The sequence below is a fragment of the Noviherbaspirillum sp. FW303-A3 genome, assembly GCF_058788695.1.
This window is the reverse complement of sequence record NZ_JBYTAZ010000001.1, coordinates 2,994,896-3,052,566: the sequence shown is the minus strand read 5'-3', so window position 1 is coordinate 3,052,566 and position 57,671 is coordinate 2,994,896. Positions and strand designations below refer to the sequence as shown.

The window sequence follows — 57,671 nt, the reverse complement described above, 5'->3', positions numbered from 1 at the left end:
TGTTTGCCGCACTGCGAAGCCGGCGCCTGCGCATGGCATGGCGGCTGCGGCAGGCATGCCGGTCGGCAGATGCGCGCGCCGTGCGCGACGGACTCCTGGAATGGGCGGCGACAGCCCTGCCCGACCCGCCGCAAAATCTCGGCGCGCTCGCCGAACGCATGCAGGACAGCGGAACGCGCGACGCCGTGCTGGCGCTGGAACGCAGCCTGTACGGCCCGCAGGGAGGAACATGGGACCGCGGCATGCTGGCGGCGCTGGTTGCCCGCGTCACGCGTGATGCGCGGCGCAAGCGGTCATAAAACACGCATTTACGAAACAAGCGGAAATGAAAACATTGAAGAACCTTGCCCGAACCCTGCTCTGCGCCATCGCAGTCGCCACGCTCTCTTCCTGCGCCCACTTTGGCAGTCCGTACGGATCGCAGCATCCGCTGGCCGGCAGGATCTGGGACGTGGCCAGTAACCGCTTCGTCGAGCCGGCCGAGGTGATCAAGCGCGCTGCCGAATCGAAGTTCGTCCTGCTGGGCGAGATCCACGACAACGAGGAGCATCACCGCATCCAGGCCATGATCCTCGACGCGCTGGTCAAGAACGGACGCAAGCCCGCGCTGGTCATGGAACAGTTCGACGTCGAACAGCAGAAACAGGTAAACGGCATCGTCCAAGGCAACGGCTCGCGCGCGGAAAAGCTGCGCGAACTGTCGAAGCTGATGCGCCAGGGCTGGAACTGGCCGCTCTACCAGCGCCTGGTGTCGTCGGCGCTGCAGCAGAAGCTGCCGCTGGTGGCCGCCAACATGTCGCGCGAGGCGGTGCGCGAAGTGGCGCGCAACGGCTACGAGGTGCTGGGCACCGGCGAGGAATCGCGACTGGCCCTCGATACGACGTGGACACCCGAGCGCGACCGCCAGCTGGCACAGGAAATTGCCAGCGGCCATTGCGGCAAGGTGGCCGACCACATGGTACAGATCATCACCAAATCGCAGCGGGTGCGTGATGCCGTCATGGCGGACAAGATACTGATGGCCCGAAGGGGGGGCGCGGTCGGCATCGTCGGGCGCGGCCATGCGCGCGATGACCTCGGCGTACCGCTCTATCTCGCCGCGCGTGCGCCGGAAGAAAGCGTGCTGTCGGTAGGCATGGTCGAGGTCTACGAACCGGTCGACCCCAATGCCTATGCCTACAGTTCCGTCGGGCAGCACCACGACTACCTGTGGTTCACCCCACGCCCGGCCCGCAACAGCAATCCCTGCGACAGCATTCCGGCACCGAAGGCGGAGGGCTAGTTCCGCCTTGAAACCAGCGCCACACCGACGCAGGTGACGATGATCCCGGCCACGCTCAGCGCGGTCGGCACCACCGAGAACATCGCCCATTCGAGGAACACCGCGACGATGGGCGTCAGGAACATCAGGCTGGTCACCTTGGCCGCATGCCCGCGCCGCATCAGCAGGTGCAGCGCGTTCACCGCGAAGATCGACGCAAAGATCACGAGAAACACGATGGCCGCCGCCATCTGCCAGCTCCACCGCACCGCGAATCCTTCCACCACCCACGCCGCCGGTGCCAGCACGCACAGCGACAGCACGAACTGGATGAAGGACGAGCTGCGCAGGTCGGCCGAGCGGCAGAAGGCGCGCTGGTAAAGCGTGCCGGTCGTCATCGCGGCCAGCGAGACGGCGGCGGCGGCAAGACTGGCCAGCGTGACCGCCTTCACATCCACCTTGTGCCACACCACCAGCGCGACGCCGGCGAGCCCGAGCGCGACGCCTGCCCACTGCGCGGCCACAAGACGTTCGCCCGTCATGCGGTGCGCGAAGATGGCCGTGAACAACGGCTGCGTTGCGAGCAGCAACGCCGTGATGCCGGCGGACATGCCAAGGTACTGCGCGTAGTGGCTGCCGCCCAGTGTGAGCGCATGCATCAGCAGGCCGGCCACGCAGACATGGAACAATTCCTGCCTGTCCGCAGGCCATGCAGGGCGCGCAATCAGCAGCCACGGGACAAGGCACAGCACGCCGAAGACGTAGCGCAATGCGAGAAATGTGAATGGTGGCGCATACTGCATTCCCACCTTGCTGGCGAGATAGCCCGATCCCCAGACGAGCACGAAGAACCATGCGAGCATCGCATCGGTACGGTTGCCGGGCGGGTGTGCGAGTGGCGTCATCGGAATGCGCGAAATCGGATGCGCCTGAGTGTACCGGCAATCGTGCAGACTTGCCGGTGCCCAGCAAAACCGGGACCGAACTGCAATAATCGCTATTCACATTCCGCAAAGCAGACATCGCCCATGCAATTCACAAGCATCCCCTGGAAAGGCGGCACCGCTGCAATCGAATACTGCTGGATCGGTACGGAACGATCGTCCCATCCCACCGTCGTCTTCCTGCACGAGGGCTTGGGGTCGATCTCGATGTGGCGCGATTTCCCGCAATACTTCTGCAAGGAGCACGGTTTCCGCGGCCTGGTGTTTTCACGCACCGGTTACGGCCAGTCCACACCGCGTCCGCTCGATGCGCACCTGCAGCCGGACTACCTGCATGAACAGGCCCGGGAAGCCCTGCCTGCGCTGCTGTCGGCGCTCGGTGTGGAGAAGCCATGGCTGTTCGGGCATAGCGATGGCGGATCCATCGCGCTGCTGTATGCCGCGCGTTTTCCGGAACAAGTCAACGGCGTGGTGGTGATGGCGCCGCACATTTTCGTGGAAGACATCACGATCGACGGCATCCGCCAGGCCAGGGAAGCCTTTGCGCAGACCGACCTGAAGGCACGCCTTGCCCGCCATCACAAGGATCCGGAGTCGGTCTTCCGCGGATGGAACGACGCCTGGCTGGCCCCCGCCTTCCGCGCATGGAACATCGAGGCGGAACTGCCGAAGATCACCTGCCCGGTGCTGGCGATGCAGGGCGAAGGCGACGAGTATGGGACGCTGGAACAGATTTATGGCATCGCGCGCCAAGCGCCGAACGCCATCGCCCTGCCGATTGCGGACTGCGGGCATTCGCCGCACCGCGACCAGCCGGAAGCGGTCAGCCGCGCCGCGGGCAAATTCATCAAGGGAAAATGAAGCCTACTTGCCGCGCAGGTAGACGTTGTCGTCGAAGGTCAGCACCCATTCCGGCCGGTAAACCGTGAACATGGTGAGCAGGAAGCCGGTCAGGAAGGACTCGCCCCAGGACAGCAGGAGCATGTAGGCGAGGATGTCGGCGGGAACTGGCGCGACCGTCATCATCGCGTAGTACATCCCGAGCGACAGCATGTTGAGGATGGCAAGCATCGCCATCGTGCCGAAGAAACCGTTCCCCAGCAGGTAGACGAACATGTGCCGCGGCAGGAAACGCTCGGTGGCGCGCATCAGCGCCTCGCCGCAATAGGCCGGCAGGATCGCGAGCAGGATGATGTTCAGGCCGAGGTTGATCCACACGCCATTGAAGGCGATGGTGTACATCACGACGGAAAGGGCGGCACCCGCCATCGCCAGCCTGCGGCCGAACATCAGCACGAAAATGGGCAGGCCGACCATGTGGAGAACGGGGCCGCCTGAAAGCGGCACGCTGAAACGCCAGACCATCGGCAAGAGGATGATGGCGCAGCACCAGGCGGAAAACGCGCCGGGCGCGGCCAGTCTCGGCCAGTCGGCGATCCGGACATTGCGATACAGGGTGGCGAAAGCGCCTATCGCGGCAACGAGCGCGACGGCATACGGAAGTGTTTCGTTGAAGATACCCATCGCTTCATTATAGAAAGTGATTTCCGGAATGCCAGTGTTCTCCGGAGAACACGATCATTGATGCGAGAAGCGTGCCGGGCGGCGGCGCAGTGTTCCGGCCGGGGACAGGCAGGATGGTCCCCCTGGGGATAGGCGAAGAGGGGAAGCGACGCTGCCTTCCTTACGCATCCGTGCAATTTCTACACGGATGCGGGGAAGTCTGGATATGCGGAGGGATCAGCCCTTCTTCAGGCACTCGCTCATGAACTTCTTGCGCTCATCGCCCTTCTTGTCCTTGGCTTCGGCGTTGCAGGTCTTCATCTTTTCCTGCTGCGCCTTCTGGGCTTCACTGACCTTCGGCTTGTTGCTCAGGCACTCCTTCATGAAGGCCTTGCGTTCATCGCCTTTCTTGTCAGCGGCTTCCTTGTTGCAGGTTGCCATCTTGTTCTGCTGTTCGGTGGCGGCGTGGGCGGGGGTGAAGGCGAAGGGGACTGCGAGCATCAGGGCAGCTGCGAGCTTTTTCATGTTTTCTCCTTGTTTGCCAGGGGTTGTCGGGTGTTGCCTTGGTGATTACAGCATATTTCTCGTGTGTTGTAGTTGTTCTCTTCGGTGAATCCTTGCGGTTGGCTCTCCGAAGAAAAAACCACATCAATCAAAGTACTTGACCAGCTTATCCAACTCCTGCGCCGTCTTCTCCAGTCTCTGCGAAGCCGCCCAGGCTCCCTGCACCTCCCCGCGATTCTCGACAATCAGCATCGCTACCTGATTCATCTGCCCCACCGTATCCCCCATCGAAAACGCCTCGATCCGCACGGCAGCCGCGAGCTCCTGCGCCATCTTCGCCATCTCCCCGCCTTCCGCCGCAGCGGCGTCGCCATCCGCAACAACGCCGCCGGCCTGCTCCACCAGCTCCATCATCCGCTCCGCATTCTCGGCCAGCCGTCCCAGGCCTTCCGCCGACAAGCTCGCCGCGTCAACCGTCTGGTACACGCGATCGTGCTGCTCCTCGGAATGCTGCGAAAGATTCATCATCGTGGTATTCAGCCGCTGGCACTGCTCGCGGATCGACCCGGACGACACGCGGATCTCGTCCATCATCACCTTGAGATGCAGCTGCATGATGGCCACGCCGGTCATCACGCGTCCCGGTTCGCCGTACCCGGTCGTATCGGCTTCGCCCGACAGATTCCCCTCGGCGATGCGCTCAAGCGCAACGACGGCGGATTGCAGCGGCACTACAGTGGCACGGAAGAAATACACGCCGGCAAACAGCACGATCAGACAGCCCGCCGTAATGCCGACCACCGCGACCGCAATGATCAGTTCATTGCGCTCCTCCACCGCCTGGAAATTTCCCTTGGCCTTGGCCGACAGAAAATCCAGTAGTCCGGCCGCGCTCTTGTTCGCGTTGTCGTACAGGGGATTGATGCGCTCGTCCATCACCATCCCGGCGGTGACGAAATCGCCCTGCTCCAGCGCCAGCCTGGCCGGGGTCAGCCCGGATTCAACATAACGATTGCGCGCCGCCCAGTAGCGATCGGCCAGCGCGCGCTCCTGCTCGCCGCGCGGCAGCTTGATGTAATCGGCCCACAGGACATCGATCTCGCGCCGGTTCCGTTCCAGCGCCTCCATATGGGCACGCACGCGGCCTGATGCTGCGGCCTCATCGCGCAGGGACAGCGCGACCTGCGCCCGGTTGTCCGCCATCAGGAAATTGATGCGCCCGATTGCCTGCACCGGCACCATCTCCTCGTGGTACAGCCCGCTCATGGCCTTGCTGGACAGGGTCAGGCCGGTGATGCCGAGGATGCCGCCGGCGATCATCATGAGCGTCACGAAGACGATGCCCAGCGCCGCTCCGTTGCGCACCGTCATGAAACGCCGCCAACCGCCGCCGCTCTGGCGCGGCACCTGCCCGGTGCGGGCCGCTTCCGCGTACAGCGATTCCGCCATGGCGATGTCTTCGCGCGACGCGGCAGTGCGCACGGACATGTAGCCGATGGTCTCGCCGTTCTTGCGCACGGGGACCACGTGCGCGTCGACCCAGTAGTGGTCGCCGTCCTTGCAGCGGTTCTTCACCACGCCGCGCCACGGCAGTCCTTTCTTGAGCGTATCCCACATGTCCTCGAAGACAATCGGCGGCACGTCGGGATGGCGCACGATGTTGTGGCTGCTGCCGAGCAGTTCGTCGCGCGAAAATCCGCTCTGGGCGACGAAGTTGTCGTTGGCGAAGGTGATGATGCCCTTGGTGTCCGTGCGCGATACCAGCCGTATGCCTTCCTGGACGGTTTTTTCCTGGCCGGTGACGGGTAAGTTCTTTTTCATGACACGCCTCGCGTCGTAAAAGTCTGCATAGCTATTTCATCCACAGGCGCTTGATCGTCACCGCCGCCGAGCGGCATTCGGTGAAGGGGACCATGCCCATGATTTCGTAATTCGGGTTCGCCGCTTCGCGCCGGACCGGCTCCAGCATCGGCATGCCGCGCTGGTCGTACACCGTGTACACCACCGCATCGGCCGGCTTGTGCGTGCAGTGCTTGATGACGGCGACCTCACCGCTTTTGAGCTTGACGATGGAGCCGGGCGGGAAGATGCCGATCTCGCGGATCATGGCCTGGATCAGGCTGCCGTCCAGGCTCACGTCCTTCTGCAAGTAAATGTCGCGCAGTGCGTTCTGCGACGAGTATTCCTTTGCGCGGTACGGGCGCGGCTTGGTCATCGCGCTGTAGGTATCGGCGATCGCCAGGATCCGTCCGCCGAGGGTGATGCCGTCGGATTGCCGCTTGCGCGGATAGCCGTTGCCGTCCAGCCGTTCGTGGTGCTGCTCGACAGCGTCCAGCCAGACGCCATCGGCGACGCCGGCGCTGCGCAGGATGTCGGCGCCCGCCACGGGATGTTCGGATACGGCGCGCTTGAGCGACTCCGACAGGGCGCCATTGGCCTGGTCGAGTTCCGCCTGCACGTTGAACAGGCCGATGTCGCGGGTGAGCGCGGCGCACACCACCGGCAGGCGCGCTTCCTCCTCCAGTCCGGCGCGGCGCGCGGTCACCTCGGCCAGCACCGCTCCCATGACCTGGTGGACGATGAGATAGGAATTGGCATGATCGAGGTGCGGCGCAGCCAGCGAACTGTCGGTGTCCGTCTTGCACAATGCCTGGATGCGCGCGGCAAGCTGCCGGACGCGCACGCCGAGGTCGATCTGGTCCGGCGTCTTCAAGGCCGTGGCGAAGGTGTGCTTGAGGTTGAGGATCAGGCTGCCGACCTGGTCGAAGACCGGCATGGCTTCGCCCTGGGCGCGCAGGGGCGGTGTCGAACGCGGTGGCGCGGCGGCGCGCTCCGAAGCGGCCAGCCCGTCGGTGCCCATCACTGCCTTGCGCAGGATGATGCGGTCGACCTGTTCCTGCATGGTGATGATGATGCCCTTGCGCAGCAGCAGGCGGCCTTCCTGGTCATAGACCGAGAAAGCCAGCGGTTCGCCGAGCTTGATGTCGGCAGGGGTGATCTGGCGCTGCGAGGGAAACATGGGTGGCGAACGATGATCGGTCCGCGTTCCATGATAAGGCAACCGGCGTTGTCAATCAGCAACGACTTTGGGGTAAAACTTGCTTTGGCGCATGGATTTGCGATTTAGACAGGGTTCAGACCTGCTCGACCACCGAACAAAGACCTGTGTCGTCCCTGCGGTAACCCAGCCTGGCCTGCGCGAACCACTCGTCCTGGGGTGTGATGTCCATGCGTTCGCTCACCGCGAGCAGCGCCCATCCGCGACGGCCTGCCGCCGCCGGCGCGCTCACGTCGTAGCAGAGGAGAATCGTCTTGCCCACATAGTCGTGCCCGAAGGCATGCGGCTCCACCCTGCGCTCGCCTTGCTCGGCCCGGATGGCCAGGACGCGCCTGTCTCGAATGGCGGATACGATGACCTTGCTCATGGAAATTGATATCAGGATGGCAAAACCTTGTCATTTCAACCTTGTTTTCCGCCGCCTGCAAGCCATAGATATGGGAAAAATGCCCTCTCCCGCTCCAAGCGAGTGCAAATACGACGAATTCGTCGCAAATCCGCATCCCTGCTGGCTTTCCGATAATCAACATCTATCCATAAGGAAACGTTTTGATGCTAATATGGCCAGAAATTTTGCTGACATTCTCGGTTTTGGGAGGTTCAAGCACCATGGCACATTACGTATCCAGTATGGTTCCGGCCCACCCGTTCTGCCATGGCGGCGCGCGAGCGCCGTTGCATGCCTGACGCCGCCCGGGAATGCACTCCCTCGCTGACAGCACGATCCTCGACCGCATGGCAAGCGTGCGCATGCCGGCCATGCCGCAAGTCCTGTTGCAGCTCATGGAGATGTGCCGCGACGACAATGCCGGCATTCCTGCGCTCGCCGCCCTGATCTCGCGCGACGCCGGCATGACAAGCCGCATCCTCACGGTCGCCGGCAGCTCCGCCTTCCGGCGCGCGCGCGTCGCGCCCAGCCTAGAACAAGCCCTGATGACCATCGGCCTCAACATGGTCAAGACCCTGCTCATCAGCGAAGCCGTGTTCCAGATCTTCGGCGGCTTCTCGCTGCGCAGGACGGTCGATCTGCGCGGCTTCTGGATACATTCCCTGAGCGCCGCGATCACGTCCAGGGAGATCGCCAAGCGCATCGGCTACCCGCGGCTCGAAGAAGCCTATCTCGCCGGCCTGCTGCACGACGTCGGCCGGCTGGCGCTGCTGTCGGCGGAGCCCGAGCAATATGCGCCGCATTTCCATGCCCCGGACAACGCCGCGCTGTGCGTCCGCGAAAAGGAACTCCTGCTGCTGAACCATGCGGAGGCCGGCGGCTGGATCGCGCAGCAGTGGCGCCTCGACTCCTTCATCGCCGACAGCATCCGCTTCCACCATGAACCGGAAACGCGCCTGCATCGCACCCACCCGCTGATCCGCACCGTCAACCTCGCGAACCAGCTGACGCCCGGCCTGCGCGCGGACGCCGCCGGCGTGACGGCCGCCGCGCAGCTGTGCGGGCTTGGCACGGACGATGTGGAGCAGCTCTGCACGACTGCCGGGGAAGAGATCCGGAAGATCGCCGAATACCTCGGCATCGACATGGCGACCGTCGGCGAGACGTGGACCGCGCCGGCCCCGACGCCCGAGGATGACGCACGGGAAAAGCTCGCCAGCCATGTCAGCGACCTCGTCTTCGGCGCCAGCCTGGAAGGCTGTTTCGATGCAGGGGAAGATGACAATGCGATAGCGGCAATCGCGCGCGCGGCATGCATGCTGTTCGGCTTCGACGACGCAGTCGTGCTGATGCATAGCCAGGCAGATGATGCACTGACGGGCCACGTCGGCGCGGAATCCGGCGACGCTGCAATGGCGCTCAGCATTCCCCTGCAGGCGGGAGGAATGCTGCCCACCGCATTCGCGACCGGCAAGGTGGCGTACCAGGACCGCGATGGCCCTGCTCCCACCGTGTTCGACGAGCAGTTGCAGCGCATCCTGGAGGGCGGATGCCTGATCGCCATCCCGCTCTCCGACGGCGCGGCCTGCCAAGGCGTGCTTGTGGCATCGACCGGTGAAAGCCGCCTGCCGTCCCTGCGCGCGCGTGACGCCATGCTGATGGCATTCGGCACGCAAGCCGGCAAGTCGCTGGGAACAGCAACCAGCGGCGGTGCACCGCTGCCCGCAGGCGAAGACCAGGGCACGGTGTTCCGCTCGCTGGCGCATGAAGTCAACACGCCCTTGTCGATCATCCGCAACTATCTCAGCGTGCTCGACCGCAAGGTGTCGAAAAAGGAATCCGTCGCGAGCGAGATCGCGATCATTCACGAAGAGATCGACCGCGTCACCGCACTGATCAACAATGTCGCCGATCCCCGCGTCCCGGCGCCGGATGGGCAAGCCGACCTGGGCGCCGCCATCCGCGATGTGGTGACCCTGCTGCGCGAAGCCGAATTCGTCCCGCCGACGGTCAACATCGCGCTGCAGGCGCTGGACACGGCGGCGCTGGAAGTCCCGGGCGACAAGGGAATGCTCAAGCAGATCTTCCTCAACCTGGTCAAGAATGCCGTCGAGGCCCTGCCCGGCGGCGGCCAGATCGATATCGTCTGCAAGGGATTCACGCGTCAGGATAACAAGCTGTACCTCGCCGTTGCCGTGAACGACAACGGCCCCGGCCTGCCCGCCGACGTCCTCGCCCGGCTCTACACGCCGGTCAGGTCGACCAAGGGCGGCAACCATCGCGGACTCGGCCTGAGCATCGTCCATGGCCTGGTCAAGAAGCTGGGCGGACACATGTACTGCCACAGCGGCAAGAATGGCACCACCTTCGAACTGCTGTTCCCGTACTCGGCGCCCTCAGGGTCGAGCCCGCCCTAGGCCCCCATACCGTGCAGACCAACATGGCCCTTCTTTCGACACGCGATTCCGCCGCAATGGCGACGGTACTAGCCAAGGCTAACCACATTGCCGCCGAGAAGCGGCCGCGCCCGAAGATCGTGCTGGTCGACGACGATGCGCGAATGGTGCGCAGCATCCACGACCTGCTCGCGGACCAGGATTACGAACTGACGATGCTCGTGTCGGCACGCGAAGCCGTCGAGCATCTCGCCACCCAACGTCCCGACCTGGTGCTGCTCGACCTGCGCATGCCCGAACTGGACGGCCATCAACTGATGGACATCATTGCGTCGCGCAATTTCGATGTCGGTGTCGTCGTCATCAGCGGCGAGCGCGACATCGATGCCGCCATCGGCGCGGTCAAGCGCGGCGTGTACGGTTACCTGCGCAAGCCGTTCCACCCGGAAGACCTGCTGACGACCGTGGCGCAGGCGCTGCACCGGAAAACCCTCGAAGCGGAAAAGCGCCAGATCCAGTACCAGCTCGAATGTTCCGAGCGCCTGTACCGCTACCTGGTCGACACCCTGCCGGACATCATCTACACCATCGACCTCGAAGGCCGCTTCACCTACATCAACGACCGCGCGGAGCAGTTGCTCGGCTTCACGCGCGAGGAGCTGGTCGGCAAGCATTACTCCACCATCGTGCACGAGGACGACCTCGAACGCGCGCGCTACGTGTTCCAGGAACGCCGCGTCGGCGACCGCGCGTCGCGCAACGTGGAACTGCGGCTCAAGTCGCGCAATGCGCTGATGGAGGAACGCTATTTCGACAACACCCTGCTGACGATTTCCTTCAACGCCACCGCCCTGTACTCGGTGAGCGAGGACAAGAGCCGGCGCGAACTGTTCGGCACCTATGGCGTCGCGCGCGACATCACCGAACTGAAGCGGGCCGAGCAGCGCATTTCCTACCAGGCGTTCTACGACGTCCTGACCGACTTGCCGAACCGCGTCCTGTTCAAGGACCGCCTCGACCTGGCGATCATCCACGCCAAGCGCAACAGCACCAAGATCGCGGTGATGTTCGTCGACCTCGACGGCTTCAAGCCCATCAACGACACGCTCGGCCACCTGAAGGGCGACCAGCTGCTGCGCGAAGTGGCGCAGCGCATGCGCCTGAACCTGCGGCGCGGCGACACGCTGGCGCGGGTGGGCGGCGACGAGTTCACCGTCCTGCTGCCGGACCTGCGCAACCCGAAGGATGCGGCGGCCATCGCGCGCAAGTTCCTGTGGTCCCTGAAGCAGCCCTTCCAGCTCGACAACCAGCTCGTGCACATCTCGGCCAGCATCGGCATCGCCATCTATCCGGACGACGGCACGACCATGGAAGACTTGGTGCGCCACGCCGATATCGCGATGTACCAGATGAAGACGGAGGGCAAGAACAATTTCCGTTTCTACGACGCGTCGATGGAGATTGCGGCCAACCAGAAAGTTGCACTTGCCCAGTCCCTGCGGCAAGCCATCGACCGCGGCGAGCTGGAGATGTACTACCAGCCGCAAGTCGATGCGGGCAGCGGCCGCATCGTCGCCGCCGAGGCCCTGATGCGCTGGAACCATCCCGAGCGCGGCACACTGTCGGCGGGCGAGTTCCTGCCGTTCGCTGAAGAAAACGGCCTGATGCTGACGCTGACCGACTGGATGATCCGCGCGGTATGCAACCAGTTGCGCATCTGGAACGATACCGGCCTCGGCGTCGACCGGGTATCGATCAACCTGTCGCCGCAATGCCTGGACCGCGGGGATATCGCGCGCAAGCTGCTGCGCTGGGTTGCTGCGGCGGGCATTTCGCCGGCACAGCTGGAAATCGAAATCACCGAAAGCGTCTGCATCCGCAATCCGCAACAGGCGCTCAGCCAGTTGCAGAAGATGGCCAACGCAGGCATAGGGATCGCGGTAGATGACTTCGGCACCGGCTACTCGTCGCTCGCCTATCTGCAACAATTCCCGGTCAAGACATTGAAAATCGACCGCTCCTTCGTCAAGGATATCCAGCACCAGAACGGACATTACCCGGTCGTGCTGGCCGTGATCTCGATCGCGGCCAGCATCGGCGTCAATGTCATTGCCGAAGGCGTGGAAACCGAAGGGCAATCCCTCTATCTGGCCAATGCGGGCTGCACCACGATGCAGGGACATCTTTTCTACAAGCCCTTGCCCGCCGCCCAGTTCTACGAGCAGTTCCAGCAATCCCGCCTGCGCAGCGCATCGAACGATGCAACATGGGCGCCCTGATACTCCCTAAAACCCGGCCTATTAGCGCCCGGTTGAGCTTTCGCAATAGCGATTCCTAGCAATCCCTTAGGTTTTCCGGAAACGCATGCGCGTCTGCGCATGTCCAACCCAGGCGACTTTGAAACCAGGAGAATTGCGTTGACACCGAACCTCACATCCGCACGACAGGCCATCCAGGCAGAACTCTCCCACGCCCGGCAAGGTGCCGCTTTTTACACGGCGCGCGTCGAAGCACTGGAAACTGCGTTAACCCAACTGGAAAGCGTGGACACCGACGACATGGCGCTCCTCGACACGGACGAGGACACTTCAGCCAGGACGGTCACGAAAAAGCGGGCCGGAAAACGCGGCCGCCCCGCGCGCAAGGCGGCATCCGGCACCACGACGCGCGCCAGAAGGAGCAAGAAGGCAGCCGCCAAGGGCGACCAGGCCGAACTCCCCACCACCGGCACCGACTTCTGGCTGGAACTGGTGACCGATGAGCCGAAGTCCGCCGTCGACATCGCCAACGCCGCAGCCGCACATCTCGGCCTGGATGCTGAACAGAAAACCCAGATCCAGAAGCTCAAGCAGCGCGTCGCGCCAGCGCTGGCCACACTGGTGGCGACCCAGAAGATCCAGCATGCGGGTGCCGGCCGGCAACGCCGCTACTTCCGGGACAATGCCCGGAAAACCTCCGAATAATCGCTCCGGCGGCATCGCCCGCCCTTCCAGACCGGTGCGCCCCGACAGCGGGGCGCATTCCTCCCTTCGCACTGCCATAGCCATGCGCAGGCGGCTATCTGCATCCGACTGTCTCATTTTCGACTGTCGGTTTTCTTTACACTTTTAGCTCAAAACATCAATTACCCTGCCTCAAGCCATTGTTTTGTAACGATTGGTAACAATTGGCTCGTTTCTTGCTTTGAAGCATGTTTCCCCGAGGAATTGGCGTGCGTTGCATGCGATTAATATTCCTCTAAACTGAATGCAACACTGCCCGACCGCCATCTCTCCCGGATTGGATCGTCAGTCCGGGTTTGCAGGTCCGGTTTTCGAAACGTGTCTATTGACCTTCCTATCGTGCCTGCCGAGATATCACAGCCCGGCCACGGGCCAGCCGATACCGCCACACTGCCCGCCGAGGCAGCTTCCGCCCCTGTGCGCGCGCCCCTTTCGAGCACCGGCAGGAACATGGAGATCAAGGAGATCCTGCACGCCAGTCCGGTCTTCGGCATGCTCGACGACGCCGTGCTGGACGATCTCGTGCAATTCCTCGAAATCCAGCATGTGCGCGGCGGAAACCTGGTCATCCGCGAGGGCGATCCGTCCGAATTCATGATCATCGTGGTCAGCGGCCGCCTGCGCGTATCGCGCCGCGGCCCGTCCGGCGACCTGCTCCTGTATAACGAAATCTGCCCCGGCGACAGCGTCGGCGAGACCGGCCTGATCCTGAAGCAGAAACGCACGGCAGACGTCAGTGCGGTGCGCGACACCACCATCGCCGTCCTCAGCCGCGCCAGCTTCGAAGCCCTGCTGCACCGCCAGCCGATCGAACTGAACCGCGTGTTTGCGCAAGCCATCTTCAACCACCTGCGGCACACGCCGCAGTCGGTGGAGCGCAAGGTCGCGCAGACTTTTGCCGTCATTCCCCTGCATCCGGATGCAGGGGCGGGCGACCTCGCCGCCGGCCTGGCCAAGGCATTCTCCCGGGCCGGCCGCGCGCGCCACCTGAGCTGCGCCACCCTGCGCGAAGTGACTGGTTCGGATGCCGGCAGCCGCGCGGCAGGCGAAATGCTGAACCAGCTCGAAAAGCAGATCGATTTCCTCATTTTCGAAGCCGAGTCGATGAGCTCCGCGCTGACACAACATGCATTCCGCCAGGCCGACCAGCTCATCTTCGTCGCCTCGCCCGACCAGGCGCCGGACGTGCGCGAGGTGGAGAAGCTGCTGGCGCGAGAGCCGGGTTTTTCGATGAAGCGGCAGCACCTTGCGCTGCTCCACCCCGCATCGGCCCTCACGCCTGCGGATACCGAACCATGGCTGCGCGGCCGCAAGCTGGAGCGCGTCTATTCCCTGCGACGGGGACACAATCCCGACTTCACCCACCTGGCGCGCTTCCTGACCGGCAGTGCGGTCGGTGTCGTGCTGGGCGGCGGCGGCGCACGCGGCTTCGCGCATATCGGCGTGCTGCGCGCGCTGGAAGAGTCCGGCATCCCGATCGATCTCCTCGGCGGCAACAGCATGGGCGCGCTGATCGGTGCGCAATACGCTTGCAACGTACCGCTCGATGAAATCCTCGAACGCACCAAGCAGTTCGCGCTCGGCGGCGAACACCCGACCCTGCCGCTCGTCTCGCTGCTGGCCGGCCGCCGCATCGAACGCGACCTGCAGCGAATGTTCGACGGCATGAAGATGACCGCGCTCTGGCGCCCCTACTTCGCCGCCGCCTGCAACCTGACGCGCGGCTGCACCACGGTGCAGGAAAACGGCCCGCTCTGGCGCGCGGTCCTCGCCAGCAATTCGCCTGCGGGCCTGCTGCCGCCTGTGGTGCATGACGGCCAGTTGCTGGTCGACGGCGCCATCCTCGACAACGTGCCGGTCGACGCCATGCGCATGCGTCTCGGCACCCCGCTCGAAAAGCGGCGCGGCAACGGCACCATCATCGCCATCGATGTGGACGTGCGCGACGAACTCGGCGTCGACCCGGCCCTGCCGCGCCTGTCCCCCTTGCAGTCACTCAAACGCTATTTTTCGCCGTCCGCCCCCTCGGTTCCGGGCATCGGCGACATCCTTTACCGGGCCAGCCATATCGGCAGCCTGCACCAGCGCGACCGCACCATGGCGCTGGCAGATCACTATCTTGAGCCGCCTGTGTCGGGGTTCGCCTTGATGGATTACCGCCGCGCGGAGGAAATCGCGGATACCGGTTATCGCTATGCCAGGGAACAGATCGAGAAATGGGATCGAACGATAACTTCACCGCGCTAGAGTGCCTGGCGTTCCCCCTGTCCTCCAGCCAGCGTGAAGTGTGGCTGGACCAGCGCGCGTGGCCCGGCAGCGCGCACCTGAACATCGGCGGCGGCGCCTTCCTGCGCGGCCGTCTCGACCTGCCGCTGTTCCGCGAATCGCTGGCGCTGCTCGTCGCCGAGAACGACGCCCTGCGCCTGGCGCCGCTGCCCGACGGCACGCAGCGCCTGCTGGATTACGTCCTGCCGCGCCTCGAGATCATCGACATGGCCGGCGCAAGCGACCCGCAGGAAGCGATGCGCGCATGGTGGCAGGAATGGATACGCGTGCCCTTCGCGCTGGACGGCACGCCGCCGTGGCGCTTCGCGCTGCTGCATGCCAGCGACGAGTTCCACGGGCTGACGATCCAGTTCCATCACCTGATCATGGATGGCTGGGGCACGACGCAGGTGATGCGGCGCTGGAGCGACATCTACAATGCCTTGCTGCGCCAGGAAGAGATTCCGCCGGCGGAAAGCCAGCCGTATGCGCAGTTCGTGCAGGAGTCGCTGGAATACGAACGCTCGGCGGCGTTCGAGAGCGACGCCGCGTACTGGAACGCGCAATTTCCCGAGCTGCTGCCGCCGCTGTTCGAACGTCCTTACGCCAGCCCGCTGTCGCGCCAGCTCCCGGCGGCGCAGCTCGCGGTGCGCGCGATGTCCCGCGACGACTACAACCGGATCTGCATCTTTTCGGCGAGCCGCGGCGTCAGCCCGTTCTGCCTGTTCCTCGCCGCGCTCGCCGTCTATTTCACCCGCACCGCGAACCGCGACGAGATCGTCATCGGCATTCCCAGCCTGAACCGGCTCGGCCGCCGCTACAAGGCGACGCCGGGCATGTTCGTCGGCGTCAGCCCGCTGCGCCTGAAGGTGCGCCCCGGCATGACGGTATCCGAACTGCTCGCCGCCGCCAGCACCGCGGTGCGCAGCGCGCTGCGGCATCCGCGCTATCCGCTGAGCGTCCTCGGGCGCTCGCTGGAACTGATCCGCCATAACCGCGACGGCCTGTTCGACGTCATCCTTTCCTTCGAACGGCAGGATTACGACCTGTCCTTCGGCGATGCGCAGCTGATCGACTCGCGCCAGCTGTTTTCCGGCACCGCGCGTTATCCGCTCGGCATTACCGTCTGCGAATTCCATCCCGAACAGGACGTGGAACTGGTCATCGAAGGCAGCAGGGCCTGTTTCACGCAGGGCGAAATCCCGCTGCTGGCAAGCCGCCTGGCCGCGGTCATCGACCGCATGATGGACGATCCGCTGCAGACGCTCGGCGACCTCGACCTGCTGCCGGCCGAGGAAAGGCACGCCGTGCTCGACGGCGTGCATGAACATGTCGCCTGCCACGACGGGACGCTGCCCTTCATCTGCCTGTTCGAACGCCAGGTCGCCCTCGATCCCAGGGCAGTCGCCCTGGTGTGGCCCGGCGGCTGCATGGATTACGGCACGCTGAACCGCCGCGCCAACCAGCTTGCCCACCGGCTCGAAGCACTGGGCGCGGGGCGCGACACCATCGTCGCCTTCGCCATCGACCGCTCGGCCGCGATGATGATCGCGCTGCTGGCGATCGCCAAGACCGGCGCCGCCTTCCTGCCGCTGGATGTCCACAGCCCCGCCGCCCGCCTCGCCGGCATCCTCGAGGAAAGCACGGCGCTGGCCTTGCTGGCCTCGCCCTCGACGCCGGCGGAACTGCGGCAACTGCATCCGCGCACATTGACCGTGGACGAAGAGGAGCGCGACATCTACGTGATGGAGCGCCGCCTGCCGGCCTGCCCCGCGCCTGCCGACCTCGCCTATGTGCTCTACACATCGGGGTCGACAGGCAAGCCCAAGGGCGTGATGATCGAACACGCCACGCTGTCGCGCCGCCTCGCGTGGCTGACGCGCACTTACGCGGTGGAGAAGCACGACCGCTCCGCCCAGGCCACGCAGCTCACCTTCGACCCGGCGCTGATCGAAGCCCTGCTGCCGCTGGTCTGCGGCGCCAGTGTCGCCCTGCCGCCGCCGGGCCGCCTGCTGCCGGAATCGCTCGCCGCCTTCGCGGTCGAACACGGCGTCACCATCATGGCCTTCGTCCCGGCGACGCTGAGCCGCTTCCTCGACGGCGCCAGCAGCCGCACCGGCCTGAAGCTGCGCGTGGCCTGCTGCGGTGGCGAAGTGCTGCCGCCCGAGCTGGCCAACCGCTACCTGCGCATGACCGGCGCACGGCTGCACAACGTCTACGGCCCCACCGAAGCCGCGATTTTCGCAACCGCCTGGGAGTGCAAGTTCCAGTCCGCGCACACCGCGCTTCCGGTCGGCCGCCCCATCGACAACACCCGCATTTACGTGCTCGACGCGCAGCTGCGCACCGTGCCCTTCGGCGTGGCAGGCGAAATCTACATCGGCGGCGATGCCATCGCGCGCGGCTATCTCGGCGCGCCGGACGCCACCCGCGAAGCCTTCCTGCCCGATCCTTACCGTCCCGGCCATCGCATGTACCGCACCGGCGACCGGGGATGGCTGGGCGACGACGGACACCTGCGCTTCATCGGACGCGTCGACAGGCAGGTCAAGCTGCGCGGCTACCGGATCGAACTGGGCGAAATCGAATCGGCGCTGCTGGCAATCAACGGCGTCCGGCAGGCGGCGGTCAGCCTCGTCGAGCAGCACGGCAAGGCGATGATCCTGGCCTGGGTCTCGACTGCGGACGGCATCGATACCGACACATTGCAGCGCATGCTGCGCACCCGCCTGCCCGACTACATGGTGCCGAGCCGGATCTGCATCCTGCCCGACCTGCCTCTCGGTTCCACCGGGAAGATCGATTACGCGGCCTTGCCGGTCGGCGACAGCCTGGCTGCTGCTGCGGTCGCGCGTCCGCCGCGCAATGCCATCGAGTCGACGCTGCTTGCCATCTGGGAGGAAGTCCTCAAGCATCGCCCCCTGAACGTGCGCGACAATTTCTTCGAGGCCGGCGGCGATTCGCTCGCCGCAATCCAGATCGCCATCGACGTGGAGACGCAACTTGGGGTCAACGTCTCGCTGCAGATGATCGCGGAGCATCCAACCATCGAACAGCTCGCCCAGGCGCTCGAACAGGAAGCCAACGCGCCACGGACGATGATTGCGCTTGGCCCGCAGCGAGGCGGCGTACCGATCTACCTTGCCGCGTCCGGCCACGGCGATTTGTTGCGCTTCCAGAACCTGGCCAATGCCTTGGGCAATGCGTACGAAGTCCACATGCTGCAACCGCCCGACGACAACAGTGAGCATTCCATCGACCGCCTTGCCGAGCTGTACGCCGACCGCATCGAAGCGCGCGGCGAAGGCCCGCGCTATATCGCCGGCTTCTCCGTCGGCGGCATCGCGGCCCTCGAAACCTCGCGCGTGCTGCAGCAGCGCGGCATCGATGTGCATGGACTGTTCCTGATCGACACCATCTATCCCGGCTTCGTGCTGCGCCGGACCATCCCCTGGCGTACCCTCGGCTGGCTGACGCGGCAGTTGCGCATGCACGACCTGAGCATGAACGGACGCCGGCTTGGCGCAATGTTCAAGGATGCCGGTCTCGTCACACAGGTCCGGGCGCTGGGCGATTACCGCCCCGCCGGCTTCGACGGCCCTGCCCATCTCATCATCTCGTCCGGGCTGGCCAGCTGGGACCGCTGGCTGTTTCGTGCCTGGCGGACGCTGATGGCGGGCCGTTTGCTGGAGTTCCAGGTGCGCGGCCTGCACGGCTCCATGTTCGAGCCCGACAATGTCGACGACCTTGCGGCGGCGATTGCCTCCCGGCTCGAGGGACTTGCGTGAAACACAGCAAAGCCGGCCAGCATGATCTTGCCGCCCTTCATCGCCGACTGAAGACACTGGCTGTGCTGCTGGTGGTACTCGTGTGCCTCGCACTGGCATGGAAGTGGACGCCGCTGCGGGAGTGGCTGGACATCGAGCGCGTCGTCAGCGCAATGCAGGACACCGGCCGCAGCTTCGGTCTGCTCGCCGCCATCGCAGCTTTCGCCGTCGCCTGCATCGCCGTCGTTCCGCTGACCTTCCTGACACTGGTGACGATCGTCGCCTTCGGACCGGTGGACGGCTTCATTTGCACCTTGGCCGGAGCAAGCATCGGCGGCGCGGCAAGCTACTGGATGGGGCGGCTGCTGGGACGCGAAGTCATAGAACGCCTCGCGGGAGAACGTGTCAACCTCCTGAGCCGCCGCCTGGCCGGCCGCGGCCTGATCGCCGTGGCTGCCGTGCGCCTGGTGCCCGTGGCGCCGTTCGCGGTCGTCAATCTCATTGCCGGCGCATCGCACATCAATTTCCGGGATTTCATCCTGGGGAACGCACTGGGCATGACGCCGGGCGCGCTGGCCATGGTGCTCTTCCTCGACCAGATCATCATGGCGCTGAAAACGCCGGGAACGGGTTCCATCGCGCTGGTCGCGCTCACGCTGGCACTGATCGCGGCCGGCGGCTGGGGGCTACGGCGGTGGATTCGGCAGACGGGTGAATGAGACGCGACTCACTTGTCGCGTGGTGAAATGAACGCCTTGTGGAACAGGTGGCGCGCCAGCAGGAGCGGCGGCATCCGCAGCCAGTTCGCGCGCACGTAGAGCATCTCCTTGGCCGTGGCAGTGAAGGCGTCGGTACAGCTCGCATGGTCCGGCACCAGCGCGCGCATGAACAGCCGGTCCATCAGCGCCAGCATTGCCCCGTCCGGCTTGCCCGCATCGGCGGCATCCATCACGGCCTCCGGAATCGGCGTGTCGAGCAGCCGCCGCGTATACCGCAATGCATAGAACAGCGGCCGCGTGAGCTGCAGTTGTGCCGCCCTCGGGACCAGGCCGGTCCAGAACGAGGACGCCTGGCCGAAATGCGTCAGGAGCCGGTGCAGGTCCACCATGTCGCGCAGCCCGTTGTCGAATTCGCCGTCGTTGAACAGGTGCACCGCGCTGTGCAGCACCATGTCGTGCGGCGCAAGCACGGTGAGTCTGGGCGAGTCCCCCACGGGACGCGCAGCCTCCAGCAACAGTGCGGAATCCGGATGCACCGGCGCGGTTTTCGGGACAATGGCGTGGTGGACATCGATGACGGTCTGGCGCTTCATATGCTGCATCGGCGGCAATTCATGCATCCAGGTACGGTAGTAGCGCTGGTCGTAGGCATCGGTGTGCAGGCTCACCCAGCCATGCAGCATCAGCGAGGCCTCCGCCGCACCGAGGCTGGCTTCAGGAACCAGGATATCGATATCCGAGAAGATGCGGCCGCGCGCCGACGGCAGGTTCGCGAACACATAGGCGGCGCCCTTGAGGAGCATCACCGGAATGTTAAGGTTGGCCAGCGCCTTCACGATATGCCCGACCTCCCACTTCACTGCCAGGGTGTGCCGTTCCGCGCCTATCCACGCCCAATCGAGATGCTCCCTTGGCTGCGGCGGAACGCATTCCAGCAACCCGTTTTCCTCCAGCACCGCGTACAAGGTCGACAGTACATTGCTGCGCCGTGCCTGCCGTATCAGCAGGTCCCAGTCGGCAAGCTTCAGCGCCTTGATGGACTGCGGCTGGCGGAAAGTCCGCAGGACGAGCGGTTCGAGCATCATGCGGCGCGCGCCTCCGCTTCGAGGGAGGCGAAAGTCGCCACCGCGTCATCCAGCCGGCTGTAGCTGAAATCGAAACACCGGGACTTATCGATCATGCCGGCCAGCGTTTCGAATCCGCGGCTGCCCAATGCATGGAAATTGAATGCGTTCTCGGCCACGCGCATGAGCGCCCGTGCACGCGGAAGCGCCACCAGCGTCGCATTCGCGGCCGGCTGGTACTGGGGGAAAATCACCCAGGCCGGACGCGCCTTCTCCCCGACCCGTCTGACACTGTCTGCGGTCGGCTTCATGTGGGCGACCGAACCTTTCGTCGTGTCCATCACGGTCGGGCTGAATACCGCGCCCGGCACATAGGATTTGATGATGTCGACCGACGCGTTCTTCAGGCTCACCGGCCGCGGCAGGGGGAGAATCTTCCCGTCATCGATGCCGACCAGGGTCAGCTCATCCGACAGCAGCCGCCACCCCCGGTTGACGAGGGCGGCGCACAAGGTGCTCTTGCCTGACCCGGGCGGCGCCGGCAGTATCGCCGCGAGACCGCCTCGTTCGATGACGGCAGCATGGATGATCAGGTAGCGATAGACATGGCTCGACACACACCAGTTGAGCCCCCATTCGAACATGGGAAACGCCTGCTCCAGCGGAAGCGGCTTGAAAGGCGACTTGCCGTCGAACTTGAACACCACCTGCGGCCGGTACCAGCGCCGCAGGTTTGCAGGACGATCCAGGCTGACATGGAAATCGGCGAAGTCGTCGTCCGCCAGCGGATAGTCTGCATAGAGCAAGCCAATGCCATCGGCCACGGACGGGATCGCGCTGCGTACATGCGTGACAAAGACGCCCGTCCGAAGGTAAATCCCGGGCCCTTCCATTCGGAACCGCAGCTCCGCCGGAGATAAGGAGGATAAATTCAAATTCAGACGCGCTCGACCAAGGCGAGCGCATGCATGTCGGATACGGTCATTTCGATTTCGCGCTGCAAATCATCATCGGGCTCGCATTGCCATTCCCTGGCAAAACGTTGCACCAAAGATAGCACATCGGCAGGTGCCTGTTGCAGTGCTTGCAGGAGTTGCGCTGCACGATCGTCGAGGACGTGGATGTCGCCGGACAGCGCGTTGTACACGACGAACTCGCCGTCCCAGAATCTCAGCTGGAGAGCGTCGTCGTCAATAATGCGCCATTGCATGATGGATGGAGAAGGCGGCTGGAAGTAATAAGGCCTTCGCAATCAGGAGGCTTAATAGGCGAAAGTCTGCTGGATGTAATAGACAACCTGTTCAGGGGTCCACTTCACCCCTGCAGTCGGAGTGAAGTAGCCGTTCAGGCGGATTTCATTCCACATGGCCTGGAGCCTGGACGTGTCCAGGAACGGACTCCATCCCGCCTTGTAGTTCAGATAGGCGGCGACGAGGTGCATGCCGAGGTTGTACTTGTCATACGTCTGCTCAGTCAGCATATTGAGCATCGTTATGTTGTAGAACGGCGAGCCCACTGGAACGGTAAACACAGTCCTGAACTTCACCGTAGTCCGGTTCGGAATGGGCCAACTATGATTCTTCCAATAACCCGGCGAACGGCCCGCGCAAACCACGTTGTTGTCTTCAGGCTTGCTCAGGTTGCCAGACAGGAACCCGGATGGACTCTTGCAGACGGTGCCGAGAACCGGCCGGCTGGTCAACGTCGCGATGATGCCGGATGCAGCGATCCCCGACCGGCCAAAACGCCGACGGCCAGGATTCTCCAGTCCCTGCTGCGAGGTACCGGATGCATTCTTGTCGTCAATCTTTTCGTCTTGCCGACCGTTGGGGGTCATGTAACGCTCCACTGCACGTTGGTCTTTGATGGCGTAAGGACAGCCAAGCCATCACCATCCTTAGCAAAAGCCGTTCCAAGCCTTTACCCGAACAAAATAACCTATACGAATCAATGCGTTGCTGATAACCATCAATAAAATTTAACATGAGGCAAAAGAATTGCAGCCCGCATGTAAAATTTTCCGACAGGTGGAACCAAGCCATCCGGCAAAGAAGACTCGACTGGCATCGGCGGAAATTTCATTATAGTCTTTGCAATCATGCCGATGCACACTATTTGAAACTTCATGAACATTCTTCGCCTCGGTCTCATCTGCCTGTCGCCCATGCTCGCGGCATTTTCCAACACTGCAGTGGCGGAGGATTTGCCCGGCACCATCGCCCGGATAAAACCCTCGGTCGTCGGCATTGCAACCCTGAAGAAGGGGCGCACACCACCCATTCACTTCATCGGCACCGGCTTCGTCGTCAGCGACGGACTCACGGTCATCACGAATGCGCATGTCGTAAAACAGGCCGGCATCGAGGACGGGAGCGAACTGCTCGGCGTGCTCACCGGGAGCAACCAGTCCGCGGACCTGCGCGCCGCGACAATCATCAATACCGACTCCGAGCGTGACCTCGCACAGCTGCGCATCGCCGGATCCCCGCTCCCTGCGTTGAAAATCGGCAATTCCGATTCCGTACGCGAAGGACATTCTCTTGTCTTTACCGGATTTCCGCTCGGCATGGTGCTTGGATTCCACCACGTTACGCATCGGGCGCTGGTAGCCGCAATTACGCCGGTCGCCGATCCCGCGCCGGCGTCGAGGAACCTGAATGCGAAGATGATCGCGCAGTTGCGCAACGCGCCCTACCTGGTATTCCAGCTCGATGGAACAGCCTATCCGGGCAGCAGCGGCAGTCCGCTCTACGATCCAGACACCGGCAATGTCCTCGGTGTCATCAACAAGGTCGTCGTGAAAGGAACGAAAGAAACGGTCCTTACGCAACCGAGCGGCATCACATATGCCATCCCGGGCAAATACATTCAGGAGCTAATGGAAAAGGGCTCCCCACCCCGTCCCTGACAGTCCCGGCCGCGATCACGGCCGGCGACCCGGGTGAAATCAGAAGAAACTTTCGGGAATAACGAGCACGTCGCCGGGACGCATCGGCGTGTTGGCGGAGATGTCGCCCTTCTTGATCAGATCGTCGAGGCGTACGGCAATCTTTTGCTGTTTCCCGTCCACGGTACGGACAATGCTTGCACGGTTGCCCGCGGCAAATTCAGCCAGCCCGCCTACCGCAATCAGTACATCCATGACCGACATGCCCTGGCGATAAGGCAAGGCCTGCGGTTTTGCGGCCTGTCCTATCACGCGGACCTGTTCGGAATACGGCCCGACGAAGCCGGTCACGATGACCGTCACCACTGGCTGCTGGAGGAATTTGCCGAGCACCTGCTCGATATCCCGTGCCAGTTGCGTCGTGGTCTTGCCACTGGCAACCAGGTCCTCGACCAGGGGTGTACTGATCTTGCCGTCAGGGCGTACCGGGACAACCTGCGACACCTCGGGATTACGCCAGACATTGATGCTGATGGTATCGCCGGGGCCGATCAGGTATTCATGCTTTACCCCGGCGCTTTCCGGCGCTTCGGCCACGCCGCCATCCGTGGCGCAAGCACTCAGTGCGAACGCAGCGCACACCATTGCCAAACGTCCGGCCCTCGCCATGCTTTCGGTAAACATCTTGTTCACGTTGCCCCCCCCTTTTTTTGGTGTCGCCGCCGCAAAGGCGGATTGATATTTCATATTGGAAACAGCCTGCCCGGACTGATTGCGCACGCCCTGCGAAGACAAAAAATGACCGGTTTTCGGCAAGCCGCAGAACGAATCAACGCCTGAGTGCAATATCTGCAGGCATTTGCTTCTTGTCAAGCATACGCCATGATTACCACAAGTATCCAAACCTTGCTAAATTATAATGACTGCAATCAATAATAGGTATAATCACTTGACGGTTGGACATTAATATTGGGTTCGTCAAGTCCGCATAAGTAAGAGGGAGGCTTTAAAGGATGGAGCAGCTGGTAACCCAATTATTTTCCGCCGCCAAGGGCATCTGGAAATACCGCTGGTACTCCATGGCGGTTTCCTGGGCGGTTGTCCTCATCGGTTTTTTCACGGTATATACCCTCCCCAACAATTACCAGGCTTCCGCGCGCGTGTTCGTCGATACGCAATCGATCCTGAAGCCGTTGCTCTCCGGCATGACGACAATTCCGGACGTCGAGCAGCAAGTCTCGATCATGAGCAAGACGCTGCTGAGCCGGCCCAACGTAGAGCGCGTGATGCGCATGGTCGACCTGGACATCAGCGCCAAATCGAACCAGGACAAGGAAGCCTACGTCAACGCGCTGATGTCCCAGATCAAGATCACCGGAACGGCCAGCCACGACATCTATTCCATCACCTACGGCAACGCCGATCCGAAGGTCGCCAAGAGCGTCGTCGAATCGCTGCTCACGATCTTCATCGAGGGCAGCTTCGGCGACAAGAAACAGGATTCGGCCAATGCCGTCCGCTTCATCGACGAGCAGATCAAGCAATATGAAGAGAAGCTGGTCAGCGCGGAAAACGCGATCAAGGAATTCAAGCTGAAGAACAGTTCGCTGGTCACACGGGGAGACGGCGACTTCGGCGGCAAGCTGGTACAGGCGGAAGAGCAGCTCAACCAGGCGCGGCTGGAACTGCTGGAGGCGGAACAGGCCCGCAATTCCATCAAGAAGGAAATCGCCGGCGAAGAGCCGATCCTCGAAGGCGACAATACCCAGACAGCCAACGCCACCGTCAATCCGGAACTCGATGCCCGCATCGAAGCACTGAACAAGACCCTCGACAGCTACCGCCTTCAGTTCACCGAGCAGCACCCGGACATCGTCGCGACAAAACGCCTCATCGCCCAACTGGAAGCCCGCAAGATCCAGGAAGCAAAAGCGCGCGCATCGAGCACGACCATCGGCAGGAACTACAGCCCGGTCCTCCAGCAGCTCAAGGTCGCCCTGTCGGATGCGGAAGCGCGTGTCGCATCCATGCGTGCGCGCACCGAGGAATACAGTGCACGCGTCGCGCGGCTGCGTTCGATGAGCACCGCGGTGCCGGAGATGGAAGCACAGTTCGCCCAGCTCAACCGCGACTACCAGATCAACAAGGCCAATTACGAGAAACTGATCGCCAGCCGCGATGCGGCAAAACTGTCAGGCGACCTGAGCGCAACCACCGAGATGATGACCTTCCGCATCATCGATCCGCCGACGGTGCCGTTGAAACCGACCGGCCCCAACCGCCCGCGCCTGTTCTCCATCGTATTCGTCGGCGCCCTCCTCGCCGGCCTGGCCGCCGGTTTCCTCCTGACCCAGATCCGCCCCACCTTTGTCAGTCTCGCTCACCTGCGCGAAGTCACCGGACTCCCGGTTCTGGGCAGCGTATCCATGAACTGGACCGAGGCGGAAAAACGGCGCCACAAGAAGAGCCTGTATGCCCTGACGGCTTCATTCACCGGCATGCTGCTTTTGTCGGGCGGCGCGTTCGGCCTGCTGCTTCTCAAGTCGTAGCGCGAGCGATTCCGCCGGAACAGCTGTTGGGAAACAGGAACGGATTGACTATATGTTGCAGGGGCTGTGCCGAAGCGCGGCCTGATTAATTTCTCCAGGAGGCAGTGTGGGAATCATCGAAAAGGCGGCAGGCAAACTGGCACAAGCGGGATCTGCGCGCACGACACAGGCGCCGGCTGCCAAGGCTGAAGTCAAGCCGGCGGCCGAGGCTGAAGCGCCCCAGGCCCCCACCGTCGATTCCAAGGCACAGTCCAAGAGGATCGAACTGAACCTGGCGAAACTGCAAGAGCGGGGCATGATTACGCCGGACGGTCCGCGCTCCGGCGTGGCGGAAGAATTCCGCGCGATCAAACGCAGCCTGATCACCAACGTCCTCGAACAGAAAGCCGACTCGTCGCGGCCGAACAACCTGATAATGGTCACGAGCGCGCTACCCGGCGAAGGCAAGACGTTCTGCTCGATCAACCTCGCCATCAGCATCGCAATGGAATTCGACCATACCGTGCTGCTCATCGATGCCGACGTGGCGCGTCCGTCCGTCCCCCGGCAATTGGGGATCGAAGCGGATGCCGGCCTGATGGACGTCCTGCTGGAACGCGACCTTGACGTCGCGGATGTCATGCTGAAGACCAATATCGAACGGCTGAGCATCCTGCCGTCAGGCAACCGTCATCGCCATTCCACCGAACTGCTGGCCAGCAAGGCGATGAACCATTTCCTCCACGAGATCGCACACCGCTACAACGACCGCATCGTGATCTTCGATTCGCCACCGCTGCTGCTGACCACGGAGTCGCGCGCGCTGGCGACTCGCATGGGACAGATCGTGATGGTGGTCGAGGGCGAGAAGACGACCCAGTACTCGCTCAAGAACGCGCTGCGCCAAATTGAAACGTGCCCGAACATCAATCTGATCTATAACAAGGCCAAAGCGTTTCGGGGCTTGGAAAACTATGGCTATTACTACAATTAAGACCCGGTCGAACAGCGAACCCGGCAAGCCTTACCTGCCCCTTGTATCAACCGTCGCTGCTGCGGCCCTCCTGGTTTCCCCCATGGCCGGTGCGACCGACTGGAAAGTCGTGCCCACCCTGACGGTGCGCGGGACCTACTCGGACAATATCCGCCTGGCCCCGCGAGGCCTGGAAGAAGGCGATTTCGTGACCGACGTTTCGCCCGGCCTGAGCATATCCCGCACCGGCCCCAACCTGACGGTCAAGGCCCGCTACACATTCCAGCACCTGAACTACGCGAACGACAACAAGGGCGACAGCAGCTTCCACAAGCTGGACGGCGTTGCGCAAGCCCATCTGATCAAGGACCTGCTGTCGGTCGACGGCTCGGCGACGGTCAACCAGCAGGATGTCGACCTGTTCGGCCCGAGCACGATCACCAGCGGAAATTACACTGTCAATCCGAACCGGACGACGGTCAGAACGGCGACAGTCAGCCCCTATCTCCACCATCAGTGGCGTGGCGTTGCCGCCGGCGAACTGCGTTATACGAAGACGCAGGTCAGCACCAGTTCGCAGGCGCTGTTGAGCAGCGATATCGATGCGCTGACGCTAAGCGTGACCAGCGCCCCATCGGTCAGGACGCTGGCGTGGGGGCTGCGGCATGATACGCGCCGGACCGAAAGATCGAACACCAATTCCATCGACTCGAAGACCACCACCGCGGATGCCCGCTTCATGGTCACACCGCAGTTCTACCTGACCACCTCAGGCGGTTACGAGGAGTTCGATTACGTGGTCGCGCCCGGCGCGGAAGATCCCAAGGGCACGTTCTACTCCGGCGGATTCGCCTGGAACCCGACCGCAAGGACGAACCTCGCCCTGAGTGTCGGCAAGCATTTCTACGGCACGACTTTTACCCTGCAATCCAGCGTACGCAGCCGCTATACATTGTGGCGCGTGACCTACGATGAAAGCGTCACGAACACGCCGGCCCAGATCGCAATGAATTCAACGGGAAGCACCGCAGACTTCCTGGATCAGCTTTTCCAGTCCAGCATCGCAGATCCCGTGCTGCGCCAGCAGGCTGTAGAACGGTTCATCGCGACGAACGGCCTTCCGGCCTCGCTGACGCGCACGGTCAATTACCTGACCACCCAGTTCTACCTGCAGAAGGCGCTGCGCGCATCGGTCGCGATCACGGGCGCAAAGAACTCGGTCATCTTCACCGTTTCGAATACGATGCGGTCGCCGCAATCCCTGGACACGGTGTCTCTTACTACGCCCGGCGGCATCACAACAGCGGATACGCGCCAGCTCGGCGCCACGGCGCTCTGGAACTGGCGTTTCTCGGGACGCACCAGTGCGAACTTCAGCGCCGACCATATCAGGAAAAAACTCCAGACCACCAATGCACAAGAGCGCATGACGACGTACAGGGTCGGCCTCGCACACCAGTTCCAGCCCAGACTGAACGGCGTGGTCGAACTGAGGCATGCCGAGACAACATCGGACACCGGCTTCAGCAACTATCAGGAAAACGCGATCTCTGCGTTCGTTTCGATGCAATTCTAGTGGAGCCCGTTGTCAGATGTACGAATCCTATTACGGCCTCGCGGCCAAGCCGTTCCAGCTGAAGCCGGACCCACGGTTCTTCTTCGGCAGCCGGAACCACAAGCGCGCGATGGCCTACCTCCAGTACGGCCTGTCGCAGGGTGAAGGCTTCATCGTCATCACCGGCGAAGTCGGTGCCGGCAAGACAACGCTCGTGCGCAACATGTTCCAGGAACTCGATTCCGAGAAAATCGTCGCCGCGCAAATCGTCAACACGCATCTTTCTTCGGAAGACACCCTGAAAATGGTTGCCGCCGCTTTCGGCATTCCCCTGGAGGATGCGAGCAAAGGAGTGCTGCTGACGCGCATCGAAAAGTTCCTGCGCTCCTGCGACGCACAGGGCAAGCGTGCGTTGCTCGTAGTCGATGAGGCACAGAACCTCAATTCGCAAACCATCGAGGAATTGCGGATGCTGTCGAACTTCCAGACCAACGACAACTGCCTGCTGCAGACATTCCTGCTGGGTCAGCCCGAGTTCCGGAAGACGCTGATGAGTCCCGACATGCTGCAACTGCGGCAACGGGTAATCGCGACCTTCCATCTCGGTCCGATGGACGCGGACGAAACCCGCACCTATATCGAGCACCGCTTGCATACTGCGGGCTGGAACAGCGATCCGCAGCTGCAGGACGACGCCTTCGCCGCCATTCACGAATACACCGGCGGCATCCCGCGCAAGATCAATACGCTGTGCGACCGCCTGTTCCTGATGGGCTACCTTGAAGAACTCCATGCCTTCGACCGTACGCATGTCGATTCCGTGATCAAGGATATCCAGCAGGAATTCGACCAGTCATCCCTGCCCAGTGCTCCCGACACGCCCCCTGCACCGATTCTGGCGCCATCCTTCGACCCGAACACGCATAGCCTCGAATACATGAACGAGCGCCTCGCACGTATCGAGCGCGCCATCCAGTCGATGATCGACGCCCTGACCAAGTTGCTGTTTTCTTCAAAGATCAAAGTTCCGGAAGAGCCCAATCCATGACAACCACCGCAGCCAGCTCCCTCGCGCAGCGCAGCATCCTCTGCGTCGTCGGCGCCCGCCCCAATTTCATGAAGATGGCGCCGATCATCACGGCGCTCAACGGATTGCGCACCAAACCCGCCGTCCGCCTGCTGCACACCGGCCAGCATTACGACGTGGCGATGAACCACCAGTATTTCGAGGCGCTCGGCATTCCGTCTCCGGACATCAACCTCGAAGTCGGCTCCGGCACGCAGACCGTGCAAACTGCCGAGATCATGCGCAAGTTCGAACCTGTGCTGGACGACCTGAAACCTTCGACCGTGCTCGTGGTGGGCGACGTCAATTCGACCATCGCCTGCGCCCTGGTGGCGACCAAGAAGGGCATTCCGGTCATCCACGTCGAGGCCGGCCTGCGCAGCTTCGACCGTGCGATGCCCGAAGAGATCAACCGCGTCCTGACCGACCAGATTTCCGACCTCCTGTTCACGACCGAGGTCAGCGGAAAGGAAAACCTGCTGCGTGAAGGGATTGCCGGAGAACGCATCCACTTTGTCGGCAATGTGATGATCGATACGCTGAGGAACAATCTCTCGCGCGCGATTCCTGTTTCGAAAATCGCGCAGGATGCCGGACGTCCCGACTTCATGGAGGGTCACACGCACCATGCGCTGCTTACCCTGCATCGCCCTTCCAACGTCGATGACCCTGCTGTCCTTCGTCCGCTTCTCGAAATCGCCGTGCGCGTGAGCGAGCGCCTGCCGCTCATCTTCCCGGTACATCCCCGCACGCGTGTCGTCATCGAAAAATCCGGCCTGCGCGACCTGCTCGACACGCCGCGCGTCCTGCTGCTGCCGCCGATGGGTTATCTCGAGATGCTCGGCCTGATGCAGGGCGCGCGCGTCGTGCTGACCGACTCCGGCGGGGTGCAGGAAGAAACGACCGCGCTGGGCGTACCCTGCATCACGCTGCGCAACAACACCGAACGCCCGATCACGGTGCATGAAGGCACGAACACCATCGCCGGCACCGATCCCGAAACCATCCTGCAAGTGTTCGACGACGTCATGCGTTCGGGCGGCAAGTCGGGAAGGATTCCGGAGTACTGGGACGGCAAGGCAGCCGTGCGCATTGCCGAGACCATCGAGAAATGGATGGACAACGGCTTCCAGTGCTGAGATCCAACTTTGGCGGCAGACGAGCATGACTTCGACAACGATCCATAATGCGATGACCATCGACGTGGAAGATTACTTCCAGGTGTCGGCATTCGCACCGCACATTCCGAGAGAGAGTTGGCCCGCGCTGCCGTGCCGGGTGGAAGCCAATATCGACCGCATTCTCGGACTGCTCGATGCGCAGGGGATCAAGGCGACCTTCTTCACACTCGGATGGATCGCCGAACGCTACCCGACGATGGTGCGCCAGATCGTCGACCAGGGGCACGAGCTTGCAAGCCACGGCTACGGCCATGAACGCGCATCGGACCTGACCAAGCAACAGTTCCGCGACGACATCGGCAGCAGCAAGCGCATCCTGGAAGATATCGGCGGCCAGGAGGTCAAGGGCTATCGCGCCCCCAGTTTTTCCATCGGCACGAACAACCTGTGGGCACTCGACGTCCTGCACAGTGAAGGCTATCGCTACAGCTCGAGCATCTATCCGGTCCGGCACGACCACTACGGCATGCCGGACGCGCCGCGTTTCGCCTTTTATCCCAGGAGCGAGGACGGCCTGCTGGAACTGCCGATCACGACGGTACGCCTCATGAACCGCAACCTGCCCGCGGGCGGGGGCGGATATTTCCGCTTCTTCCCTTATGCCTTGTCGCGCTGGCTGATGCAGCAGGTCAACGAACGGGACGGACAGCCGGCCATCTTCTATTTCCATCCCTGGGAAATCGACACCGGCCAGCCGCGGCAAAAGAATATCGGTATGAAGACGCGCTTCCGGCATTACGTCAACCTGCATCGCATGGAATCTCGGCTGCAAGCGCTTACGCGCGACTTCAAGTGGGGTCGCATGGATCACATCTTCCTGACGAAACAATGAATTCGATTATCGAAGCTGCGGTAGAGCGGCGAAATGCGCCGGTTGCAGCGGCGCCCGTAGTCAAACTGATGGGCCCGGGAGATGCGGCCCGCTGGGACGCCTTCGTGCAGGAATGCCCGGAAGCGATGTTCTTCCATCGCGCCGGCTGGCAATCCGTGATCGAGCGCGCCTTCGGTCACAAGACATGGTTCATGTATGCCGAAGCCGAAGGGACAATCCAGGGCGTGGTGTGCCTGGCCGAGGTCAAGAGCCGCCTGTTCGGCCATTCCCTCAGCTCCCTGCCCTTCTGCGTGTATGGCGGAGTCGCCGCCAATAACGATGCTGCCCGCGATGCGCTGGACAAGGCTGCGCAGGAACTCGCCCGCGAGCTGAACGTCGGACAGCTCGAATACCGCAACCTGCAACCCCGCCACACTGACTGGCCGAGCAAGTCGCTCTACGTCACCTTCCGCAAGGAGATCCTGCCCGACGTCGAGCAAAACATGCTCGCCATTCCCAAGAAACAGCGCGCCATGGTGCGCAAGGGAATCAAGGCCGGCCTGCAGAGCGAGATCGACAGCGACGTCGAACGCTTCTTCCAAGCCTACTCCACCAGCGTGCATCGCCTGGGCACGCCGGTCTTTTCGAAGCGCTACTTCAGCATCCTGATGGAGACCTTCGGCAAGGACTGCGAAATCCAGACCATCACGAAGGACGGCCGCCTCATCAGCAGCGTGCTGAGCTTCTACTTCCGCGACGAGGTGCTGCCCTATTACGGCGGCGGCATGCCGGAGGCACGCGACGTGGCGGGCAACGATTTCATGTACTGGGAATTGATGCGCCGGGCGTGCGAGAAGGGTTACAAGGTCTTCGACTTCGGTCGCAGCAAGATGGGCACCGGGGCATTCGACTTCAAGAAGAACTGGGGCTTTGTGCCGCAACCCCTGCATTACGAATACCAGCTCGTCCGCTCGACGACGGTGCCGGACAATAATCCGCTAAGCCCGAAGTTCCAGCTGTTCATCAAGATCTGGCAACGCATGCCGCTGCCCCTGGCCAATGCCCTGGGGCCGCATATCGTCAAGAGCCTGGGGTAATCGCGTGGAACACCTCCTTTACCTGGTACACCGCATTCCCTATCCGCCCAACAAGGGCGACAAGATCCGCTCGTACCACCTGTTGCGCTACCTGGCGGATCGCTATCACGTGCATCTCGGCACCTTCGTCGACGATGCCAACGACTGGCAGTACGTGGACACGGTGAAGCAGATGTGCGCGAGCACGCATTTCGCTGCGCTCGATCCGCTGAAGTCACGCGTGCGCAGCCTCGGTGCCCTGGCGACCAACGGCGTGCTGAGCGTGGACTATTACCGCAATGCCGGCCTGCAGGAATGGGTGTCGCGCACGATGCGCGAACAGGGCATTGGACGCGTGCTGGTGTTTTCCTCGCCCATGGCGCAGTACGTGATGGATTACCCGCAGGCGCGGCGCGTCATCGATTTCGTGGATATCGATTCGGACAAGTGGCGGCAATACGCCGAGAAGAAGCACTGGCCGATGAGCTGGCTGTACGGCCACGAAGCACGTCAGTTGCTCGCCTATGAGCGTCACGTCGCCCAGCGCTTCGACGCGTCGCTGTTCGTCTCCCAGCCGGAAGCCGACATGTTCAGGAAGCTGGCGCCGGAAAGCAGTGCGCGCATCGGTTTTTTCAGCAATGGCGTGGACACCGATTACTTCGCGCCGTCCGCCGGGCTCGTCAACCCGTACACCGACGGCAAGCCGGCCATCGTCTTCACCGGCGCGATGGATTACTGGCCGAACGTCGATGCGGTCCAGTGGTTTGCCGACGAGATTTTCCCGTCGATCGTGCGGGCGCATGCCGATGCGCAGTTCTACATTGTCGGCGCGCGGCCGTCGTCGCAGGTGCAGGCGCTTGCTTCACGGCCGGGTGTGCATGTGACCGGCACCGTGCCCGACGTCCGTCCGTATATTGCCCACGCCAGCGTGGCCGTCGCGCCGCTGCGCATTGCCCGCGGCATCCAGAACAAGGTGCTGGAAGCCATGGCCATGGCCCGCCCCGTGGTGGTATCTCCGCAGGCACTGGAAGGCATTGCGGCTGAACCGGGACGCGACATCGTGCTCGCGCAGGATGTCGCGCAGTATGCGTCCGCGGTCAATGCGCTGCTGTCGGCGCCCGATACCTCCATCGGCGCCGCTGCCCGCAAGAAGGTCGTCGACCTGTACGGATGGGCGAGCAACCTGGCGCGCGTCGACGCACTGCTCGAGACCGAAGCGGCGGCCGCATGAGCATGATGAACGGGCCCGATATGCTCGCAACGACGGCAAGCCGTGACGCGACGGTCACTTGGAGAATTGCTGCAGTCGTGGCGGTCCTGGCACCGTTTCTCATCTATTTCACCACGGCGCGCTCGATCGTTTCGATCTGGAATAGTTCGGAGACCTTTGCCCACGGCTATATCATCCTGCCGATCTCGCTCTGGCTGATCTGGCGACGACGGCACGAATTGCCTTTTGACGCCGCAAAACCATGGTGGCCGGGCCTGCTGCTCCTGGCCGTTTGCGGATTTGGCTGGCTGCTGGCGGAACTGGCTGCCGTTCAAGTCGTGCGGCAATATTCCTTCGTCGCCATGTTCCCTCTCATTTGCCTGACAGTGCTCGGTCCACGGGTGGCATGGGCGATGGCGTTTCCTCTCCTGTTCCTGCTGCTTGCAGTGCCATTCGGAGAAGTATTTATCGACCCGCTGATTGAATTGACGGCGGATTTCACGGTCGCCGCACTCCAGTTGAGCGGCATTCCCGTTTTGCGCAACGGTACCCACTTCGATATCCCGACAGGCAGCTGGGCAGTCGTGGAAGCGTGCAGCGGCGTGCGCTACCTGATCTCCTCGTTCACGCTAGGCTGCTTGTACGCTTATCTGAACTACCATTCTCTAACGCGCCGGGCGGTGTTCATCCTCCTGTCGATTGTCGCACCGATCGTGGCAAACGGATTCCGCGCCTACCTGATCGTCATTCTCGGACACGTCAGCGGCATGACGCTGGCCGTCGGCGTTGATCACCTGATTTACGGATGGATATTTTTCGGTCTGGTCATGTTCTTCATGTTCTGGATCGGCAGCTTCTGGCGCGATGACGCCCGGCTTCCCACCGAGCGGGAAAGCGTTACTGCCGGCCATGGAACTGCCGCAGTATCGGCCGGAATGGTGATTGCCGCCGCCGGCGCGAGCATTGCCGTCATCGCGATCTGGCCTGCCTATGCGCGCTACATTGACTTGGCCGCTGCCCGTCCCGTTGCGGTCTTGCAGGACAAACTGGCGACATCCTGGCAGCAAAGCAGCGCGTTCACCCGGTGGGCGCCACGGTTCAGCAAGCCAAGTGCTGAATCCACCCATTTCTTCGTTCGCGACGGCAAGCAGGTGGGACTCTCCTTGCTGTATTACGGCGACGCGCGACAGGATTCGCAGCTCATCAGCTCGATCAATCGCATGGTTGGCGAAAAGGATTCCGGGTTCCGTCACGTAGCCTCTGCCGCGCAGGTGGAAAACATCGGCGGGCGGCAACTGAAGGTGCGCGAAGCAAGAATCGAAGGCCCCGGTGGCCCCCTGATCGCCTGGCATTGGTACTGGATCGGCGGAACGCATACCACCAGCGATTACGCCGGCAAGTTCCTGCTGGCACGGGAGAAGCTGCTCATGCAGGGCGGCGACGGCGCTTCGGTGATCGTGTTCGCCCCGTTCGGCGAAAATCCGGCAGAGGCACGCGCGGCCTTGCGCGCCTTCCTGTCCGAGCACATGGGCGCGATCGAATCCGCGCTGGCCGCAGCCCGGCAGCAAGGAGGCGGCCGATGAGCGCGCCGCCCCTGATCGTTCACCTGATCTTTCGCCTTGATTTTGGCGGGCTGGAGAACATGCTGATCGAGCGTATCAACCGCATGCCGGCAGACCGCTACCGCCATGCAGTTGTGTCGCTCACCTACCACACCGAATTCGCTAAAAAGATCAACAAGCCGGGGGTCGAGCTCTACGACTTGCACAAGCCCGCAGGCATGGCGCCAGGTACCCACGCGCGGCTATGGAAACTGTTACGGCAATTGAAACCAGCGGTAGTGCACACCTACAACCTGTCGGCCGTGGAATACGGCGTGACGGCGCTGCTGGCCGGTGTGCCAGTCCGGGTAAGCGGCTCGCATGGACGCGACGCCAGTGATCCGGAAGGCAGGAACAGGAAGCACAATTTCCTGCGCCGGATGATGATCCCGTTCTACGACTGCTGCTACTCGAATTCGGCCGATCTCGAGCGCTGGAACCGCACCGTGGTCGGCGTCCCGGAACGCAAGAGCCGCCTCCTGCACAACGGCATCGACACGGGCAAGTACAAGCCCGGACCTGCCCCGGAATCCGCCCCCTTCCCGCCTGGCAGCTTTGTCATCGGCACGGTCGGGCGCGTCCAGGACGTCAAGGACCATCCCACGCTGGTCGATGCCTTCCTCCTGCTCAAGGACATGCTCCCGGCGCAGTGGCCGGCGCTGCGCCTGGCCATCGTCGGCGACGGCCCGCTCATGGCTGCCGTCAGGGAGAAGGTTGCCGCCGCCGGCATCGCCGGCAAGGTCTGGCTGCCCGGCGCGCGCACCGACGTCAACGAAGTCCTGCGCAGCTTCTCGGTTTTTGCGCTGTCGTCCATTGCGGAAGGCACGCCGGGTTCAGCCCTGGAAGCGATGGCGACCGCATTGCCGGTGGTCGGCACGCGTGTCGGCGGCATCCCGGAAGTCGTTGCCGATGGCGTCACCGGGCAGGTGGTGCCGGCGCGCGATCCGCGCGCACTTGCCGAGGCCATCGCCCGCTATGTCGAACAGCCTGAACTGGCCGCCCGGCACGGCCGCGCCGGCCTGGAGCGCGTCATGCAGAAGTACAGCATGAATGCCATGCTCAACGCTTATCTGGACATGTACGATTCGTTATGTCATACCAAGATCAAAATCAGGGAGCCTCGTAAATCATGTGTGGAATAGTCGGTATTGTGGACGCGCGCGGCAAGCGCGAAATCGATCGCGCGCTCCTTGGCCGCATGAACGAATCGCAGCACCATCGCGGTCCGGACGAGGGCGGCATCCATATCGAACCCGGCGTCGGTTTCGGCCATCGCCGCCTCTCCATCATCGACCTGTCGTCCGGCCAGCAGCCGCTGTTCAATGAAGACCACAGCGTGGTGGTGACCTACAACGGGGAAATCTACAATTTTCCCGAGCTGATGGACGAACTCGTCAAGCTGGGCCACACCTTCCGCACCCATTGCGACACGGAAGTCATCGTGCATGCCTGGGAACAGTGGGGCGAACGCTGCGTGGACCGCTTCCGCGGCATGTTCGCGTTCGGCGTATGGGACCGCAACAAGCAGACCCTGTTCGTCGCGCGCGACCGCCTCGGCGTCAAGCCGCTCTATTACGCGATGCTCGACGACGGCATGTTCACCTTCTCGTCGGAACTCAAGGCGCTGCTCGCCCATCCCGGCCTCGACAGGCAGATCGACCCGCGCGCCATTGAGGATTACTTCGCCTACGGCTACGTGCCCGAGCCCAAGACCATCTTCACCAGCGCACTCAAGCTGCCGCCCGGCCATACACTGACGCTCCGCATTGGCGCGCAACCGGAGGTAAAGCAGTACTGGGACGTCCCGTTCACGCCGCACGGCCCGATCAGCGACGAGCAAGCCCAGGAAGAACTGATCTCGCGCCTGCGCGAGGCGGTGGACATCCGCCTGGTGGCCGAAGTGCCGCTGGGCGCCTTCCTGTCCGGCGGCGTGGACTCCAGCGGCGTGGTGGCGATGATGGCCGGACTGACGAAAGAACCGGTCAATACCTGCTCCATCTCCTTTGGCGATCCGAAGTTCAACGAATCCGAGTACGCCAAGAAAGTCGCCGAACGCTTCGGCACCGCGCACCACGTCGAACAGGTCGACAAGGACGATTTCGACCTGATCGATACGCTGGCGGCGCTGTATGACGAACCGTTCGCGGACAGCTCCGCCATCCCGACCTACCGTGTCTGCGAACTGGCAAGGAAGCGCGTGACCGTGGCGCTGTCGGGCGACGGCGGCGACGAGAACCTCGCCGGCTACCGCCGCTACCGCTGGCATATGTACGAAGAACGCCTGCGCTCGACAATCCCGCTCGCCGCGCGCAAGCCGATTTTCGGAACATTGGGCCAGCTCTATCCGAAGGCGGACTGGGCACCAAGGGTGTTCCGTGCGAAATCGACCTTTGAAGCGCTGGCGCGGGATTCGGTGGAAGGCTACTTCCACACCGTGTCGATCATGAACGACAAGATGCGGCAGCGTCTCTTCAGCGACGGCTTCAAGAACAAGCTCAATGGCTACCATGCCGACAGCGTGCTGCAGCGCCATGCAGAGAACTGCCCCTCGGAAGATCCGCTGTCGTTGATCCAGTACCTCGACCTGAAAACCTATCTCGTCGGCGACATCCTGACCAAGGTGGACCGCGCCAGCATGGCGCATGCGCTGGAGGTGCGGGTGCCGCTGCTCGACCACAAGCTTGTCGAGTGGATGTCCGGCCTGCCGTCATCCATGAAACTGCGCGGCACGGAAGGCAAGTACATCTTCAAGAAGGGGCTGGAGAAACATCTCCCCGAAGACATCCTGTATCGCGACAAGATGGGATTTTCGGTGCCGCTCGCAAGCTGGTTCCGCGGCCCGCTGCGCCAGCGCATCCGCGACGCGCTGCTCGGTGAAACGCTGGCCCGCACCGGCATCTTCGATCCGGCCTTCCTGGAAGAGATGCTGGAGCACCACCAGTCGGGCCGCCGCGACTACAGCGCGCCGCTCTGGACACTGCTGATGTTCGAATCGTTCCTGCGCAACCTTGACGGCAAGTGGAGGATGTAACTTGCGTATCCTGCACGTCCTCGATCACTCGATCCCGCTGCACAGCGGCTACACCTTTCGCACGCTGTCCATCCTGAAGGAACAGCGCGCGCTCGGCTGGGAAACCTGCCACATCACCGGCCCCAAGCAGGGAAAATTCGATGGTCCCATAGAAGACGTCGACGGCTGGCATTTCTTCCGCACGCCGCCGTCGACCTCGCTCAAGGGCCGCCTGCCCATGCTCAAGCAGCTGGCAGTCATCGACCAGCTCGAAAAGCGGCTGGCGGAAGCGGTCAAGGAAGTCAAACCGGACATCCTGCATGCGCATTCGCCGGCATTGAACGGTATCGCGGCGTTGCGCGTCGGCCGCAAGCTCAACATTCCCGTCGTCTATGAAGTCCGCGCCTTCTGGGAAGACGCCGCGGTTGACCACGGCACCAGCACCGAATGGGGAATGCGTTATCGCCTCACGCGCGCGATGGAAACCCGCGCGCTGCGCGAAGCGGACGCTGTCACGACGATTTGCGAAGGACTGCGTGGCGACATCCTGGAACGCGGCATCCCTGCGCAGAAAGTCACCGTCATTCCCAACGCAGTCAACGTCGAGGATTTCCAGACCGACGAAAAACCCGATCTCGCCCTCGCCGACAAGCTTGGACTGGCTGGAAAGGCCGTGCTCGGATTCATCGGTTCCTTCTATGCGTATGAAGGTCTGGATATCCTCCTGCGCGCGCTGCCTGTCATGCTGGCACGCAATCCGGACATCCGCGTGCTCCTGGTCGGTGGCGGCCCGCAGGAAAAGCAGCTCAAGGCACTGGCCGTTGAACTTGGCGTGCAAAACCAGGTAATCTTCACCGGCCGCGTACCGCACCAGGAAGTGCAACGCTATTACAACCTGATCGATGTGCTGGCTTACCCGCGGCTGCGCATGCGCCTGACCGATCTCGTCACACCGCTCAAGCCGCTGGAAGCGATGGCGCAGGGGCGGCTCATGGTGGCGTCCGACGTGGGCGGCCACCATGAACTGATCGAAGATGGCAAGACCGGCGTGCTGTTCGAAGCAGGAAATCCGCAGGCGCTCGCCGACAAGACACTGGATCTGCTGGCGGCGACCGAGCGCTGGCCCGTCCTGCGCAAGGCGGCGCGTCAATTCGTCGAGAACGAACGCAACTGGCCGCGCAGCGTGGCCCGGTACGATTCCATCTATAACAATTTGATCAAGATGCAGAAGAAATGAAGCTGTTGACCTTTACCACGCTGTTTCCGAATTCGGCCACCCCGAATCAGGGAATATTTGTGGAAACCCGCCTTCGCCATCTTGTTTCGAGCGGGGAGGTTGAATCCAGGGTAGTCGCCCCAGTACCCTGGTTTCCCATCAGCCATCAGGCATTTGGAAAGTACAGCAAGTTTGCAATGGCGCCCGCCCAGGAGCTGCGCTCTGACCTCAATGTTTTTCATCCGCGCTACCTGGCTATTCCAAAGGTAGGAATGACGGTCTCGCCTCTCCTCCTCGCCAACGCTGCCAAAGCCGCAATCGGGAGGCTGATCGATGAAGGTTATGACTTCGACGCAATCGATGCGCATTACTTCTTTCCGGACGGTGTAGCGGCGGTCATGCTTGGCAAGTACTTCAACAGGCCGGTAGTGATTACTGCGCGCGGCTCTGACATTACCCTTATTCCAAAGTATGCGGTGCCGAGGCAATTGATCCTGTGGGCAGCACGAAATGCCGCCCACATCATCACGGTATGCAATGCCTTGAAAACCGAGCTGATAAGTCTAGGCGTTCGGGCTGATCACATCACGACGCTGCGGAACGGTGTGGATCTCGATTTGTTCAGGCCAGGAGACAGAGAGTCGCAGAGAGCAACGTTGGGATTCCATCATTTCACGCTGCTATCTGTCGGAAACCTTGTGCCGGTCAAGGGACATGAGCTCATCATTGAGGCAATGCCGATGCTCGGCGATGTCAGGCTCCTGCTTGCCGGAAGCGGTCCGGAGCAACGCAAATTGGAAAACCTGGCGCGTCAATTGAACGTTCTGGATCGCGTCACGTTCCTCGGTTCGATTCCTCACCACGAGTTGCCGAAATTCTACTCGGCGGCTGACGCCAGCATTCTGGCTTCCAGCCGTGAAGGCTGGGCAAATGTGCTATTGGAGTCGATGGCTTGCGGCACACCCGTGGTAGCCAGCAGTGTATGGGGAACCCCTGAAGTAGTAGCCTCACCGGCGGCCGGCATTTTGATGGCAGAACGATCTGCTCAGGGCATTGCAAACGCGGTCAATGCGCTGCGGTCAAATTATCCGGATCATGCTGCGACCAGAGCCTACGCCGAGCAATTCAGCTGGCACGATACCACTGCGGGTCAAATTGAAGTATTCATAAAGTCGACGTCCTCGCACCGTCGACTCGACGCAAATAAAGAAATGGAACATCCTGCCCGGTAGTTTGACTACCTCTAGCCTCCGGTCAGGCTGATATTGAGTCCAGCTCTTTGCAATGTCCTCTCGATTTTGCCCAGGCAAGCGCGTTCGGCACTGTTTGGACTTCCCGCCCACCGCCAGAGCATATACAACGTAGCACTGTAAGAGAGTGCACCACCGACGATGCAAAGGACGAGCACGATAAGGTAGGAAATGGTTTCACCGTCGCGGTGCAGGCCATGCTTCATGCCCAGGACAACGGCTGCCATAACCAATGCGGCCGCTAATGGCCGGGCGAGCCTCGCGAGAAAAGCCGTGCTCGAAAGTTGAAGTCGTTTGGCGACCAGATACTGGATAACCGGGGTAATCAGTACGACTGTTCCCAGGAACGCCCATGCGGCACCGGTTGCGCCCCAGTAGAGGATCCCGGGAACCAGGAGCGCGACCAGCAAGGTGAACTGAATTGCCCCGACGGCCGTGACATAGTAAAGACGGCCTGTCGCAAGGTAGATATAGGAAATGTTGCTCTGCAACGCCTGGATGACGCCGTAGATTGCCAGTATCTGGATCAACGGAATTGCAGGAACCCACTTCCAGCCTAGTACGACAGGCACCATGAGGTCAGCGATTGTTGCGATGCCAACCCCTGCGGGCAGTGCGAACAATGCGATCATCGAAATGACGTTCAGGAAGCTGCTCTTCAGGGCTTCCAGATCATTGGCGACGCGTGCGTATCCGGGGAAAGCGGCACGGTTGATCGGGGCCACCAATTCCGTTGTCGGCAGGGTCGATATCTCGGACGCAATGGTGTAGATGCCGAGGGTCGTCGCGCCCCCGAGCCGGCCAATCAGCAGTTCCGACGCGCGGCCGTTGAGAAACTGCAGGATGTTGTTCATCACCAGCCACTTCGAGCTGTGAAACAGTTCCACCTTGGCTTTTAGCGAAAAGCGAGGACGGTAATCGCTGACGTAGTAAGAAAGCGCGACTGACACGAACGTACCCGTCAGCTGGCCCGCCACCAGCGCCCAGTAGTTGCGCCACCAGAAAGCGAGAGGAATAGTGACCAGCAGGCTGGCCATCCGCTTCCCGAGAAGGAACTTGAACTCGCGATCAAATTGCATTTCCCGCCGAAAGATCACAGGTCCGATATTCGAGAACCCTTCGACTGCGAAACCGATAGCCAGCAAGTAGATCACCAGTTGAAGCCGAGGCTCATGGTAGAACTGCGCGGCAAGCCCCGCTACCGATGCAAGAATAGCGGCACACAGCGAGGCGAAGAGGACGTTAAGAGTCCATGCGGTGTTGAATTGATCCCGGCCGGCATTCCGGTTCTGAATCAGCGGCACGTCAAAGCTGAAGGCCATCAGCAGTTGCAATGCGCCGATCAGGATCATCGCCATGGCGACAAGGCCAAAATCCTCGGGAACAAGCAACCGCGCCAGGATCACCGTACTGACAAGCCCGAGGCCGCGGTCAATCATTTTAAAGGACACCATCCAGGCGGCGCCTTTGGCGATTTTATTGTCGATTTCGTCCAAGGGGTAAGTGCTCGCAATCGCTTATGTAAGCCCGCCGGTTAGAGGGGAAATGGTTACCTGGGCGGTGGTATGGTCATTGTGTCCTGATTTTTGTTCGCAATGCGTTCGGACAGGACAGAGATGACGTCGTCGTTTTATCCGGTTGAGGGTATTCAATGCATCTGGAGGTGTCAAGTTGGCAATCCGGGAAGCGTCCACGCCAAGACGGTGCAGCATCGATGCGGGCCCTGTTTCCCTAATCCGGGACACAAATAATCCCTCTCCCGAACGGCAAGGCTATGTTTAATCGTTTCGCCTGTAATATATTATTTTTAACGCAATTCCTGTCGATCAGACGCATCGCAACTCAAGCATAATTGCTGATTTGACAATTTCATGCTGTATCGATAGGCACAATGAGAGACATCCTAATCACCCTGATCGTCTTTGGCTCCCTACCCTTCTTTTTCAAGAAGCCGTATATCGGAGTACTGATGTGGATATGGATCAGCGTGATGAATCCGCACACGCAAGGCTGGGGGTTCGCGGCGACCTTTCCATTCGCTGCGATTGTTGCGGCCACGATGCTGGCCAGTCTCTTTTTAACAAAAGAACCGAAGAATTTGCCGATAACAGCGGTTACCTGCACCTTCATCGCCTTCATCGTCTGGATCAACATAAGCACCTTATTCGCGTTGCAGCCTGAACTGGTGTACACGCAATGGAACCGGGTCATGAAAATCATGGGGATGACATTGATCGTCCTCATGATCCTGAAAACGAAGGAGCATGTGCAGGCGTTCATGTGGGTTCTGACCCTGTCCCTGGCGTATTACGGGATCAAAGGTGGAATCTTCACCATTCTCACCGGCGGACAATTCAGGGTATGGGGCCCCGGCAATTCGTTCATAGGCGGCAATAACGAGGTTGCGCTTGCGCTGGTGATGGTCATTCCCTTGCTGCACTACCTGCAATACATCACCACGAGTAAATTGATACGGCACGCCTTGACAGTGTCGATCCTGCTTTGCGCCCTGGCTGCGATCGGATCGTATTCACGCGGCGCCCTGCTGGCCATCGCAGCGATGGCAATGTTCCTCTGGCTCAAGAGCAGCAAGAAGCTCGTGCTTGGAATCCTGATGGCCATGACTATTCCGGTATTACTGGTCTTCATGCCGGACAAGTGGAGTGATCGCATGGATACGATCGCCACTTATCAGGAAGACAGTTCGGCAATGGGCCGCATCAATGCATGGGTAATGGCATACAACCTTGCCTCGGACAGGCCTTTGGTCGGCGGGGGATTCGAGATTTACGATCTCCAGACCTTCGAGCGCTATGCGCCCATTCCGACCGATGTGCACGCAGCACACAGCATCTATTTCCAGACGCTCGGCGAACACGGCTTTGTCGGCCTTGGAATCTATTTGCTGCTCGGTTTCTTGACGTGGCGTTCCAGCGCCCGGATCCTGCGCGACACGAGAGGAAGGGATGACTTGAAATGGGCCTATCACCTGGCCGCCATGACGCAGGTGAGCATTATCGGCTTTGCCGTCGGCGGCGCATTCTTGAGTCTGCTGTATTTCGATGTGCCGTATTACCTGATGGTCGCGATTGTGGTCACGCGCGTCATCGTGGAAAACGAACTGAAGGGAGAGGGCCGCTCGCCAAATTCGTGGCGGACCACTGCGGCGAGCGAGTTCCTGAAACGCCCGGAAATTTCGCGCTGACTGGATAGACCCCAAGGACCTGAGCGATAACGACAATGTATGGACAATACCGCTGAAACGAATGACAAGACCGGCCCGGCCCCCATCGGCATGAGCAACGATTTTGGATGGACGGCGTTAGCCGGCCGCGCGGCCATTCGTATACTTTCACCCGGCAGGGCAGTCTCCCGTCTGTCTATCCTGATATACCACCGCGTGCTGCCGGCACGCGACCCCTTGTTTCCAGGGGAAGTGGATGCGCCCACCTTCGAACGGCAGATGCGCCTGCTGAAATCCTCCTTCAACATCATCAGCCTCAGCGAAGCTGTCGAGAGAATGCGCAGCAAGACACTCCCCCCGCGAGCGGCGTGCGTAACGTTCGACGACGGCTACGCGGACAACGCGGAAATTGCGCTGCCCATCCTGCGCAAACTCGACATTCCGGCAACCTTTTTCGTTGCCACGGGCTTCCTGAATGGCGGACGCATGTGGAATGACACCATCATCGAACTCGTGCGTGGTGCGCAGGGTGAGGAATTGAATCTGGAACGGGTTGGCTTCGGACGGTTCGATATTGCCACTGTGCCGCAACGTCAGCACACGATTGCGACACTGATCGGCAAGCTTAAGTATCTGCCGCTGCAGGGGCGCCAGGAACAGATCGATGCGATCTGCAATCACCTGCAACCGTCATTGCCGGACAACCTGATGATGAGATCGGCGCAGGTGAAGGAACTGCATGACGCAGGAATGGAGATCGGGGGACACACGGTAAATCACCCTATCCTTGCGCGCCTGGATGCATCATCGGCACGCCGCGAAATCGCGGAGGGCAAAGAGGCGCTGGAAGGAATCATCGGCGCGCCGATCCGGCTGTTTGCCTATCCCAACGGGAAACCCTCTCAGGATTACCTGTCCGAGCATGTGGGGATCGTCAAAGACCTTGGCTTTGAAGCTGCCGTTTCCACGGCCTGGGGAGCGATTCCCTCCGACCCTGACCTTTACCAACTCCCGCGTTTCACGCCCTGGGACCAGGGCGCGCACAAATTCATGCTGCGGATGGCCAGAAACCTGCTGAAACGAGCCGAGCTCGTTTGACAGCAGGTCTTTGTTACCGAATCAAGCCGGCGGCTTGTACAGGTAAACGTTCTGGTTCACGTCATTGACGAGGACAAACACGCCCCGTGCGGGACTGTACCGGAACCGGCCATAAGTCCCCCATTGCTGCTGAGCGCCGGGATCATCGCCAGTAGCGGCCAAACGGCTCCACACCGCGGTGGCCGGATTAAAGGTATACACATCCCGTCCGCCACCCCAGGCGAAGAATTGGTCACGTGCGTCGACATACACGAAGCCCGGACGGCTGCCGATACCGGCGGGCGCCGTTCCCGTCACGGGCACTTCCGAATATGTCGGGCTCATTGTCAGGCTGGTCGGTACGCCGATGTTCCAGCGCCGCATCGAGTAGCTGCCGTCAGACTTCAGGTACATGACATGCAGCTGGTTGCGCTTGCGGTCGATGTCCGTGCCGCCGCCCGCGTCATAATTGTTGTTGCCGTAGGTTTTCCAGGTGTTTGCGCTCGGGTCGTACTGCGCAATCTTTCCCTGGTCCCCGGCAACGATCCACATGTTTCCTGCGGCGTCCAGGGCAGTCTGGCCGCGCCCACCTACACCCGCCGGCTTGTCCGCCATGCGCGACCAAGTACCGGTCGAGGGTGAAAAGCACACAGCAACGGGTGACGTGGTCTGGCTGCTCGGGTAATAGCCGGCGACGCCAAGATGGCAATACCGGTCATGCAGGCGGTCGACGAAAAAGCCTCCATAGGAATGCGCCGAACGCGGCTGCTGCAAGTCCAGCTGGGACAGGACGGGTTCGATGAAGCACTTGTCGTACGCCACATAGGAACCGTTCATGACACTGTCCGGAAGACTCAGCACACCCTTCGGATAAAAGCCGCACGATTCGACACGCTTGTCGGTCCAACCCGCTCCCGGCGTAGTCCCGGTCGCTCCAGCAGACATTTCACTCAGGCGCCGCCACTTCATGTCGCCCAGGTCGAACGCGAAGACGTTGTTATACCAGGAGTCGGTATGGCCGCCGCCGAATACCACCATGCGGTCACGCGACTCGTCGTACGCGCCACCGCCCCATGCGCTGACAATGGCCGCGCATGTGTAGCTGCTATACGGTGCCGGGCAGACATCCTTCATCTGCGTCGCGGGAAGAGCCTTCCATGAATTTGCCGGCATGGCGGCCACGATCTCGTCGATCGAACCTGCTGCCGGGGGCGTGGTCGGGCTGGTTTCGAATGTCGCTGTCGCGTTCAGTGCTGCGGTCATCGTGACTGTGCAGCTCGCGCTGGTGCCGGTGCAAGCGCCGCTCCAGCCCCTGAAGATATAACCAGCCGCCGGGGCAGCAGTCAGCGTGACAGAGGTGCCGCTGGCATAGGGTTCGGCACAGTCTGAACCGCAGTTGATTCCGGCCGGCGAAGAAGTAACCGTGCCCAGGCCTGACTTTGTGACGCCGAGCGTGTAATTTGCAGGAGTGGGTGCCGGCGCGGGGATGCTCTCGAAAGTCGCCGTCACGCTGCGCGCTGTGGACATCGAGACTGTGCAGCTCAGGCTGGTACCCGCGCAGGCGCCGCTCCAGCCTTTGAAGGTATTACCGCTTGCAGGCGTGGCGGTCAGCGTGATCAAAGTTCCGCTTGCATAGGTTTCACTGCAGTCCGTTCCGCATGCGATGCCGGCCGGCGAGGAGTTGACTGCTCCCGAGCCGGACTTGGTGACACTCAATGTATAGGTGGTCGGTTTCCGTCCGGCCCATTTCCATGACCCATCCGCCGTTTCTGATGTGGCCGCCTGTTCCGTCGCCGGCGCTGCTTGTGCAGCCGGCACAGTTTCGCCGCTGGCAACTGCGGCCTGCGCAGTGTCGGCATTCGATGCGGATACTGCCGGGGCCTGGCCACCGCCGCACGCTGTCAACAGCAGCGTGAAAACAAGGGATGCCGCTGCCGGGAGGCGCAGCAAGTGTGACTTCACGTTCATGAGATTTTCTTCGGCCGCCAAAGCGGCCATTCCTATCCTGTAATTAACTCGAATGCGCTCAGGCGTTCCGCGGACGGACACTCCAGATCGGCGATGCGTTCATGTTGTTCGCCAGCGTCGGCCAGTTGGCGGCGCCGGTCATCCGCTGGTACGCGTCGAGCGCGCCAGGGATGTTGTGCTCGACGGCATAGGCGATTGCAGGCTGGAGGTTGCCCCAGTAACTGGTCGCATCGGGGAAGTTCCCGCCACGCAGGTCGCCTGCGAGGCCGCTGTTCGGACTGCCCGTCGTCGCGGCATACGCCAGTCCCCAGTTGGCAAACCAGGGGCCGTTGCCGTTGGTGTAGTCCGGAGTGTCGGTGGGCGCAATAGCGACGGTGTAGACCGCAGCATCGCGGTACAGGTAATCCGTCGAGGCGGTGCCGCCCAGACGTCCGATGATGCTGCGCGCCTTCCAGGCGAAGAATTCCTTCATCCGGGTCTTGCCGGTGGCCGTAAGCGCCAGGTCCATATCGAGCGCGTATCCGTAGGCGGCAGTGAAGAAGTCCTGCATCCATGCCGCTTCGAAGTACTTGCCGTCGCCGTTCGTGGTGTAGTCGGAGTACGGTTGCACAAAGCCGAGCGGGTTGCTGGCGATTGCTACATAGCGGCCGTGGTAGAAGTTCACGTTCGATTCGAGCGAGGCGAGGAATTCGCCCCGGAGCACATCGCTGTCCGGCGTGATGCATGCCGCCTGAGCCAGCGTCCGCGTAGCCCATGCCGCTCCACGCGTCGTGTTGGCACCCGCGCTGCTCACCAGGACGCCCGCCGTAAACTGGCGCACGGTATCCGTATTCTTGAGGAAATGGATCGTCGCTGCGAACTGCACCTCTTCCATGAAATAGAAGCGCCCGGTCAGCAGGTAAGCCATGAAGCCCACGGACGGATGGTGCGTGGAGTTCCATGTCGGCGGTTTGGTGCCTGTGGCGGCCGGTGTGTACGTATTCTTCGAGGATGCGCCGTTGCCAGCCAGCCCGCTGCTGCCTTCGAGCACCAGGTTCGGATAGCTGGAGAATCGCAACGGACGCTGGGTCCGCTCGTCGCGGAAATGGATGCCGTAACGGCCGGCGCTGTACGCATTGGCGATCACGCCGGCACAGGCGCGCAGATCGTTGCTCGTCAGGTAGGCGACATCCCAGTCGGGCAGGACGCCGATCGATCCATGGTAACCGGCCGTCCCCATCGAAGTCGGATAGTTGCCCTGCTGGAGCGGTGTATATGTCTGCGCCAGATTGGTCCAAAGCGCAGCGGTCGACGGCAACTGGCCGCGGTAAGCGGGCACCAGCCGCGTCCCCTGCAGGTAAGCCTTGTCGTGGGCAGGCGTCAGTTTCGGATCGTCACCCAGCCAATGCGACAGCGCCGCACCGGAAACCAACACCGTGCGGTTGTGGTTAAGCAGGTCGAACGTGGCGCTGAAGCGCTGCGTGCCGCCGAGCGTGAAGCTATAGGTCGCGTTCTTGTTGGTCGGCCCGGCAACGGTGAGGTAACCGTTTTCGATCCAGGGCAGGACCTCGACGGCGCCGCCCTTGTACAGGCGCACTTCCATCCAGCCCACGAGGTGGGCGTCGCTGCCGATCTGCTTGCGATAGATCCAGGAGCTCATGAACGGGCCGCGTACCCACTCCATGAAAGGCACATCCCAGTCGCCCCCCGCCCACGATGCTGCGCCGAAGCTACCGGCGCCGATCGAAGCAGAGATACCTGTTGCGCGCAGGTCGGCGGTGGTCAGCGATGCAGCAGTCGTCGCCTGGCCGATGCGCAGGCCGATCGTCGTCTGGCCTGCCGCAGTGAAGGAAGTCAGGCCAGACACGATGGCGAACTTCATGGAGCCGTCCGGCCATGCGTTTTTCGCAACGACCTGCAGTTCGGGAATATTGCCGACAACGACCGAACCCGCCGGGATTTCACCCTTCTTGAAGGCATGACCGATGGTGAACGGCAGGTTTGCGCCGGCTTGGGCGGCGGTCACCTGGAAGGATGTGGACAGTGCCGGAGCCGGCTGGATCTGGACGGTAAACGGTTGGGATGTTGCTTGTTTCTTGGGCATGGCTCAGGCCTCCGTTGCGGTCAGGACGTGCCCGCTGGTCGTGCCAACGCTGCCAATGCCGTCGTAGACGAAGCTCTTGGTCGCCGGATCGTAGGTCACGCCAGGCGGCAAGGCCAGTTCATTTTTCAGGATGGTGAGGGCTTCGATGTCGTCATCGGAGACAAACGCGGCGATCGAGAATGTCGATGCCACGCCCTCGGTGAAGGTAATTGTCGGAATCTCGTTCCACACCGGCGTGCGGTTGGCCGTCGTGGTTGCCGGCGATGACGGTCTTTGTTGCATGGATGCGCCAGTGGCGCCGGCAGACGTCTCGGCGGCATCGGTTGCGCCGGAAGAAGCGGCACTACCGCCGCCTCCGCAAGCGGTGGTCACAATGGCAACCGCCGTCACACTCATATTGCGAAGAAATACACGCCGCGTGATGTGCTGCGCAAGGCCCTGGCCGTCGGTACCTTGGATTTCGGATTCAGTCATGGCAGGAATTCCAGATGGATTGGGAGAGGCCAAGCAGCCTCCCGACATACCGCACAAGTGCGGTCGCATTACATGGTGAGCGCACCAACATCTTGCCGACTGGCATTTTTGTTGCCGATATCATTGAATCTTGGTATCCCGGTTGTATACCGAAGTTACAAATTCTCAAGAAAGGAAACAATTCGCCCACTTACCGTCGATGTGACAATTGCGTTCAGGAATTAGTTCCACAAAGCATCTTTTGCGTTGCATCATGCCAGGATTGCAATGCTGTGCAAAAACAAAAACGCCCCGAAACGGGGCGTTGAGTAAGTCAGTTCAGATGCGAGTCAAGTCCTCTCGGCGCTTGAACCACTGCTCCATCATCATCAGCACCCACACCATGGTCCCGTGATATCCGGCATGCTCGCTCAACCGCTGCTCGAGCAGGCTGTCGATGAAGTCAGCGCGAACGATCTTGCGCGCCCTCAGCCCCGTGAGGCTGTCATTGGCGAGTTCGTGCAGCGCCTTGTGCTTCTGGAGCCAGACGCCGAAGGGCAGGCCGAAGCCATGCTTCTGCTTGGTGATGATCTCGTCCGGCAAGATGCCGCGCAGCGCCTCCTTGAAGAAGTAGCGCAGCTTGGTTCCCTTGAGCTTGAGTTGCGGCGCGAGGCGTGCCGAGAAAGCCACCATCTCGTCGTTCAGGAACGGGAAAGCCACCTCCATTCCGGCCAGCTCGCAGGCCTTCACCACCTTGGGCAGGTCGTTGTCCGCCAGCGTGATTTTCAGGTCCAGCGCCAGCATGCGGTTGATCAGGGTTCGCGCCTGGGATTCGCCATAGGTCTGGCCCAGAAGATGCAAGGGCTGGTCGGGTCGCGCCGAAGCCAGGAAATCCTCGGAAAACACCGTGGACGCGCCATAGCGTTCGAGAAGGTTGTAGGTTTCGAGGCGCGCCGGCATCGGGACGGAGGCCTGCTTGATATAGCTCCGAGCCTTGCGGACAGGCATGATCAGGTCACCGGCCGGCATGCCGAAAATCGCCGGCTCCATCACACCCTTGCGAATCAGGCGCGGCACACGTTCGTACAGTGCGAACACGTGCTGCTTCGCATAACGCTCGTTGCCGCCGAACAGTTCATCGCCGCCGTCGCCGCCCAGCATCCGCGTCAAACCATCGGCGCGCGCCATCCGCGCGCAGTAGAACGCGGGAACGGCCGAGGCATTCCCGAAAGGCTGGTCGAAGACGCCGGCAATCTCGGGAATCGCGCGGACGACGTCGTCCGGCGTCACATAGTATTCGTGGTGATCCGTGCCGAAATGCCGGGAGGCGATGCGGGCATACTCCATTTCATCGTAGCCCTCGGCCTCGAAGCCGATCGAGTAGGTCTTGGCCGGCTCGCCGCCGACCTGGGTGAGGAACCCGGCAATGGTCGAGCTGTCGGTGCCACCGCTGAGGAAGGCGCCGATCTTCTGGCCATCCGAGACTTCCCGCACGCTCTTGCGCAGCAATTCGAGGAAGGTTTCCTTGTGATCTTCCACGCCGCCGGTATCGTTTTCCTGGAACTGCATCTGCCAGTAGCGGCGCTTTGTGGCCTCGCCCTTGCGGAAGGTGAGGCATTCGCCGGGCAGCAGGCGCTGTTGCCCCTTGTAGATCGTTCCCGGCCCGGGGACCATGTGGAAATAGACGTAGTTGTACAGGGCCTGCGGATCGATTTCCGGCTTGGCTGCGGGATGGCGGATGAGCGCATCCGCCGACGAGGCAAACACGAGGCAGTTGCCGGCCACCTGATAGGTCAGCGAATGCGTGCCCATGCGGTCGATCGCCAGCACCGCAGTCCCTGCGCCCTCATCAAGGATGCACAGTGCGAACGCGCCGGACAACTGCGCGCACACATCGTCGGGCATGTCGCGGTAGAGGCCTGCCACGGTCGCAGCCAGCCCCTCTGCCTGCGCACGCTCCGCCAGGCGTTTGGCGCGGAACCCGGCAGCGCCCCACACCGCCACCGAGAGGCCATCCTGCCGGTAGACATGCGCGCAGGCCTCGCCCGCCGCCACGGCGACGGCGCTCTTCTGCCCGGTCAACGCGTGCACTGCACTCGCATCGAAGCGCGCGAGCGGCGCCGCCATGTCATTGATCAGCTTCTGCTTGTCGACATCGGCCGCGCCGAGGTCCATCCAGCCACATACACCACTCACTGCCACTCCCTTCGCAGACCGGCCGCAGGCAGCCTTGCTGCAACAGTTATATTCGTTCGATGATCAGACCAGCACTTCGAGTGCGGCCGGATGGCTCAGGAATGCGGACGGGCTTGCCGTCAAACCGTACGCGCCCGATTGAAAGACGACGACCAGATCGCCGACGTCCGCCCTGGCCATTTCCATCTGGTCTGCCAGCAGGTCCAGCGGCGTGCACAGCGGGCCGACCACGGACACCACTTCCCGCTCCTGCCCGCGCACACGGTTGCCGATGACGACCGGGTAATTCTTGCGGATCACCTGGCCGAAGTTGCCCGATGCGGACAGATGGTGATGCAGGCCGCCATCCGTCACGAGAAAGACCTGTCCGCGCGACACCTTGCGGTCCACGACACGCGCCACATAGATGCCGGCCTCGGCCACGAAATAACGCCCCAGTTCGATGACGACGGTTGCCTCCGGAAGCTGCTGCTGCACATCCGGCAGCAAACGCTTCAGGTTTTCGCCGATAGCGGCAACGTCCAGCCTTTCCTCACCCGGAAAATACGGCACGCCGAAGCCGCCGCCGATATTGAGCAGGCGGACGGGACGCGGCGCATGCGCGGCCAATCGAATCGCCAGTGCGAAGGTCTTTTCGTGCGCGTCCTGGATGGAGGCCGCCTTGAGGTTCTGCGACCCGGAAAAGATGTGAAAGCCGTGGAAATCCAGTTGCAGCTCGCCGAGCCGGCGCAGCATGTCCGGAACACGTTCGGCATCGACGCCGAACTGCTTCGGCCCGCCGCCCATCTTCATGCCGGACGATTTCAGCTCGAAATCCGGATTGACGCGTACGGCGACCCGGGGCTGGATGCCGAGGCGGCGGCCGATCTGCGCCAGCCGCTCCATTTCCGCTTCGGATTCCAGGTTGACGATGATGCCGGCGGCGACCGCGCTCGAGAGTTCAGCTTCGCTCTTGCCCGGTCCGGCGAAACTGATCAGGTCCGGTTTCATCCCTGCATCCAGCGCCACGCGGAGTTCGTTTCCCGATGCGACGTCGATACCATCCACCAGCGTCGACATGTGCTGCACGACAGCGGGCATGGGATTGGCCTTCATTGCATAGTGCAGATGCACCTGCTCCGGCAGATGCCTGCGCAGCAGGGCCACGCGTTCCGTCATGGCGGCGCGGTCATAGGCGTAGAACGGCGTCTGGCCGACGCGCTGCGCAAGCCGGGTCAGCGGAACTCCTCCGATCTGGAGGCAGTCGTCCTGGACGGGAAACTGGGTCAGGGCCGCGTGCTGCGGTCGGGCGTTGCTCATTCTTTTGCTTCCACGAAGATGTTCGCGTACTGCGTCGCGAGCAGCTTACGGTCGATCTTTCCGTTCGGATTGCGGGGCAGGCTGCCTTCCCAGACGATGATCCGGTTCGGAAGCATGTAGTTGGGCAGGTGCGGCTTGCAGGCGGCCAGCAGTTTCTCGGCATCGAGGGGAGCGCCGTCGCGCGGACTGACGACGACAACGATGGCCTGGCCGAGCACGGGGTGGGCGATGCCGAGGGCCGCCGCCTCACCGACATGTTCGCGGCCATAGAGGACTTCCTCGACCTCGGTCGGACTGACGCGGTAACCCGAGGTCTTGATCATCTCGTCGTTGCGGCTGATGAAGTACAGGAAGCCCTCCTCGTCCGCCCGCACCGTATCGCCGGACCAGACCGCCATCTCGACGAGCGGCAAGCCGTGGTGGGCGGGTCGGATCGGCTTGAAGCGTTCCGCGGTTTTCTGTGGATCGTTCCAGTAGCCCAGCGACACCAGCGCACCGCGGTGTACGAGTTCGCCCGGTTCGTTGGGCGCACACTCGGAACCGTCCGGACGCAGCACCATGATTTCGGCATTCGGGATGGATTTGCCCATGGAATCGGGGCGGCGGTCCACTTCGGACGGCGGCAGGTAGGTCGACCGGAAGGCCTCGGTCAGGCCGTACATGAGATAGGGCTTGGCCTTGGGCAGCGCGGCACGCAGCCGGTCGAGGGTCGCCCGCGGCATCGCGCCGCCGGAATTGGTGAAATAGCGAATGGTGGCATCGGCGGGCCATTGCAGGTCGGCCAGTTGCAACCACAACGGTGGCACCGCAGCCAGCCCGGTAATCCGCTCAGATTCGACAGCCTTGACGATATCCCGTGCCAGTAGATGATTCATCAGCACGACCGTGGCGCCGGTGTGGAATGCTGTCGTGAGCTGGCTGAGTCCGTAATCGAAACTGAGCGGCAGGACGGCAAGGATGCGGTCTGCAGGCGTATTTTCAAGGTAGCTGGAGACGCTGATTGCCCCCGCAACCATGTTGCGGTGCGAGAGCACCACGCCTTTGGGCTTGCCCGTGCTGCCGGAGGTGTACAGGATGGCCGCCATGTCGGTATCGATGACGCGATGGCCCCTGTCTCGCCGCGTCGCCGCAACAAACTCGCTCCACGGCAGGCCCCTCACGTTTTCCAGTGAGGCAGGTACGTCGCCATCAACGACAACGACGGCATGCAAGTCCGGACACTTGTCCAGGACAGGAACGAGTTGCTTGAGCCTGTCCGCGGATGTAACAAGAATGCGAACATTGCAGTCGGCAAGGATATAACCTACCTGCTCCGGCTTGAGGAGCGGATTGATCGGCACGAAGACAGCGCCGGCGGACGCCGCACCGAACAACGCCGTCACCGTCTCGAATCTCTTCTCGAGGAATACGGCAACTCGTTCACCGCGCCCAATGCCAAGGGACAGGAGGCCGCTCGCCACCGCCTGCACCTCCAAGGCCAGGGCCGCGTAGGTCCGTGTCTGCCCTCGATAGACAAGAGCCTCGGCTTCCGGAGTTGAAACAGCACTGCGAAAAATCGACTCGTGAATAAGGTAGGTCATGTGAGAAGCCTGTTATTCAATTGAAATCCTGCATCAGGACCGGCCAGCCGTCTGGCGAACCGCAGTGATAGCGAACAGCGCACGTTCCCGAAGGGCCGTATGTTCTTGTTTTTGCCTAGGAAGAGCGTATGCAGACGCTAAAAATTATGCCAGAGAATGTTAGCGATTCCCTAAGTATATTAATGGATTTTCAACTATAATTTAGAAAGTTTCTATCAGTAGCAAATCCAGCTCTTCCTGCCCCCAGGGATGCGCAATCGACGCATGCTGTAGCGACAGTTCGGCGCAGAACAGCGCCGCGCAGGAAATCCCGATCATGCGTCTTCGTGTTTCTGTCGAGTGAGCTACGAGTAAATGTACAAGATCAGCATTTATAAGAGCTTCGAGGATCTGCCGAAACCCTACGAGGAAATATTCAGCAAATCCAGTCACTCGGCTGGTGTTTTCCTCAGCCTCCCGTGGTTCAGGAACCTGGTATCGCAGGGCTTGAACGACAAAAGCGTACTCCGGATTTACGCCGTGGAATCCGGCCTCGAGGATGGAAAGCCCTGCCTCGTTCTCCCGATGCGTCACGATCCTGCCGCCAGCCCTGTTCTTCGGCGACGTGAACTGGGACCGATCGCCAACTACTATTCCTCCCTGTTCGGACCGGCTGTCTGCGACACCGCTCCCGAGCTGCAAGGCAGCCTGGACCTGATCGCCCGGGCCATCGCTGCAGACCAGCCGCGCTGGGACACGATCGATCTGCATCCGATGGATGCAGATGGACCGCTATTCAAGGGCATCATCAAGGCATTCCGCAACGCCGGATTGCTCGTACAAAGTTACTTCTGCTTCGGAAACTGGTACCTGGAGGTGGGCGGCCGCACCTACGGCGAATACTTCGAGACGCTCCCGTCCCCGCTAAAGAATCTCCTGAAGCGAAAATCAAGGCGGCTTGAAAAGTCCGGCCGGCTGCGGCTTGAAATCGTGACGGACGAGACCGACCTTGAGCCGGCCATTGCCACGTTCGAAAAGATCTACAACCAAAGCTGGAAGAAACCGGAACCGCATCCAGACTTCATTCCGGGGCTCATCCGCAGTTGCGCAAGGAGTGGGTGGCTGCGCTTAGGCATTGCCTATGTGGATGGCACTCCCGCCGCGGCACAGCTCTGGATTGTTGCCAATGGCGTGGCGTCGATCTACAAGCTTGCCTACGACCGGCAATTCACAAATTACTCCGTAGGCTCCATCCTCACGGCGAAGCTGATGCAGCACGTCATCGACATCGACCGCGTCAGGGAAGTGGATTACCTCAGCGGAGACGATCCCTACAAGCAGCATTGGATGTCTCATCGCCGCGAGCGATGGGGTATCGTCGCATTCAACCTGAAGACGTTCAACGGGAAGATGGCTGCGGCCCGCCACCTGGGCGGACGCGCACTCAGGAACATCACTGCGGCGTTCCAGCTGAAGCCTTCCCCCACCCTCAATCGGATCGTGGAAAAATGAAGCTCGAACTGCCCCATTATCCACGGCCGAAGATTCCCCTCCATCCCGTCCTGTCTCTCGGGTCGTTAGGACAATCGCCGGGCAAAGCGCCCCCCTCCGTCCTGGATGCGGGAAATCACGTGTTCGTGACAAGCGCACGGTTCGCAATTGCCCTTGCGCTCGCACAAATGAAGATCGGCCGGCATGACAAGGTGCTCGTCCCTGCATTCCATTGCACCTCCATGATCTCTCCGATCCTCCATGTCGGCGCCACTCCTGCCTTTTACAGGATCCGCCCCGACACGTCGGTCGATCTCGACAGTGCCGGCGCGCTGCTGGATCCATCTGTAAAAGCCATTCTTGTGCCGAATTATTTCGGATTCCCGCAGGATCTGCAGCGAATTCGCGCGTTCTGCGACAAGCATGGGATTTTCATGCTGGAGGACTGCGCACACGCATTCTTCGGCGAATGCGACGGAAAGCCCCTGGGCTCGTTCGGCGACTATGCCGTCGCGAGCACGTGGAAGTTCTTTCCGGTCCTGGATGGCGGCTGCCTTGTATCGTCGCGGCGCTCTCTTGGCAGCACCAAGCTGCAAGCACTGAGCCTGTACCAGGAAATAAAGCTGGCCGTAAATACACTCGAAAAGGCATGTGAATACGGCAGGTTGCCGTTGCTGAAACTGCTCATGTCATTGCCGGTTCGTGCTCGCGCGCTACTGACGCGCAAACGGCGGGAGCCACGCAATCAGGAGCAGAGCGCTCCGGCAGCACAAGGGAGCGTGGCAGTGGATGAGCCGCGCTTCGATAGTCATCTTGCCAACAAGCTGCCCTCACGAATCTCCCGCATCCTCGTACGATTTGCAGGAAAACGGCGCGCTGCAATGAAGCGCCGGGAAAACTATCTTTACCTGCAGACTAGGCTGCGCGGACTGACCGGCACGCGCTTCCTGTATCCGGAACTGGGCGACGGAACCTATCCGTATGTGCTTCCGGTCGTTGTCGACGCGCCGGAAAGCGTCTTCCCGATCCTGAAAAACAGAGGTGTCCCCATCCTCCGTTTCGGCGAATTCCTTTGGCCTGGCGTAGATGAAACCGTGTGTCCGGTAAGCGCAGATCTATCGCGCCG

46 protein-coding genes (2 of these 46 running past the window's edge) are annotated in these 57,671 nt (G+C 61.8%); 28 read left to right on the top strand and 18 right to left on the bottom strand.

What is annotated here, in order from left to right; all coding sequences use genetic code 11:
- Together AC3WOY_RS14725 and AC3WOY_RS14720 are read left to right on the top strand one after the other, a co-directional pair.
- A protein-coding gene (locus tag AC3WOY_RS14725) for a BatD family protein (protein ID WP_492425024.1) crosses the window boundary here: on the top strand, nucleotides 1-299 show its end. The gene continues 889 nt to the left of window position 1, outside the view; the window shows 299 of its 1,188 coding nt (coding positions 890-1,188); its start codon lies beyond the left edge, outside the window; it ends in the stop codon at nucleotides 297-299.
- A gap of 26 nt (nucleotides 300-325) precedes the next feature.
- Complete coding sequence (locus AC3WOY_RS14720; protein WP_492425022.1) at nucleotides 326-1,282, top strand: ChaN family lipoprotein; 957 nt, start codon at nucleotides 326-328, stop codon at nucleotides 1,280-1,282.
- Here the strand turns inward: AC3WOY_RS14720 and AC3WOY_RS14715 are convergent.
- Entirely contained in the window at nucleotides 1,279-2,166 is an 888-nt protein-coding gene (locus AC3WOY_RS14715) for a DMT family transporter (protein WP_492425020.1), read from the bottom strand. The two genes, AC3WOY_RS14720 and AC3WOY_RS14715, sit on opposite strands and share 4 nt — an antisense overlap.
- A 123-nt stretch (nucleotides 2,167-2,289) precedes the next feature.
- Here AC3WOY_RS14715 and AC3WOY_RS14710 point away from each other — a divergent pair, with 123 nt between their 5' ends.
- The gene (locus AC3WOY_RS14710) at nucleotides 2,290-3,066 is read left to right on the top strand and encodes an alpha/beta fold hydrolase (protein ID WP_492425018.1); all 777 of its coding nucleotides are present in this window, start codon (nucleotides 2,290-2,292) and stop codon (nucleotides 3,064-3,066) included.
- Between the two features lie 3 nt (nucleotides 3,067-3,069).
- On the opposite strand, the gene AC3WOY_RS14705 is transcribed toward AC3WOY_RS14710, so the two are convergent.
- The 5 genes from AC3WOY_RS14705 to AC3WOY_RS14685 all read right to left on the bottom strand — a co-directional run bounded on the left by AC3WOY_RS14705 (nucleotide 3,070) and on the right by AC3WOY_RS14685 (nucleotide 7,637).
- Nucleotides 3,070-3,729, bottom strand: coding sequence for an energy-coupling factor ABC transporter permease (locus tag AC3WOY_RS14705; protein WP_492425016.1), 660 nt, complete (start codon nucleotides 3,727-3,729; stop codon nucleotides 3,070-3,072).
- A gap of 216 nt (nucleotides 3,730-3,945) precedes the next feature.
- A complete protein-coding gene (locus tag AC3WOY_RS14700; protein WP_492425014.1) occupies nucleotides 3,946-4,233 on the bottom strand; it encodes a PsiF family protein in 288 nt (95 codons plus the stop codon).
- 123 nt (nucleotides 4,234-4,356) lie between these two features.
- The gene (locus AC3WOY_RS14695; protein WP_492425012.1) at nucleotides 4,357-6,033 is read right to left on the bottom strand and encodes a Tar ligand binding domain-containing protein; all 1,677 of its coding nucleotides are present in this window, start codon (nucleotides 6,031-6,033) and stop codon (nucleotides 4,357-4,359) included.
- 31 nt (nucleotides 6,034-6,064) lie between these two features.
- Complete coding sequence (locus AC3WOY_RS14690) at nucleotides 6,065-7,231, bottom strand: HD-GYP domain-containing protein (protein ID WP_492425010.1); 1,167 nt, start codon at nucleotides 7,229-7,231, stop codon at nucleotides 6,065-6,067.
- Nucleotides 7,232-7,346: 115 nt separating this feature from the next.
- Nucleotides 7,347-7,637, bottom strand: coding sequence for a hypothetical protein (locus AC3WOY_RS14685; protein WP_492425008.1), 291 nt, complete (start codon nucleotides 7,635-7,637; stop codon nucleotides 7,347-7,349).
- Between AC3WOY_RS14685 and AC3WOY_RS14680 the strand changes: the two genes are divergently transcribed.
- The 7 genes from AC3WOY_RS14680 (at nucleotide 7,624) to AC3WOY_RS14650 (ending at nucleotide 19,807) form a co-directional block, all read left to right on the top strand.
- Entirely contained in the window at nucleotides 7,624-7,986 is a 363-nt protein-coding gene (locus tag AC3WOY_RS14680) for a hypothetical protein (RefSeq protein ID WP_492425006.1), read from the top strand. The genes AC3WOY_RS14685 and AC3WOY_RS14680 overlap by 14 nt on opposite strands.
- Nucleotides 7,970-10,075, top strand: coding sequence for an HDOD domain-containing protein (locus AC3WOY_RS14675; protein WP_492425004.1), 2,106 nt, complete (start codon nucleotides 7,970-7,972; stop codon nucleotides 10,073-10,075). The genes AC3WOY_RS14680 and AC3WOY_RS14675 overlap by 17 nt, the downstream gene beginning before the upstream one ends.
- A gap of 23 nt (nucleotides 10,076-10,098) precedes the next feature.
- Nucleotides 10,099-12,333 (top strand): putative bifunctional diguanylate cyclase/phosphodiesterase, encoded by a 2,235-nt coding sequence (locus AC3WOY_RS14670; RefSeq protein ID WP_492425002.1) that lies wholly within the window; start codon nucleotides 10,099-10,101, stop codon nucleotides 12,331-12,333.
- Nucleotides 12,334-12,471: 138 nt separating this feature from the next.
- Nucleotides 12,472-13,017 carry a hypothetical protein gene (locus AC3WOY_RS14665; RefSeq protein WP_492425000.1) on the top strand — a complete coding sequence of 182 codons (546 nt, stop codon included), beginning with the start codon at nucleotides 12,472-12,474 and terminating at the stop codon, nucleotides 13,015-13,017.
- A gap of 357 nt (nucleotides 13,018-13,374) precedes the next feature.
- Nucleotides 13,375-15,303, top strand: a complete 1,929-nt coding sequence (locus AC3WOY_RS14660; RefSeq protein WP_492424998.1) for a patatin-like phospholipase family protein — start codon at nucleotides 13,375-13,377, stop codon at nucleotides 15,301-15,303.
- Nucleotides 15,273-19,109 carry a non-ribosomal peptide synthetase gene (locus AC3WOY_RS14655; RefSeq protein ID WP_492424996.1) on the top strand — a complete coding sequence of 1,279 codons (3,837 nt, stop codon included), beginning with the start codon at nucleotides 15,273-15,275 and terminating at the stop codon, nucleotides 19,107-19,109. Before AC3WOY_RS14660 ends, AC3WOY_RS14655 begins: the two co-directional genes overlap by 31 nt.
- Nucleotides 19,106-19,807, top strand: a complete 702-nt coding sequence (locus AC3WOY_RS14650) for a TVP38/TMEM64 family protein (protein WP_492424994.1) — start codon at nucleotides 19,106-19,108, stop codon at nucleotides 19,805-19,807. The genes AC3WOY_RS14655 and AC3WOY_RS14650 overlap by 4 nt, the downstream gene beginning before the upstream one ends.
- 8 nt (nucleotides 19,808-19,815) lie before the next feature.
- Here AC3WOY_RS14650 and AC3WOY_RS14645 read toward each other — a convergent pair whose 3' ends face one another.
- From AC3WOY_RS14645 to AC3WOY_RS14630, 4 genes are read right to left on the bottom strand one after another with little or no spacing between them, the layout of a single operon-like run.
- A complete protein-coding gene (locus AC3WOY_RS14645; protein WP_492424992.1) occupies nucleotides 19,816-20,892 on the bottom strand; it encodes a nucleotidyltransferase domain-containing protein in 1,077 nt (358 codons plus the stop codon).
- Entirely contained in the window at nucleotides 20,889-21,764 is an 876-nt protein-coding gene (locus AC3WOY_RS14640) for an HprK-related kinase A (RefSeq protein ID WP_492424990.1), read from the bottom strand. The genes AC3WOY_RS14645 and AC3WOY_RS14640 overlap by 4 nt, the downstream gene beginning before the upstream one ends.
- Nucleotides 21,765-21,808: 44 nt before the next feature.
- Nucleotides 21,809-22,081, bottom strand: a complete 273-nt coding sequence (locus tag AC3WOY_RS14635; RefSeq protein WP_492424988.1) for an HPr-rel-A system PqqD family peptide chaperone — start codon at nucleotides 22,079-22,081, stop codon at nucleotides 21,809-21,811.
- A 51-nt stretch (nucleotides 22,082-22,132) separates the two neighbouring features.
- Complete coding sequence (locus AC3WOY_RS14630) at nucleotides 22,133-22,708, bottom strand: hypothetical protein (RefSeq protein ID WP_492424986.1); 576 nt, start codon at nucleotides 22,706-22,708, stop codon at nucleotides 22,133-22,135.
- 288 nt (nucleotides 22,709-22,996) lie between these two features.
- Between AC3WOY_RS14630 and AC3WOY_RS14625 the strand changes: the two genes are divergently transcribed.
- On the top strand, nucleotides 22,997-23,779 hold the full coding sequence (locus AC3WOY_RS14625) for a S1 family peptidase (RefSeq protein ID WP_492424984.1): 783 nt from the start codon (nucleotides 22,997-22,999) through the stop codon (nucleotides 23,777-23,779).
- 39 nt (nucleotides 23,780-23,818) lie between these two features.
- On the opposite strand, the gene AC3WOY_RS14620 is transcribed toward AC3WOY_RS14625, so the two are convergent.
- The gene (locus AC3WOY_RS14620) at nucleotides 23,819-24,442 is read right to left on the bottom strand and encodes an XrtA/PEP-CTERM system exopolysaccharide export protein (protein ID WP_492429317.1); all 624 of its coding nucleotides are present in this window, start codon (nucleotides 24,440-24,442) and stop codon (nucleotides 23,819-23,821) included.
- A gap of 329 nt (nucleotides 24,443-24,771) precedes the next feature.
- On the opposite strand from AC3WOY_RS14620, the gene AC3WOY_RS14615 reads away from it, so the two are divergent.
- The 13 genes from AC3WOY_RS14615 to AC3WOY_RS14555 all read left to right on the top strand — a co-directional run bounded on the left by AC3WOY_RS14615 (nucleotide 24,772) and on the right by AC3WOY_RS14555 (nucleotide 41,217).
- A complete protein-coding gene (locus AC3WOY_RS14615) occupies nucleotides 24,772-26,307 on the top strand; it encodes an XrtA system polysaccharide chain length determinant (protein WP_492424982.1) in 1,536 nt (511 codons plus the stop codon).
- 106 nt (nucleotides 26,308-26,413) lie between these two features.
- Entirely contained in the window at nucleotides 26,414-27,280 is an 867-nt protein-coding gene (locus tag AC3WOY_RS14610; protein WP_492424980.1) for an XrtA-associated tyrosine autokinase, read from the top strand.
- Nucleotides 27,261-28,835, top strand: a complete 1,575-nt coding sequence (locus tag AC3WOY_RS14605) for a TIGR03016 family PEP-CTERM system-associated outer membrane protein (RefSeq protein WP_492424978.1) — start codon at nucleotides 27,261-27,263, stop codon at nucleotides 28,833-28,835. The genes AC3WOY_RS14610 and AC3WOY_RS14605 overlap by 20 nt, the downstream gene beginning before the upstream one ends.
- Before the next feature lie 16 nt (nucleotides 28,836-28,851).
- Nucleotides 28,852-29,862 carry an XrtA/PEP-CTERM system-associated ATPase gene (locus AC3WOY_RS14600; protein WP_492424976.1) on the top strand — a complete coding sequence of 337 codons (1,011 nt, stop codon included), beginning with the start codon at nucleotides 28,852-28,854 and terminating at the stop codon, nucleotides 29,860-29,862.
- Nucleotides 29,859-31,019, top strand: a complete 1,161-nt coding sequence (wecB, locus tag AC3WOY_RS14595; protein ID WP_492424974.1) for a non-hydrolyzing UDP-N-acetylglucosamine 2-epimerase — start codon at nucleotides 29,859-29,861, stop codon at nucleotides 31,017-31,019. Before AC3WOY_RS14600 ends, wecB begins: the two co-directional genes overlap by 4 nt.
- A 25-nt stretch (nucleotides 31,020-31,044) precedes the next feature.
- Complete coding sequence (locus AC3WOY_RS14590) at nucleotides 31,045-31,893, top strand: XrtA system polysaccharide deacetylase (protein ID WP_492424972.1); 849 nt, start codon at nucleotides 31,045-31,047, stop codon at nucleotides 31,891-31,893.
- Nucleotides 31,890-32,969, top strand: a complete 1,080-nt coding sequence (locus AC3WOY_RS14585; protein ID WP_492424970.1) for a FemAB family XrtA/PEP-CTERM system-associated protein — start codon at nucleotides 31,890-31,892, stop codon at nucleotides 32,967-32,969. The genes AC3WOY_RS14590 and AC3WOY_RS14585 overlap by 4 nt, the downstream gene beginning before the upstream one ends.
- Nucleotides 32,970-32,973: 4 nt before the next feature.
- Nucleotides 32,974-34,179 carry a TIGR03087 family PEP-CTERM/XrtA system glycosyltransferase gene (locus tag AC3WOY_RS14580; protein WP_492424968.1) on the top strand — a complete coding sequence of 402 codons (1,206 nt, stop codon included), beginning with the start codon at nucleotides 32,974-32,976 and terminating at the stop codon, nucleotides 34,177-34,179.
- Nucleotides 34,176-35,741: an exosortase A gene (gene xrtA / locus AC3WOY_RS14575; protein ID WP_492424966.1), complete on the top strand. Its 1,566-nt coding sequence runs from the start codon at nucleotides 34,176-34,178 to the stop codon at nucleotides 35,739-35,741. The genes AC3WOY_RS14580 and xrtA overlap by 4 nt, the downstream gene beginning before the upstream one ends.
- Nucleotides 35,738-36,901: a TIGR03088 family PEP-CTERM/XrtA system glycosyltransferase gene (locus tag AC3WOY_RS14570; protein ID WP_492424964.1), complete on the top strand. Its 1,164-nt coding sequence runs from the start codon at nucleotides 35,738-35,740 to the stop codon at nucleotides 36,899-36,901. The genes xrtA and AC3WOY_RS14570 overlap by 4 nt, the downstream gene beginning before the upstream one ends.
- Complete coding sequence (locus AC3WOY_RS14565) at nucleotides 36,889-38,790, top strand: XrtA/PEP-CTERM system amidotransferase (protein WP_492424962.1); 1,902 nt, start codon at nucleotides 36,889-36,891, stop codon at nucleotides 38,788-38,790. Before AC3WOY_RS14570 ends, AC3WOY_RS14565 begins: the two co-directional genes overlap by 13 nt.
- Before the next feature lies 1 nt (nucleotide 38,791).
- Entirely contained in the window at nucleotides 38,792-40,006 is a 1,215-nt protein-coding gene (locus AC3WOY_RS14560; RefSeq protein WP_492424960.1) for a TIGR04063 family PEP-CTERM/XrtA system glycosyltransferase, read from the top strand.
- Complete coding sequence (locus tag AC3WOY_RS14555; RefSeq protein WP_492424958.1) at nucleotides 40,003-41,217, top strand: glycosyltransferase family 4 protein; 1,215 nt, start codon at nucleotides 40,003-40,005, stop codon at nucleotides 41,215-41,217. Before AC3WOY_RS14560 ends, AC3WOY_RS14555 begins: the two co-directional genes overlap by 4 nt.
- Nucleotides 41,218-41,228: 11 nt before the next feature.
- Here AC3WOY_RS14555 and AC3WOY_RS14550 read toward each other — a convergent pair whose 3' ends face one another.
- Nucleotides 41,229-42,731, bottom strand: coding sequence for a lipopolysaccharide biosynthesis protein (locus AC3WOY_RS14550; RefSeq protein ID WP_492424956.1), 1,503 nt, complete (start codon nucleotides 42,729-42,731; stop codon nucleotides 41,229-41,231).
- A 395-nt stretch (nucleotides 42,732-43,126) separates the two neighbouring features.
- Between AC3WOY_RS14550 and AC3WOY_RS14545 the strand changes: the two genes are divergently transcribed.
- Both AC3WOY_RS14545 and AC3WOY_RS14540 read left to right on the top strand, forming a co-directional pair.
- On the top strand, nucleotides 43,127-44,440 hold the full coding sequence (locus tag AC3WOY_RS14545) for a putative O-glycosylation ligase, exosortase A system-associated (RefSeq protein WP_492424954.1): 1,314 nt from the start codon (nucleotides 43,127-43,129) through the stop codon (nucleotides 44,438-44,440).
- A gap of 39 nt (nucleotides 44,441-44,479) precedes the next feature.
- Nucleotides 44,480-45,517: a polysaccharide deacetylase family protein gene (locus AC3WOY_RS14540; protein ID WP_492424952.1), complete on the top strand. Its 1,038-nt coding sequence runs from the start codon at nucleotides 44,480-44,482 to the stop codon at nucleotides 45,515-45,517.
- Nucleotides 45,518-45,538: 21 nt separating this feature from the next.
- Here AC3WOY_RS14540 and AC3WOY_RS14535 read toward each other — a convergent pair whose 3' ends face one another.
- The 6 genes from AC3WOY_RS14535 to AC3WOY_RS14510 form a co-directional block, all read right to left on the bottom strand.
- Nucleotides 45,539-47,464 carry an InlB B-repeat-containing protein gene (locus AC3WOY_RS14535; protein WP_492424950.1) on the bottom strand — a complete coding sequence of 642 codons (1,926 nt, stop codon included), beginning with the start codon at nucleotides 47,462-47,464 and terminating at the stop codon, nucleotides 45,539-45,541.
- 58 nt (nucleotides 47,465-47,522) lie between these two features.
- On the bottom strand, nucleotides 47,523-49,547 hold the full coding sequence (locus AC3WOY_RS14530; protein ID WP_492424948.1) for a hypothetical protein: 2,025 nt from the start codon (nucleotides 49,545-49,547) through the stop codon (nucleotides 47,523-47,525).
- 3 nt (nucleotides 49,548-49,550) lie between these two features.
- Complete coding sequence (locus tag AC3WOY_RS14525) at nucleotides 49,551-50,021, bottom strand: hypothetical protein (RefSeq protein WP_492424946.1); 471 nt, start codon at nucleotides 50,019-50,021, stop codon at nucleotides 49,551-49,553.
- Between the two features lie 318 nt (nucleotides 50,022-50,339).
- Nucleotides 50,340-52,196 carry an asparagine synthetase B family protein gene (locus AC3WOY_RS14520; RefSeq protein ID WP_492424944.1) on the bottom strand — a complete coding sequence of 619 codons (1,857 nt, stop codon included), beginning with the start codon at nucleotides 52,194-52,196 and terminating at the stop codon, nucleotides 50,340-50,342.
- A gap of 63 nt (nucleotides 52,197-52,259) precedes the next feature.
- Nucleotides 52,260-53,495 carry a pyridoxal-dependent decarboxylase, exosortase A system-associated gene (locus tag AC3WOY_RS14515; protein WP_492424942.1) on the bottom strand — a complete coding sequence of 412 codons (1,236 nt, stop codon included), beginning with the start codon at nucleotides 53,493-53,495 and terminating at the stop codon, nucleotides 52,260-52,262.
- On the bottom strand, nucleotides 53,492-55,075 hold the full coding sequence (locus AC3WOY_RS14510; RefSeq protein ID WP_492424940.1) for an acyl-CoA ligase (AMP-forming), exosortase A system-associated: 1,584 nt from the start codon (nucleotides 55,073-55,075) through the stop codon (nucleotides 53,492-53,494). The genes AC3WOY_RS14515 and AC3WOY_RS14510 overlap by 4 nt, the downstream gene beginning before the upstream one ends.
- 354 nt (nucleotides 55,076-55,429) lie before the next feature.
- Between AC3WOY_RS14510 and AC3WOY_RS14505 the strand changes: the two genes are divergently transcribed.
- Both AC3WOY_RS14505 and AC3WOY_RS14500 read left to right on the top strand, forming a co-directional pair.
- A complete protein-coding gene (locus AC3WOY_RS14505; protein WP_492424938.1) occupies nucleotides 55,430-56,566 on the top strand; it encodes a GNAT family N-acetyltransferase in 1,137 nt (378 codons plus the stop codon).
- A protein-coding gene (locus AC3WOY_RS14500) for a DegT/DnrJ/EryC1/StrS family aminotransferase (protein WP_492424935.1) crosses the window boundary here: on the top strand, nucleotides 56,563-57,671 show its 5' portion. 103 nt of this gene lie beyond the right edge of the window; 1,109 of the gene's 1,212 nt are visible here — the first part of the coding sequence; the start codon lies at nucleotides 56,563-56,565; the stop codon falls past the right edge of the window. The genes AC3WOY_RS14505 and AC3WOY_RS14500 overlap by 4 nt, the downstream gene beginning before the upstream one ends.

Excerpts from the sequence above, each read along its gene's own strand:
- AC3WOY_RS14700 (WP_492425014.1), bottom strand. The coding sequence starts at position 4,233 with ATGAAAAAGCTCGCAGCTGCCCTGATGCTCGCAGTCCCCTTCGCCTTC.
- AC3WOY_RS14530 (WP_492424948.1), bottom strand. The coding sequence starts at position 49,547 with ATGCCCAAGAAACAAGCAACATCCCAACCGTTTACCGTCCAGATCCAG.
- AC3WOY_RS14640 (WP_492424990.1), bottom strand. The coding sequence starts at position 21,764 with ATGGAAGGGCCCGGGATTTACCTTCGGACGGGCGTCTTTGTCACGCAT.
- AC3WOY_RS14590 (WP_492424972.1), top strand. The coding sequence starts at position 31,045 with ATGACTTCGACAACGATCCATAATGCGATGACCATCGACGTGGAAGAT.
- AC3WOY_RS14715 (WP_492425020.1), bottom strand. The coding sequence starts at position 2,166 with ATGACGCCACTCGCACACCCGCCCGGCAACCGTACCGATGCGATGCTC.
- AC3WOY_RS14555 (WP_492424958.1), top strand. The coding sequence starts at position 40,003 with ATGAAGCTGTTGACCTTTACCACGCTGTTTCCGAATTCGGCCACCCCG.
- AC3WOY_RS14630 (WP_492424986.1), bottom strand. The coding sequence starts at position 22,708 with ATGACCCCCAACGGTCGGCAAGACGAAAAGATTGACGACAAGAATGCA.
- AC3WOY_RS14705 (WP_492425016.1), bottom strand. The coding sequence starts at position 3,729 with ATGGGTATCTTCAACGAAACACTTCCGTATGCCGTCGCGCTCGTTGCC.
- AC3WOY_RS14690 (WP_492425010.1), bottom strand. The coding sequence starts at position 7,231 with ATGTTTCCCTCGCAGCGCCAGATCACCCCTGCCGACATCAAGCTCGGC.
- AC3WOY_RS14655 (WP_492424996.1), top strand. The coding sequence starts at position 15,273 with ATGGGATCGAACGATAACTTCACCGCGCTAGAGTGCCTGGCGTTCCCC.
- AC3WOY_RS14545 (WP_492424954.1), top strand. The coding sequence starts at position 43,127 with ATGAGAGACATCCTAATCACCCTGATCGTCTTTGGCTCCCTACCCTTC.
- AC3WOY_RS14585 (WP_492424970.1), top strand. The coding sequence starts at position 31,890 with ATGAATTCGATTATCGAAGCTGCGGTAGAGCGGCGAAATGCGCCGGTT.
- AC3WOY_RS14675 (WP_492425004.1), top strand. The coding sequence starts at position 7,970 with ATGCACTCCCTCGCTGACAGCACGATCCTCGACCGCATGGCAAGCGTG.
- AC3WOY_RS14510 (WP_492424940.1), bottom strand. The coding sequence starts at position 55,075 with ATGACCTACCTTATTCACGAGTCGATTTTTCGCAGTGCTGTTTCAACT.
- AC3WOY_RS14525 (WP_492424946.1), bottom strand. The coding sequence starts at position 50,021 with ATGACTGAATCCGAAATCCAAGGTACCGACGGCCAGGGCCTTGCGCAG.
- xrtA (WP_492424966.1), top strand. The coding sequence starts at position 34,176 with ATGAGCATGATGAACGGGCCCGATATGCTCGCAACGACGGCAAGCCGT.
- AC3WOY_RS14635 (WP_492424988.1), bottom strand. The coding sequence starts at position 22,081 with ATGCAATGGCGCATTATTGACGACGACGCTCTCCAGCTGAGATTCTGG.
- AC3WOY_RS14600 (WP_492424976.1), top strand. The coding sequence starts at position 28,852 with ATGTACGAATCCTATTACGGCCTCGCGGCCAAGCCGTTCCAGCTGAAG.
- AC3WOY_RS14615 (WP_492424982.1), top strand. The coding sequence starts at position 24,772 with ATGGAGCAGCTGGTAACCCAATTATTTTCCGCCGCCAAGGGCATCTGG.
- AC3WOY_RS14645 (WP_492424992.1), bottom strand. The coding sequence starts at position 20,892 with ATGATGCTCGAACCGCTCGTCCTGCGGACTTTCCGCCAGCCGCAGTCC.
- AC3WOY_RS14720 (WP_492425022.1), top strand. The coding sequence starts at position 326 with ATGAAAACATTGAAGAACCTTGCCCGAACCCTGCTCTGCGCCATCGCA.
- AC3WOY_RS14670 (WP_492425002.1), top strand. The coding sequence starts at position 10,099 with ATGGCCCTTCTTTCGACACGCGATTCCGCCGCAATGGCGACGGTACTA.
- AC3WOY_RS14605 (WP_492424978.1), top strand. The coding sequence starts at position 27,261 with ATGGCTATTACTACAATTAAGACCCGGTCGAACAGCGAACCCGGCAAG.
- AC3WOY_RS14505 (WP_492424938.1), top strand. The coding sequence starts at position 55,430 with ATGTACAAGATCAGCATTTATAAGAGCTTCGAGGATCTGCCGAAACCC.
- wecB (WP_492424974.1), top strand. The coding sequence starts at position 29,859 with ATGACAACCACCGCAGCCAGCTCCCTCGCGCAGCGCAGCATCCTCTGC.
- AC3WOY_RS14570 (WP_492424964.1), top strand. The coding sequence starts at position 35,738 with ATGAGCGCGCCGCCCCTGATCGTTCACCTGATCTTTCGCCTTGATTTT.
- AC3WOY_RS14535 (WP_492424950.1), bottom strand. The coding sequence starts at position 47,464 with ATGAACGTGAAGTCACACTTGCTGCGCCTCCCGGCAGCGGCATCCCTT.
- AC3WOY_RS14515 (WP_492424942.1), bottom strand. The coding sequence starts at position 53,495 with ATGAGCAACGCCCGACCGCAGCACGCGGCCCTGACCCAGTTTCCCGTC.
- AC3WOY_RS14685 (WP_492425008.1), bottom strand. The coding sequence starts at position 7,637 with ATGAGCAAGGTCATCGTATCCGCCATTCGAGACAGGCGCGTCCTGGCC.
- AC3WOY_RS14620 (WP_492429317.1), bottom strand. The coding sequence starts at position 24,442 with ATGTTTACCGAAAGCATGGCGAGGGCCGGACGTTTGGCAATGGTGTGC.
- AC3WOY_RS14695 (WP_492425012.1), bottom strand. The coding sequence starts at position 6,033 with ATGAAAAAGAACTTACCCGTCACCGGCCAGGAAAAAACCGTCCAGGAA.
- AC3WOY_RS14680 (WP_492425006.1), top strand. The coding sequence starts at position 7,624 with ATGACCTTGCTCATGGAAATTGATATCAGGATGGCAAAACCTTGTCAT.
- AC3WOY_RS14540 (WP_492424952.1), top strand. The coding sequence starts at position 44,480 with ATGGACAATACCGCTGAAACGAATGACAAGACCGGCCCGGCCCCCATC.
- AC3WOY_RS14625 (WP_492424984.1), top strand. The coding sequence starts at position 22,997 with ATGAACATTCTTCGCCTCGGTCTCATCTGCCTGTCGCCCATGCTCGCG.
- AC3WOY_RS14565 (WP_492424962.1), top strand. The coding sequence starts at position 36,889 with ATGTGTGGAATAGTCGGTATTGTGGACGCGCGCGGCAAGCGCGAAATC.
- AC3WOY_RS14710 (WP_492425018.1), top strand. The coding sequence starts at position 2,290 with ATGCAATTCACAAGCATCCCCTGGAAAGGCGGCACCGCTGCAATCGAA.